Genomic DNA, 57,671 nt, shown 5'->3' with positions numbered 1-57,671 from the left:
CCAGTGCCTTCTCCAAAAAACGGCAATTTGAAATCTGCGATATCGACGATTTCATAAGTTGCATCTTCTCGTTTATCAGCTATTTCTTTAATCCAATTTCCCACTTGTGGACTTACGCGTCCTATTCGTGTGCTTCCTAAGATAATTCCAATCTTTAATTTTTCCAATGTTTTCTCCTCCTCGTAAAAACTGACTGGCCAATTAATTGTTTAAGAATATAACCTCATAAGTTGATGGATTTACATATTTTCAATCTCTTCCACTAACGTGTAGTACCCACCTTCTGTATCTTCAATGAGATGGTTTATTTTGTTAAGGTGTTCTCTGAATTCACTTTTTTCTAACCAATTTTTATGAAAATCAATACTCTCAAAGGTCGTTACCATAATTGCCTTATCATTATCTACAGAACGATGCCAACGGCTGCTGATCCAACCGGGAACACCTTGTGATCCCTTCTTGAAATTGAGCAGTTCTTCAGCTTGGATAGCAACCAATTCATCTAGTTTGCCTGTTTTAGCTGTAAATACATTAATCCATACTATTGTATTACTTGATTTCATATTCATAATCTCCTGTCATTTAATCTATTTTTTTAGTTCATTAAAAATTGGAATTTATTTTACAATCACCATGGTATGTCAGTGCTGACTGACATTATACTTATTCAAAAACTAGGGAGTCAAAGCCCTAGTAAATGTTTGCACACTCTCCATGATAAATGCCTCCAGGGACACGGTTGGATAGTTCTCATCGGCATCCAGATTGTTCATAAAGGCACCAAAATTCATCATCATGAACGACAATGCCTGAAGCTCTGGGTCTGTGTGAATAAGCTTTCCTTTTTCATGCATCGTGTTAAAATAGTTTGTCAAAATTCCCAGTAACTGTCGGGGATGCTTTTGTGTTTTTTCTCGAAAACCAGGTAAATTGCCTTCCTCCTTGATACTTATCATAATCATTTTCCGGTTACGATTCATGATTTCATGATATGTTCGACTGATCAGTTGTAAATCTGAATGCAAATCCCACACGATTTGCTCTTCATTAAAAAGTTTGGTCATCTCTTCAGCATAATGATATCGGTCAAATGCCGTTTCTAAAAGATTTTGCTTGCTTCCAAACCGACGGAATAGTGTTTTTTCACTAAAACCTGCGGAACCAGCAATTTCCTGAGTAGAAACACCATTGTACCCTTTCTCTGCAATTAGATCGATTGCCGCTAACAGCAGCTTATCATCGGTACTAAGCTTATTACTGCTACTCATGCTCTCACTTCCTCCGAATGGACTGTCAGTACTTACTGACTTTCCATTTTATTCTATTCATCTGTTTTTAAATTGTCAAGAAAATATTTCCAACAGTATTATATTTTTTACGATGGCAGGCCACTCCAGAAGAGTGAACCTTATTGGGGAATTAACACCAAGGCCATTCAGGAAAAACAAATAAAAAACGGAGCTTTTTTGCTCCGCCTGAATTCTAGAATATTTTTTTCTCATTCAACTCGAGTGCCAATTCTTTAAAAAACTGTAGCGATTCTGGATTTCCCATGGAGTCTGCATTCACTACTTTATCAAACTCGAAACCTAATAATACTTTACGTATCGGGACTTCCATCTTCTTTCCGTTCAACGTTTTAGGAATTTGTCCAACGACATGGATTTGGTCAGGGATAAAGCGAGGGGATACATGCCCTCTGATTTGTTCCTTGATTTTTGCCGTCAATGCTGGATCCAGACTTTCCCCGGGCTTAAGGACTACGAACAACAGCAGTGAGGAACCGCGGCCAAGCACTTCCCTATCAATGACTAGGCTTTCCATCACCTCGTCTATCGCTTCGACGACCCGGTAAATATCGCTAGTTCCCATCCGTACACCAGAACGATTGATGGTCGAGTCGGAACGTCCATAAATGATACAGCTGCCCTTGTCGTCGATCTTTATCCAATCCCCATGTTTCCATATGCCAGGATACGTATCGAAATAACTCTCGTAGTATCTTGTCCCATCTTGATCATTCCAGAAATATAGCGGCATGGACGGCATCGGTTTGGTAATGACCAATTCCCCGACTTCATTAATCAATGTTTGACCATGCTCATCAAAGGCTTCCGCACAAACACCCAATGCCCTTCCTTGTATCTCTCCGATTCTCACGGGCAATGTTGGAACTCCGCCCACAAATCCGGCACATACATCGGTCCCGCCACTGGATGAACTGAGCCAGATATCCTTTTTGACATTTTCATACACCCATTTATAACCGTCTCCAGATAATGGGGCTCCAGTGGAAAAAAGAGCCTTCAATTTCGATAAATCATATTTTCCCAGAGGCTTGTTTCCTAACTTCATGGAATTCGTAAGGAATGGTGCACTTGTTCCAAAGAAGGTCATGCCTGTATCTTCCGCCAAATCCCAAAGAACCTCCATATTCGGAAAAGAAGGACTGCCGTCATAAAGGACGATGGTACCTTCATTTAGCAAACCACCCATAAGGAGATTCCACATCATCCAGCCTGTCGTCGTAAACCAAAATACGGTATCCTCGGAAGTCAAGCCTTGATGGATTCTTGTTGATTTAAAATGCTCCAATAATATACCGCCATGCCCTTGTACAATCGGTTTTGGCATCCCGGTTGTACCTGATGAATAGAGAATCCAAAGCGGATGATCGAAAGGAACACTTTCAAAAGATAATTCTGCCTTTTCTTTTAAAAGGTCATCCCACGGAATCGTATCTGTCAGACTCACTTCCAAAATCTTCTTTTCTATGTAAGGAACCAGCACGGTATGCTTGACAGAGACCAATTCCTGTTTAAGCTGTGAGACGACTGGTGTTTTATCATGTACATTTCCATTGTATTGATACCCGTCAACCGCCAGTAATACAACCGGTTCAATCTGTTTGAAACGATCTATGACACTTCTTGCCCCAAAGTCAGGTGAACAACTGGACCAGATGGCACCTATGCTCACAGTTGCCAAGAAAGCTATCACCGCTTCGGGTATGTTTGGCATATAGGCAACAACACGGTCACCGGATTTCACACCAAGTTTCCTTAATGAATGGGCGACAGAGGCCACTTTTTCTTTCAGCTCTTTCCAGCTAACCTCTTGCTGCCTGATATGTTCGGAACGAAAAAATATCGCCGTTTTCTCTTCTTGATCATTCAATAATGCATTTTCAGCATAATTAAGCCTTGCCCCCTCGAACCATTTCGCACCTGGCATAGATTGCTCCGCTAAAACCCTGTCATATTTCCTGCCGGCTTTTACATCACAATAATCCCAAATTGAAGCCCAAAATTGCTCCAGTTCATCTACCGACCATTTCCATAATTCATGATAATCATGAAATGTTAAACCTTTCTTTTCTTTTAACCATTTCACATATTGCGTCAATACCGTTTGCTCGATTCGTTCCTTTGTCGGTTCCCAAATGATTTGTCCATCTGTAAGCGATTTCATTCAATCATCTCCCTTAGGTATCAAATGCGTCATTGAATTATTTCATAATAATTGGTAATTTACTTAAATTGTAATCTATGAGTTTTAAAACTGTCAATTTACACTAAACTCAATTAGGCTCGTATTTATGTATGGGCAGGTTGATGGAGAAACATGTCCCTTTCCCTTGTACACTTGACACATGTACCGTACCATCCATGCTTTTGATAACGCTATACGAAACCATCATGCCCAATCCCGTCCCTTTATTTTTTGTCGTGAAGTAAGGCTCACCTAAACGATATATTTGTTCCTGTGTCATTCCAATTCCCTGATCTTGGATCTTAATTTGGATGGTGGAGGCAGCATGAATCAAATGTACGTATATTTTGCCATCATGGTCCATCGATTCTATGCCATTCTTTAAGATATTGAACAAACTCTGCTGGAATTTCTTCCTTTCCCCCATGATATAATAAGCTCCATCTTCGAATAAGGATAACTTCAATTCTGTTCCATTATTGTCAGCCAGGGGTTTTATGCTGTTCACGACATGCTGAATTTCCTCCGATACCCTTAATCGCTCCGTGTTTTCAGGGCTTATGGCTGCAAACGTCAAATAATCATTAATGACATCCGTGGCCCGATCTAATTCCTTCAATGCAATATTTGCATATCTGATCTTTGTATGGGAAGAAACGTCTTCGCTTAACATTTGTATATAGCCCCTGGTAACTGTAAGGGGATTTCTGACTTCATGAGATATGCTTGCAGCCAGATGGCTAACGATTTGCAATTTTTCCGCTTTCACTAATTTTTCGAGAACCTGAAAATTAGTGAGGATGACCTCCCATAGTAAGATTACAACAACGATTCCAATGACTTGGATCGTGAAGTATTGTTTCCATAGACTTATCCCGATAGTAAGTTCAAATACTACTGTTGAAATAAACTGAGTGAGAATATGTACAATGAAGATTAATGATATACCGATGAGAATTTTTTTACTGACAGAGAGTTTCAAATAGTATTTAGATATAAAAAACAAGGAAACACCCACAAGTGGAAAAGTGATGCATGATATGTAAAATCCATTATCACCCCCTGATAAATAACGGATAATAAGAGTGATGACTATCAATATGATTCCTAACCGATAGCCTCCATATAAACCGCCTAACAGAAAAGGGATCCATCTAAGGTCCCAAACAAAATCCTCTTCTATAACAACGGGAAATAGCATGCATAGAACAAGTGAAAGAATAGGGAAAATCGATAGGAAGGATCCTTTTAATGCATCTAAACGGTATACGTACTTCACTAGATAGCTCATTTGCAATAAAAAGATCGGAAAAAGGATAAGTAAAAAGTTAATCAGTAAATCTTTGGTCATAAGATTCATTTCTACACCGAACTTTCGATATTTTTCGAAGATTTAGACAGATATATCAATCATAACAAGATAGATAATGATAAGCTAGTGAAATTATTATGAGGAAAATAAAAGTTACCTCTTCCGCCATCCAGGAAAGAAATTGAGGTAATGTTATATAAAAAATACCCGTTCTTAAAGATCGGGTACTTTTTTCCATATTGGTAAAACTGTTGAATTTTCTAAGAGAATAATTTTCAATTACCATTATTTTCAATTAGTATTAATGGGGAGAATTATCAACTGATTTGTTAAAAATGATCAGTCCACGGAATATCGAAATTTTTTTCTTCCAAAAAGCGTCCTATACAGAAACCCTTTTTAGATATAGAAGTGAGATGTTACAGTTCATTCACTCTTCTGGTTCTTGAATGTTTTCCCATCATGGTAATAAAGTTCAGAACCTAGATGAACATTGTCATTTTCTTTCAATTGCCGAATAAGTTCTTTACTTTTTGTTTTATTCATTTCTTTATACCAGGTTCCTTGTGGATATAGAACAGCAATCGGACCATACTTGCATTGGCCGTTGCATAATGTTTTTGTTGTGAGAATCTCCTTTTGTAGTTCTAAGTTTTTCAATTCCCCTCTAATCGTCTCTGTTACTTCTTCTGCTCCATTTTTCGTACATGTTTTCCCGTTGCAAATTAATAGATGTTTGCTAACCCCATCTACGTTCATATAAATTCCCCTTTTTCCTTATTATATTATTTGCCCTCTATAACGAATGGATAGCACTTGACTTTACCATGAAATTTAAATTCTCCTCAAATTTTTATCAACCTCAAACTCTATCGGACTAACCTGATAGCAAGGTTTCCAGGTTTACTATCAACAAACACATTATAAGAGTATTCAGGCAGTCGAATTTCAGAGTATAAACGCCATTTCCTTTTTCCTCAGGATTGTATGGAAACAATTAACGACCAAGGTAATGATAAACCATACCCCGGTAAAGTATATGTTACTCTAAAAGAAATCGTGCTACAATTCGCACGTTCTTTTTTAATGTTATGGTACATGTCTGGATTAAATTCCACTTCAAAGGTTCTTTTCTCTACACTACCTTCAATCGCTTTATTGCACTGCCCCTAAAACATAAAAAAGCCAAGCACCGATTCAGAGATTTTCTAATACTAGTTTTCCCCACACTCTAGAAGTCTTACATGTGTACGAAAAAAGACTACACCTAAAAACTGTACTTAAAACGAAAACACAAAATAATGTTAGAAAAAGAATAGAAAAAAACACTGAAACGATCATTTCAGTGCCATCAAAAAAATATTTGAATAAGAATTAATAAAGAGCTGATTTTGCGAGCATGGTGATTGTCGCATCATCCATCGGAGGATTATGAATTCCTGCGCGTACATCCCTATAGTAGCGTTGCAGGGGATTGTTTCGTTGTAAACTTTTGGCTCCGACGACTCTCATCGCTTTATCGACGATGGAAATCGATTTGTTGACGACCGATAACTTAACTGCCCCCAATTGCTTCGATAATTCATCATGATTTTCAGGCTGCCGCACCCATTTTTCTGCGACAGAGTAGAGGAAATGGTGTGCTTCACCCAATTCCAGTTCCATCTCCCCAATTGTGCGTTGAACATTCGGAAGGTCCCTGATTGGTCCTGGTAAGCTATTCGGAGAATAGGTTTTCGCAAATTCGACTGCGTAATTTCTGGCAGCCACTGCGATTCCCAAGTAGCAAGCCGGTATATGTAATAGCCACGCTTCAGGTTTTCTTTTTTCACCAGGATTGCTTTTCATCACATAATACTTCTCAGGCAGGCTGACATCTTTTAACACCAGATCATGACTTCCTGTCCCCTGCATGGAAATCATATTCCAAGTTTCTTCTATACTTACACCCTTTACATCACGATGAACTAAAAATGTGCCAAGTCGCTCATCCTCGGGTACCCATGCCGTTACTAGAAAAATATCAAGGACGGGAGAGAGTGTAGTAAAAGTCTTTCTGCCATTCAAATTCCATTGATTACCCTTTTTGATCGCGATGGTTTCCGGTCGGCCTCCGCGCGTCGGACTCCCCGTTCCAGCCTCAGATGCTGCCGTATTGATTAGTGCACCTTTCGAAACTTCATCATACAATTCTTTCATGACTCCTTTTTCCCATGGTCTCTTCTCCGATAAGGAAAGTACCGTTCCGACATGCCAGCCTATTCCTAAGGCTGTTGGGCCGCAATATTGAGCTATTTTTTCTTGGCATAGGAGAAAATCATATAAGGAACCGCCATATCCGCCATGCTCTTTAGCTAAAGTTAATTGGGGGTATCCGAATTCCTTTAACTCCTGAATGTTTTCATAAGGAAATCCCTTTGAATCATCAAGTGCCTCAGATCGGCCGGTAAAGGACTGAATCGCTTCCTCTAATTTTTGTATATATTCTTTTTGCTTCGGTGATTGAAAAAACGACATGAAGATCATCCCTCCTCTAGTAAACAAAAATCTTGAACCATCCAGCAGCAGAAACAGAACTGCTAACTCCACTTTATCATATCACCTTAGTGTAGTTTATGGTTCGAATCTGCACATTAAGAGTCAATGTCTTCATTTTTATATTCTTTGTTCGCGTTCTTGTAAGCCTCCTTCGCCTGATCAATATTTTTGTTTTCGAGAAAGTAAGCTATCGCGGCTTGCCCGATTCCATAAGTGACGGCACCCGCTACCGCACCGGAAACGACTAGACCAGCTCCTGGGATGAAACGGACTGCAGCCCTGACACCTTCCCTGACAAGGAGTCCAATGCCAACATTGATTCCTAACGCTGCAATGAATTCACTTGCCGTTTTCGTATTGATTTCTTTATCCGCGATAAAACCAATCACCACAATCATCAAACCCTGAATGCCGGTCAAAATGGGAAAATCGGCAAAAGGTATTGGCTCTGCACCGATTAGACCTGCGATTGCCGTAAACGTTCCCACTATCGTCCGCGCGAATTTCTTCTTAACGAATTGGCTCTGCATCGCTTTGGCAGTCTTCAGCTTCGCCTCACTGGGTAAGGCCTCAATTAAGTAATCAGAAAGCAAATCTATGTTCCAACGCATATCATATTCAATATTTCCGCTTTCATCAAAATCAATATACGAACAAGTAGGAATAATGTTCAAAAGTGGTATTTCACTATCTTTAAATCGTTTTGACATCAAAGCGATGGCTTCATCAATATTCTTTTTTTTCTTAGGATTGGCATCAAAAGGTACTTGTTTATAATGTGGCGGATCTAATTCATCCACTTGTGTGACCACACAGATGACAGGAACATCATAATGGTGATTCTCTTTAACGATCTTGCGCAGCTTATTCAATTCTTGTAAATCTTCTTCAATACGTGAATCCGCTTCTTTTGCTTTAATCAAGAAAAGAAACACATCAGGCTGTTCTTCAGTCACCGCTTTTATCAATTCATCCAATGGTGTATCTTCTTCGAACTCTTCCGTAGGAGCTTCACTCTCACCCAGCCCGCGTGAGTCCAGTAAACGAATTTTGGGTTCGGCATCACTCGGGTACCATAACCATTTCCCCTTACCCGTTCCAGATTTAACGGAACTGACATATTGCCGTTCCTGACCAAACATCGCATTGATCAGTGAGGATTTTCCAGACCCTCTTCTTCCGACAAGAGCAATTCGCGGTTCCCTTGCATCAACAGTCATCGTTTTCAGCTTTAAGAGCTGGTCGAGCATTTTGGTTTTTTTCGATTGTGAAATTGGGAGCTTATCTACCTGGCCTTTAATGAAACTGAATATGCTTCCCATTTCATCTTGTTTTTCCGCCATCACTCATTCCCCCTTTTTAAGAAGTGTCTTAAGTAACATTTACCCTTGAGCAATTCAATTTAAGCATGTAACTTCATTCTCCTTGCAAATTAAGGGGTTGCATTTCTCTAATCAATAACTCTTTTCTTTTAAGAACATAACGACACTGGCCATGTATTTTTGAATTTCCTGGACTTGAAAGGCCGCAGAATCCGCAATCTGTTTGTAATGATGCTGTCCTTCATCGGTTATTCGTAAATACCGTTTAGTTCGTTTTTCACTTTCCCACCTGCCGACAAGTAGGCCTTTCTCTTCCATTTCATGAGATAAATCGTATAAATAGCCGTTAGAAGCGATCCAACCGAACTGATTTTTAAGCAGATCGCCAATTTCCCCCATATAAATGGGTTTCTTAGTGAAAGCGGCTTTTAAAGTTACATAACGGACAAGGTCCTTCACCGATATTATTTTCGAGAAATAAGACCTGTATTCTTCTGGAAGCTCATTTACAACCGGTGGGTTTTCACCAGACCCCCTTAAATCGAACATGAAGCGATCAATGACCTTTTTTACTTCGGAAAACCGTTCCAGGAAATTTTCTTGATACCATATGTAAAGCTCTTTGCCTTTTTCCGTTATTTGATAATAATTTCTTCCCTTATTCGTATATAATGATAAATGATTGGATTCGACTAGCGTATTCGATATTTTACATAAATAGTCATAGCTATGCACTTTTCCAGTGAACGTATTTTTCAGGTCCTGATGAATCGCCCTTGGATAATTCGCTTTTATCCTCAAAGAGTGAAGTAAGAAAATCGTTAAAAATTCGCGCTGGCTCAACCCCACGGTTTCTACCGTCGCAGACAGTTTCTCCCCTTTCTTCACAGTCATTCCCCCTTAATACTGTATATAATTAAATATTTCTTCCTTCCCCTTATTATCCTGTGCTGCCACATAATAGTAAAGTTTTTAATGCCAAACTGCCTAGTACTAATTTTTTGGATTCGATCTATTGTGGGATAGGAGAAGTCCGAATATTCTGTCGAGGTTTATTGTGAAATAGTTTAAAACTAAAAAAGAAACGGCCTATGATAAGGCCGTTTCTTTTTTTGCTTACTGTTCCGTTAAAATGATCGGATCTTCTTTTGTAATGACGAGGGTATGTTCATATTGGGCGGAAAGCTTTCCATCTGCCGTTCTTGCCGTCCAGCCGTCTTGGTCCATTTTCATATGCCATGTTCCTGCATTCAGCATAGGCTCGATCGTGATGACCATGCCCTCTTTTAAACGGGCACCTTTACCTGGCTTACCATAATGTAGGACGGTAGGGTCCTCGTGCATGGTTTTGCCGATTCCGTGTCCTGTAAAATCGCGGACAACAGAAAACTTTTCACCTTCTGCATAAGACTGGATTGCATGCCCTATGTCCCCGAGACGATTTCCTGCCCGTGCAACTTCAATGCCTCTATATAAAGCTTTCTTGGTTACATCCATTAAGCGCTGAGCTTCTTCGGAAACTTCTCCGACTGCATATGTCCAAGCTGAATCCGCCAAACCGCCGTTAAGGTTCACCACCATATCGATCGTGACGATGTCTCCCTCTTTTAGGGCTTTCTTTTGCGGAAACCCGTGACAAATCACATCATTCACTGATGCACATGTTGCATATTTATAACCGTTATAGCCCTTTTGTTCTGGGGTAGCACCATGCTCTGCCAAGTACTTATCGACAAATTCTTCGATTTCCCATGTCGTGATTCCCGGTTTTATCATTTTTGCAATTTCTCTATGCGTCGCAGCAAGAAGTTTGCCCGCTTCATGCATCAAATTTATTTCTCGTTCACTTTTAATGGTTATCATGTAAAATCCTCTTTCGTTTTATAACTTATCTGCTTGAGACTCCTTATTTATCATATGCCTTTTTTTATATAAAAAGCAACCAAAAACCCGGTAAAAATCACCGGGTTGATTAATTCATGAAATTTTCTGTACCTGTAATTCTGATAAAATAAGCTATAAATTACAAAAGCCTAAAAAGGATCAAGCGATTACTTATTTACCCGATTGAATATTCCAGGTGTGAATCTATATAGGCCCGTGTGTATTAATTGGGTACAGTTTCCCATTCAATGCAAATGAAACTCTTCCTGTTTCCTCTGATACTACCAATACAAGGGCATCACTCCGTTCAGATAAACCCAAAGCAGAGCGGTGGCGTGTTCCCAGTTTCTTTCCCCCGGTTGACCTGTCTGAAAGCGGAAGGACATTTGCTGCGGAAACAATCTGATTTTGACTAACCAAAACGGCACCATCATGCAGTGGATTTCCAGGAAAAAAAATCGATTCCAATAAAGAATGGGTTAACTCCGCTCCTATTGAAATACCGGGTTGAATTAAAGAATCAAGGGGATCTCCCCGTTGAATCACAATCAACCCGCCATGTCTCAAATTCGATAAATTTTGAACGCAAGTTGATAATTCGGGATATTTGTCGGTAAATGGTGACAAATAACAGTTTAAATAAAATGTTGCTGCTTTCATATCAATGTATATGAATTTATCCTTTATTTTCTCGAAATTTCCAAGAAGACAATAATTTTCATCACCCATTGCTTCTAAGTTATCCTGTAATGCCGATATTACTTGGCGTATCTCCTCTTTTAACGTTTGTTTCATTGGTGAAAAATCACAATGGCCATTATTCACAGGCATGCACCTCCCTTTAATTATTCAACATCTTAATTACCTCTAAAAGACCATGCTTATTTTCCCTAGCTTTATTTATCCCTTGTGTCATTAATAATTATGAATGTACTTAAAGTTTGTCTTCACGATAATTAATTATTCATCTTTACTATCAATCAGCAGTGACTTCACATTTTTTTATGTCATATGGACAAGTTAAGAGAATAGTTATATTAATGACCTGTTGATAGATATCCTATAATAAGAGGTGGTATAAGATGCCTTATGTAACAGTATTTGACCAAGGAACGTTTGAAGTTGAAATGGGAAAAAAATTAGTATTGGCATTGGAAGATAACGGAATAAATATTCTCCACCGATGCGGTGGGAAAGCTAAGTGTACAACTTGCAGAGTGGAAATATTGGCAGGTGATTTTTTGGAGGTAACACATAAAGAAAAAAAGGTCTTTGAGGAAAAAGGAATGGAAGATCATTTGCGTTTATCTTGTCAAATTTACGTGAATGGTGACATAACCATTCGGCCGATCAAAACGGTTGAGAACTCTGGACTTCATGCTGGGCCAAGGCCTGAAGACTAACTAGTTACATAAAGAGGGTAGTTTTATCAAAAAACATCAAAACGACTAAAAATATTTTTTCTAGTCGTTTTGATGTTTTTACCTATAGCTAAATGATTTACTTCTTTTCCATGACCGCAAAGTAATTATCTTCATTATCAGCAAAATTGAAGACTCTTCCAGATGGCATATTTACAAGTTCTCCCACTTTGATATTCTTCTCCGAAAAGTCTTTATATAATTCATCAAGATTATCCGAGTAAAACATTAATGAAGGTGTAGCAAGATTTAATTCAGGCTGCATTTTAGCAATGAATTCCTTATTATGCAGGATGATGCTCGTTTGTGCATCCTTTGTTGGGGCTACTTCAATCCATCTTAGCCCTTGGCCGTTATCTTCTTCAGAAATTTTGCTAAATCCGAATTTTTCCGTCCAAAATTTCAATGACTCATCTTGGTTATTAACATATAACATAATTTGACCGACTTTATTGATCATTGGCTTCTCTCCCTTTCTGCTTGTTCCGTTATTAATTGAATCGTTTATGTATAAGCATCATGCTGGTTGGAAAAATATAACTGATTAAATCGTATAATAAATGAAAGATTTAATCAATATTTATAAAAATTGAATTTTCCCTCTTTTGGGAAGATTTTTGAAAACCAACACAATTGTTTAAGGAAAGCAGATATCTCTTACGAATTTCGCTTAATTGTTTCTTCTACATATTCCAAGAAATCTGTTTGTGCCGGACTCCCTTCCAGATGTTGAGCTACCACAGTCAATGGCACTATAACTCTATCTCTCTTTTTGGAGTAAAGAACCGTCTCCGTTTTAATGCCCCTATTCACTTCATCAAGTGCAGAAGAAAAATGATATACAGAATCATATTCATACCATTTATAATCTTGATATATATTCCTTTTTATAACTTCTCCAATATACGCACCTATCCTTACCACAAAATTATCAAAATGATTCTTTAAAGTTCCCTACCCATTTGAGTAGTGCTTAATCATTTCGTATAAGCATCTATATAACGAATGCTTTCAATAGTAAAAACTAAATTTCTCTTTGTTAGGTTCTCTTGATCCCAATTGTCATCTGACACATCCTGATACATTAATTTCGCAATGCCTTTTTTAATCATTTTTTATTAATATAGTTTTATTTAAGGAACCGAACATATGACATTTCCCCTTTTTACTTTATCTATTGGTTAATGGAATTGCTCCATTGTTTAGTAAAAAAGCTATGCAATCTTTATATTCAGGAATTTGCAGGACTTTTCGATTTTTCACAGAACTTCTATACAGAGTATTGATCAAAGGAGAGTGAAATGGTGGTTCTTTCGAAAGAGGGTTTGTTAAATATATTGGAAGGCAACAGGAGATTGACGTTGCGGGTGGTTGAAGCTTTCCCTGAAAAGGAATTATTCCATTATACACCGGCCGGGAAGCTTCGCCCTTTCGCAGAGATGGTTAAAGAAGTCATGAACATTGAGACTGGATATATGCGTGGAATTGCACTGGGTATTTGGGAGTTTCCAGATTCCTTTGCCGTAATTTCCACCAAAGAAGAACTCGTATCAGCATGCGAAGCAGTAAGGGATGAGACGAGGAAATTGTGGGAGGAAATGACCGAGGAAACGCTTGGAGTGGTTGAAAAAGATCCTTTTTTCGGTCCCTCACAAAGCCACTTTGATAGACTTCAATATGCCCTGGAAAATGAGATCCACCATAGGGGACAGGGTTATATTTATCTTAGAACCCTTGGAATTGAACCACCGGAATTTTTCGTAAGGTAATCATGCATTAAGTAATAAATTGGGCGCAATGTAAAATAAGAAAATAGGAGTGAGATACATGTCAGTTGATGCATATCTTAATTTTAATGGGAATTGTCGACAAGCAGTAGAGTTCTACGCAGAGGTTTTTGGAACGGAACAACCAAATATCATGACCTTTGGGGAAACACCACCTAATCCGGAATTTCCCCTTCCAGAAGAAGCGAGAGATTTAGTCATGCATACAAGGCTTACTATTAATGGTAGTAATATCATGTTTTCAGATACTTTTCCTGGTATGCCTTTTGTAGAAGGAAATAATATCAGCCTTGCATATGTCGGTAATGATGTGGAGGAAATTAAATCGATCTTTAACAAACTAAGTGAAGGCGGCACGGTTGGTCTAGAGCTGCAGGAAACATTCTGGAGTAAAATTTACGGTCAGTTAACCGATAAATTCGGAATCCAATGGCAATTTAACTTCGAAAGCTGAGAAACCAAATTTGGATATAGGACTTTTCACGGTTGAAAAGTTTCTATATCCTTTTGTATTTCCATCACCTTGAGTCAAGGATATCGTAACAAGCAAAGGAAAAAGGGGATTAGTTAAATGATTGGTTGGAATACACAAAACACAACCTAACTATACATCATTATCTTGGTTCATCATAATTGGTGTATAGTAAAAGGGTACTTTCAAGGTATTTAATCTTATCGAATCCATTCTCATTTCCATGATCATATAGCAAGGATCAAAACAAAAGAGGAGAAAAATGATGAAAAACAAAATTCAAAAAATCACAACTAACCTTTGGTTTGATTCACAAGCCGAAGAGGCGGCAAAGTTCTACACATCCATCTTCGAAAATTCTAAGATCGGAACAATCACTAGCTATGGAAATGAAGGAAATCAAATCCATGGAAAGACAGTGGGTTCAGTGATGACCGTGGAATTTGAATTGGAAGGACAAACATTCGTAGCATTAAATGGCGGTCCGCAATTCAAATTCACAGAGGCAATATCATTTATCATCCATTGCGAGGATCAAAAAGAATTGGACTATTATTGGGGGAAACTCTCGGAAGGCGGAGATGAAAAGGCTCAAGTGTGCGGTTGGCTGAAAGATCAATTTGGCGTGTCATGGCAAATCATCCCAGAAAATCTAACCGAGATGGTAAACGACTCCAATCCTGAAAAATCGGAAAGAATGATGAAAGCGCTGCTCCAAATGAAGAAAATTGACATTAAAACTTTAGAGCATGCGTATCAAGGATAAGTTCCAATAAACAACATTCTGGTAGTGAACGATTTTGAAGTAGTTAAAGCCTATTTTCTCGGTACTTGTGAAATTAGGTTTTGATATTTACCAATGTAGAAAAGAAACAAATGGCATAATGATCTAGATGGTTTTTAAGGGAGAAATAGAATGATGGACAAAATATTCACAACTGCACTTCAACGTGGCGATGAAATAATTGAAAGAAAAATCCGCTATGACTCTTTAGTTGTAGAACATACCTGTTTGCTGTTAAACGCACAAAATCAGCATGTCGTGCTTTTTCATGAAATCATGGATGCGTTCACGATGAAAGCGGGTCCTATAGAATTAAACATTAACATTGGAAGTTATACGATTGCTTATTATTGGAAGGACCGCCCTTATAATTTATACATTTGGAGAGATAATGAAGGCAATTATTTAGGTTCCTATTTTAATATTGTAAAAAATACATATATGGCTGATAAGTTGTTATCCTTTGAAGATTTGATCATTGATATCATGGTGCTTCCGGATGGGTCACATTTTATTTTGGACGTGGAAGAGTTACCTGTGCCCTTAGAGCATTTTGAGAGTGGTTCTGTTAAACAAGCCTTAAACTCTTTACTTGATTCCATTGATATCCTTCTTTCACAAATCATTGAGGAATCCGGGAAACTCTATAAACATTACGACCTCCTTACATGGTTGAACAATAAATGACAATGGTTTTGATTCTTTGAACTCCGCAAAAGAGTGGCATTACCATGAAAAAAAGCCTACTTCATTCAGTAGGCTTTTTGTTCCCTCACTCACCATCAGCTTGAGCCGATATACTGTTGCCAAGCTCCTCAATGTTCTTAGATACCTTTGCACTGTATGAGTAGTCACCGTAACAATATGGGTACCGAAAATTATCCTTGTCCCCGCCGCAATCATAGAGCTTGGGGTTCTTTTCGACCTGAAGCATGGAGAACTTCTTCGCAAGCTCTTCATTATGCTTGCCCCCTTCATTCGCCACGAAATCAATATAACCAATTCCCATGTTATATGCTTGAATGATCGTGGCAAAATCCACGCCCTTTTCATTGCCATATTCATTGATCCTCTTAAAATGTTTCACCCCATACTTAATGCTTTCCGTTGGATCTGTGATTGTATTTGGATCAAGACCCGCTGACTCAGATGCCTGCATTGGGTCACCGCCCCGTCCTCGGCTTTCCTGCTGCATCAAAGCAATCAATGTCGAAGTATGCTCCTCAAGTCCGTATTTAGCCAACTCCCCTTGAAGAAGTGAGCTATACTTTTTTACGTTCGCGAAAGAATCAAGCGTATTTACTGATGTGGAAACATTTTCGGAATAGGGGGTTTTCATGATCTCCTTAATGAGCAAAAATGCAAAAACCAGGATAAATATGACAAAAACTTTCTTTGATTTCTTACGTTTCTTCTTCTTCACATTCTCTCTCCGATATCTCTAAGTTAATATATATATATCTTAACAAATAGTAAGACTAATAACTATTTAGAATACCCAATTAATTGTTTTGCAAATGAGATTACCATGCATATTTTATCGAACAATGAGACACCCTATTGGTTGGAGGTGATATGTATGGACAAGAAGAATGAAAAAGAAGAAATCCTTGATGATAAAAAGAAAAAATATAGAAACGAGTTTGGGGCAGATCCGGATGAACAAGAAATGAACGGTCTGTATGGTATGTTGGAAACTGAATATGAAGATAAGCTTCATGATAAAGAAAAGTAACGATTGGCTTCTTAAATGTTTGTTAAGCGCCTTAATATGGCGTTTTTTTTTATGAGTTCCATTACTATTCTAATGGTTCGCATTTCGTTTCATATGTATTGATTTTTAAAGTTTGAATTCATTTGGTCATTAACTAAAAGTATTCGATTAAAAAGGAAGTGACCTAATACTGTCACTCCCTTTATCACGTTTAGTATTGTGAAGATTGTCCGCCATCAATCGGAATGACTGCCCCGTTGATGAACTCCGCTTCCCCTGATAATAGGAAGGCGACTAAACGGCCGACCTCTTCAGGTTTACCAAAGCGTTTCTTAGGATTCACACTGATGAAATCCGCCATTGCTTCTTCCCAATTTTCCCCGCCTATTTGCCTGAATGAACCTTCTACCATTGCCGTTAAGATAACTCCTGGTGCAATGGCATTAATGCTGATTCCATATTGACCATATTCTATGGCAGCTGTTTTCGTTAAGCCTGCAACAGCATGCTTACTCGCAACGTACGCACTTTGGTTAAGCACAGCACGAATTCCACCAACGGAAGCCACGTTCACCACTGCCCCTGATCCTTGTTCTTTCATGATTGGCAGAATGTATTTCATACCATAGAATACACCATTGATATTGATGTCCGTTACTTTGTTGAAAACTTTGCTATCGTATTCAGCCATAGGGGCTTGTTTACCTTCAATACCCGCATTATTATAGAATGCATCGATTCTGCCATACTTGCTGACTGTTTTGTCTACATAGTTCTTTACTGCTTCTTCATCCGATACATCTGCAGTGACCAGAAGCACGTCCGCTTTTGGTGCAATTTCCAAGATTAATTTTTTTGTCACTTCCAAAGATGCATCGTTTAAATCAACTAATGAAAGTTTAGCCCCTTCTTTAGCCAATTCCAATGAGGCTGCTTGTCCTAAGCCTGAGCCTGCCCCAGTAATGATTACAACTTTGCCATCGAATCGTTCGCTCATTTGTCAAAACTCCCTTTTTAAGTTTTCTCGAAAATCCTTTGATTATAATTATCCTTTAAAGCTTAAGAATCCATCATCAACAGGGATGACCTGTCCATTAATGGCGTCCGCTTTTTCAGAGAACAAGAACGTTACAACTTCAGCAACTTTTTCTGGCTGAATCAATTTTTTCCTCATATGAAGCTGAGCCAAACTGTCCAGGAACTCTGGATCTTCACCAATGATCGGCGTTTCGATAAAACCTGGTGCAACGCCGACGACACGAATCCCATATTGCGCAAGTTCAATTGCACCGGATTTAGTCATGGCGATGACTGCAGCTTTTGCGGCATGGTAATTAAAGCTGCCAATTGAAACCATCGTCCCATATATAGAAGCAGTATTAACGATTGTTGCCCCAGTTACACCAAGCTCCACCATCTTCCTTGCTGCATAATACATGCCATAATATACGCCGTGTTGGTCAACATCAACAACTCTGTGGTATGATTCTGGATCCATTTCCAAAAATGGTTTTACTAGCCCAATTCCAGCGTTGTTGAATATGCCGTTGATGGTGCCATGATTGGCAATTGCTGCTTTGACCATCGCTTCCACTTCTTCCGCTTTAGCTACGTCCACTTTCACAAAAGATGCCGTGCCTCCCTTTTGTTGAATAGATTCAGCAGTTTCCTTAGCGGCAACATCATTATAATCAGCCGCTACGACAATAGCTCCCTGTTCAGCTAATTTATATGCCGTTTCCTTACCAATTCCGCTGCCCGCTCCTGTAATTATTATGACTTTTCCTTTTAAACTCATGTATGGGTCCCCCTTTAATAAAGTTTTTTGCTTATCAGATTAAAATGGCCCCTCCGTCGATTACAAGTTCTTGACCAGTAATGTGGCTGGAAAGATCGGATACTAGATACATCATTAGATTTGCGATTTCCTGAGGCTCAGCATACCGGCCATCCGGAGTCGTTGCTTCCAACTGTTTTCTAGCCGTTTCTGCTGCCGCGGAATCACCTTGGCCAAATCCGCTTTCAATCGACCGCATCATAGCCGTGTTGACGACACCTGGGCAGACCGCATTCACCCTGACACCATGTGGAGCAACTTCGACACCAGCTGTTTTCGTCATTCCAAGAACCGCATGTTTACTTGCGCCATACGCCACCATGTTTGGCGTTGCCAGTAAACCCGCTCCAGAAGCTGTATTCACGACTGCCCCGCTTTTTTGTTCAATCATATGGGGCAATACATGTTTTAAGCCCAAGAAAACGCCGCGTACATTTATTGACATCAATTGATCGAAAACCTCAGTAGGATAATCGATAAGAGGCATTATTTTGCCTTCCCACCCGGCATTATTCAAGAAAATATCGATTTTGCCATAGGAATCTATCGTTTTTTGAACATAATTTTTAATGTCGTCTTCCTTTGTAACATCGGCCTTTACGAATTTCGCTTCGCCGCCGTTTTCTTTGATTTTATTTACCGTTAGCAAGCCAGCCTCTTCGGAAAGGTCTACAACAACCACTTTGGCTCCATTTTCTGAAAGTGTAATAGACGCTGCCCGGCCGATACCCCCGCCGCCGCCGGTAACAATTGCTACTTTTTCTGTAAAATCGAATGCTTGCATAATATTCTCCCTTTCTCCCTTTAATCTTGGTGATGATATTCTTGTTTGAATACGATTACATCATAACATTAATTTTGTCGATTGTCGACAATTTAGTTTTAGAGTCAAAGACTCTACATCACTCCACGACTCAAGGCTTCATGAATTTCATTTTTTGCTTTAACGAAATCATCTTCTAGAATGGCCTCAACGGACATTTTTAATCTGTAATGGAAGTTTTCCATCGTTTCCGTATTCCATTGACTTTGGGCAAAAACCATGAGAATATGACTGGCTTCTTCAAAAAACCTTGATAATGCTTTATTATTAGCGATTGAAAAAATATAGCGAAATATCTGTGTTGCCCTTTTCTGATACTCGATTACATTCCTATTTTCACACTCATCTGTTGCACTTTCCAAATGCCTTTGTAATGATTGTTTATATTCTGCGTGCCACTTCCCTTGGGAAAAATCAATGCCCATCTGGATCAGCCCGATCGTAACATCATTATATTCAATGATTTCCTTTTGTGAAAATGGCTTGACGATCGTTCCCCGCCGCGGCATCCTCTCAACAATACCGTCAACCTGCAATAGATAAAGGGCTTCCCGTACGGGGGCACGGCTAGTGTTCAATTCTTTGGAAATGTCTTCTTCGACGATTTTCTCTCCAGCTTCTATTTCACCTTCAATGATTTTTTTTAAAATGTGTTTAGCGATTTGTTGTGGTAACGATTCTCCAAAATAAATGCCATCTGTCAAATTGGAAGAATTTCCAAACATCTTTCAGCACTCCTATACTTCTATAATTAATTTTAGTTCTTCTAGTATAACATAAGGATAGGAATTAACTTCCTTTATAAATCACATCCATTAATGGTAATCAACAAAAAAAAGCACATATAAAGAGCCCATTTAAGAAAGGGCTCCATGAGGTGCTTTTTTATTCGACTAGCCTCGGTTTCGCTGGATCGCAGTTTGGCTTTTCCATGTCTGTCGATTCAGCGAGTTTCGTTAAATAATAACATTCTTCGCGCCACATATGATCGGCCATTAATGGCGAAAGAGTTCCAAGAGCCTGCGCACTGAGGTCAAGCTCCTCCAATTCAAACAGGAAGTGCTGGAAGAATTTAATTTCCAATGTGACGTCCGCATTCATTTTTTCCAATGCTGGGAATGTTGACAGATTGGTTCGTAAAAATCCAGCCATTTCAACAGCTTTTAAATAAAAATCATTAAAATGTTTTTTATATTGCTCACTTTTCTCTTTTAATCTTTTTTCAACATCATCCATATTGGATGATATTGCACCTGCATGTCCTGCTGCATCTAGCAGCCAAAGCAAATGATGATGAAGTTCATGAAAAACCGGCGGCATTTGATTTGCATTGAAATATTTCAATAATCTTAAATATTCTTCTAATTCGTTCACCATATGATTAATGAATGAAGGTGAAAGATGTATCTTAATTTTACCTACCAGATGCTCTTTTATAAGACATAGCTTAAACTCCCGAAATCTTAATGTCTCTTGTTCTGCTGTGGCAGTAAGTTGCGAAATCTCTTCCGAATTGGCTTTACCAAGGAGAGTATCAAAAATTTGAATGAATTCTGAGGCAATTTCAATGTATTCCACTTCGACCGGAGCTAAAGACTCATGAATGAACCTGCCATGGTCTCCTAAGATTTGCAGCCAAAACTGATGCTCGAATCTTGCTGTTTTCTCCAAAAACTCGTTCATTTGCTCTCCCCCATAATTTAAGTATAAGAAACTCACTTATAATTTGTATTCTTAAACCTACAAACATATTAATATAAATTATATGGGGCGTAATCAATCTAAAATTGATTCATTAACCGCATGATTGTACTTCGACCGAGACAAAATCCTGCCACATCCCCAGTGAGTCAAACGTGTTCATCCTTCTCCCAAAACGTTCATTTGTGTTCTAAATTAAATCTCTGGCAGTATAACTAAAAAACCAGTGTTCTTCGAGTGGTGAAATTTGCAAATCAGGTCGATAGGAGGAAGGTAGATTGTTAAAGGAATTAATGAGTTACATTGATTATCCAATGGTGAAAGTTCCAGGGGGAGAAATAGACTTAAGGGACGATAGAATTAAAAGCGAATGGAAAGCTGAAATCAGACCGTTTCTTCTTGCCCGTTATCCTGTTACTGCGGATTTCTACTATACTATTACAAATAAATCACTTAATTCTTTTAATCAGGATTTAAAACCTGTTGTGAATATTTCTTGGTATGATACCATTTCTTTTTGTAATCTACTTTCACAGAAAGCTGGACTGGGAGAGTCTTATTCTATCAATGGTGAAAACATTGTTTGTGATTGGGAATCAAACGGTTTTCGACTTCCTACAGAAGCAGAGTGGCAATATGCATGTAAAGCCGGGACTGCTGGTTATAGGTACGGAGAGCTGAATAACATAGCCTGGTATAAAGGAAATTCAGGGGGCAAAATCCATGAAATAGGAACAAAAGAACCGAACCCATGGGGGCTGCATGATATGCTAGGAAATGTTTGGGAATGGTGCTGGGATATATATGATGAACAAGTGTACGGCACCTATCGTATTTTCCGGGGAGGTAGCTGGGCTGAGGATGCCAGGGGTTGCGGCGCTACATGTCGTCGGCGCAGCCATCCTACATTTTGCATAGACGACCTAGGATTCCGTCTTGCACGGTCTTTTTAACTTCGGCAAACAAGCCAAATTCATTCAAAGCTCACTGCTTTATCTTAGTTGTACTTCCATACATATTTTTTCCGGTTATTTTAGGAATCCACCCAATGGGTACAAAATAAAAAAACCTGATGATTCTTCAGGTTTTTTAATATTTTCATCATTCGCATTACCAGAGAAATGCGAGAAAGACTAAAGATGCAATTGCGCCAAAGGCAAATCCATTTGCGGCACCCCATCCATATCCTGCATTAAAGCCTCCATAACCAAAACCCCCAAGGTTTCCGCCACCGTTAAATGGACGAATATATACACGGTTCGGCGTTACCCGGTGTATGATTCCCCGATGTACGGTTCCTCTGCTTGTACGAATTTCAACCGGTCTTCCAACACCTTGCCTGCATTTATGATAATAATTATGATATCCCATATTACACTCCCCTTGTTAGTCGATTCTACATCGTATGCATTCGGGGACTAGCCTGCATGGTTTAAAAACCCACCATTCCTTTAAAAGTCTTTCCCATATTCCATGTCAATGTTAAATCACTCTTTAAAACCAAAGCATAAAATACATTTATACATTTGCAAAGGAGATAATTCCATGAACCATTCATACCAAGACGCACTAGCCATAATTGGAATCGAAGGGGCACACCCTGGTGGATTTGAACTGACTAAGCAACTCTTAAAAAATGAAAAAATCGATCATACGTCAAAAATCCTTGATGCCGGATGCGGGGCAGGGCAAACCTCAGCTTTCTTGGCAAAAACGTTCCTTTGCCAAGTATCAGCGCTTGATCATCACCCTGAAATGGTGAAACATGCAAAAAAAAGATTTCAACAAGCTAACTTAAGCATCGACCTATATGAGCATTCAATAGAAGAACTGCCTTTTGACGATAATTCTTTTGATTTGATCATAGCCGAATCAACGACTGCATTCACTGATATACAAAAATCACTCAGTGAATTTTACAGGGTCCTCAAACTAAAAGGAATTTTGTTATCCATTGATATGACAGCGGAAACCAGCCTTGATTCTGCCTCAAAAAAGGAAATCATGAACTTTTATCATTTAAGAGAATTATTGATGCAATCCGAATGGTTAAATTTCTTCCGACAAAACGGATTTTCAAATGTAAAAATCTTGAGATCGAGTACCGTCTTAGAGGAATTAATGAATTCTTCAGCTCCAAATAGCCCCCTTCAGCCTTTGAATGAATCTTTGGAACGAGTCATGGACGAACATTACCGCCTCATTTTTTCTTACGGAAACAGCCTCGGTTATAGAGTATACAGAGCTAGTAAAAAGTAATCTCCAGCTTTTGTTTTTATACACGGATTACTGAATATAGCAATTATGAACACAATGAAAAAACCTAGAACAAGTTCAAGGTTTAAAGGAATGATAATATAGTCTTAGGCTATGATCCGTACACAATTTCGGCCATTCTTCTTTGCGGCATATAAGGCTTGGTCGGCCAGTGGCATCAATGTTTGGATGGAATGGCCTCGATCTCCAGCTTCAATTAATGCATGAGTCACACCGAAACTGCAGGTAACGGAAATCTTCTCTCCATTAACCTCTGCAATACTTTCAGAAACCTTTACCCTTATAACATCGGCCAACTCATATGCAGTGGATAAAGCGGTATTCGGCAAACACACGATAAATTCTTCACCACCATAGCGCCCCAATAGATCTCCTTCCCGAATATATTCTTTTGCAGTATTTGCAACAAGCATTATGACCGCATCCCCTGCTTCATGTCCAAAAGTATCATTAACATTTTTAAAATGATCGATATCAAACATGATGATTGAAACACTGCCGCCTTCCCTGCTTAGAGCATCGAATAAAATTTCCGATTTTTTGATGAAAAATGTTCTATTTAGTATTTGGGTTAATCCGTCCAAGCTGGCAAGTTGTTTCAATTTTTCCAGCATGAGCACTCTTTCAGTTACGTCGGCGAAGGTAATGATCTGTCCGATAGGCAGGTTGCTTTTGTTGAACACGGGTGAAAAACCAATATGGTAATGTACCATATCACCATTTATGCTGCATGTAAAATCACTGTCTTGCTTAAGGTCGATTATTTCTCCGTTTAACCAAAAAATACTTTTTTCGTATATTATATAGCACTTTATGACTAGGTGACTAGCGTTTATTCGGGGAATTCTGAATTTTAAATGACTGATTTATATGCCGTATTAGGAAGCTATTGACTAACTCCCAAAACTTAAAAACCCCTGCTTCATCACTTTGAACGTGAGCGGCAGGGGTTCTTCACTTGTAAAAATACGTATTATACCTTCTCTGTTACTGCTGTGAATCGCTTTAAGAAGGAGAGTATTTTTTGATAGACGGCAATTTCATTTTCTTTTTTGGAAAATCCATGTCCTTCATTTTCTAGAAGCATATAATCGACATCTCTTCCTTTATCCTTCAACGCTTGAACGATTTGATCCGATTCCTCTTTGACGACACGGGGATCATTTGCCCCTTGAATGACAAGCATTGGCCTTATCATGGATTCTAGATAGGTAATAGGCGAAAACTCGATTAGTTTTTCTTTATCTTTTTCCGGGTTTCCTACCCATTGGTCCATGACTGGCTTCCAGTCTTCAGGTACAGAATTGATAAATGAGAATAGGTTGGATGGGCCGAAGATATCGACAACCGCCTTAAAATAATCCGCATGTCGCCCGTGCAGCAGAAGGGCCATGTAGCCTCCGAAGCTTCCGCCCATCAAAAGAATGTTGCCTTTTTGTGCATGCCCTTGGTCTATCAGCCAATCAAGGCCGGCTACATTATCAAGTCGCGGTCCATTTCCCCAATCTCCCTCTACCATTTTCATGAATTCCAAACCATAACCAGTAGAACCGCGGAAGTTTGGCGCGAAAATACTGTAACCGTTATTCAGGAAAAATTGAAATGAAGCTCTAAAAAACTTCCGTTCTGCCGCTTGAGGTCCTCCATGAGGCCAAAAAATGACTTCACCATTGTCATTTTCCTTTTTTGCCCTAAAAAATAACGATTCGATCTCCCGGCCATCAAAGGAAGGGTATGTAATGATGTCCGGTTCAACCAATTCATTAGAATCGACGCCAGGAACAGTATATTTAGTTAATGATACCCACTCATCACCTGTATTTTTATAGATATTATGAGGCTTGGTTGCACTCATGCCAAATAAGTAAAGATTGCCTGATGCAGCAACTTCAAGTTTATTAATGACACTGCATGGCACGGGGATATTTCTCCAATTTTCATTTTGCAGATTGATTTCATATAATTGATCCTCTACACCCTTTTGACTGGTTATATATAATAATTGATTCTCTTTACTATAAGTAATGGCAGTAAAACTCTCATTCTTCAATTCTTTAACTTTACAGAATTTGTTTGTTTCAAGGTTGTATGAAGCCAAATAGGTAAAGTCCGAATCATAATCAGTCAATAAATATATCATCGAATCCGAAACAAAAACCCCATCATTCACTGTGTGTTGTTTCTCTGTCGGCGGAGTGAGCAGGATATCTTCGTTCCCTTTTTTTGCATAGAGAAGAGTATATGTATTAGCAAAGTGTTTATAGTAAAGTAAGGTTTCTTCATCAGGGCTGAAGCCAAATAAATAGGTCGCTGCATCTTTCCCCTCCAGTACCAGCCTTTCCTGTCCTGATTCTAAATCCAAACAATAGGAATTTAGAAAGGAAGGATTTCCTCTGGATGTCGTGTAATAGAGCTTTTTACTGTCATTCGATAATTTTGGCATGAAATTACGTGTATTTTCATGATTAACGATTTCCTTCATTGTCCCTCCATTCAAAGGAACTCCGTAAAACTGGGTATTTTCATTACCGTCTTGATCGAAACCAGCAATGATAAACCGGCTCTTCTTATCATATATAAGCCCTTGGCAGCTTTGATCGATGGATGTTAGAGGATAAGGAAAGGAGTTTGGCAAATCCATTCCCCATAAATTATACTTGCCGCTCAAATTGGTACTGAAAACCAGATGTTTTTCATCTGGACTTACAGCAAAATCAGCAATGGAAAACGTTCGTAAAAATTGCTCAACATCAGGTTTTGGAAAAGTGATCATCATTGGCAACCCCTTACTTTTATAATATTAAGAAATGTCTGTAAATAATTATACCATATTTTTCCTCATCATGGAATTCGCAACCTAAGGAAGTAGTGAAGTCAAGTTTCACTCACCAAAAAATGGATAATAATCATCCCTGAATATTTAGTGTCATTTAATCTTAACTAAACACTCTATAGGCCACCGGAACATCTTATTCAAAACGATTCCTCTTTAAAGACATTGGAGCATATTCTGAGAGAAGATCTGTCTACAGTTTTTTTTGCTTGTACAAATTTGGACGTTGATTGGAACGTAGGGCACTCGCTTTTCGCGGGCGGTCGGGGAGCCTCCTCGGCTTTCGCCTGCGGGGTCTCCCCTAGACGCGCTTTTCCCGCAGGAGTCTCGAACACCCGCTCCAATCAACTTTGCTTTAACTTTTAGATAGGACACTTTTGCCTAGGGGCATTTTTGTTTTAAAAGTATTAAAACTTGAGGTGATGAGGATGCTTTCTAAACATGATTCTATTCAGTGAGATCAACTGTTGCCGGCGAACCATTTGGTTCGTAAATGGAGGCTTCCATTGAGTTCACTTTATGACTTGGTGAAAGATATGTATTCAGAGGTAGGACGCTCAAGTATTGATTCAGTTATTTTAGTTAAACTGACATTCGTTCAATTTTCCTTCGGTATTCGTTCCAAGCGTAAAACGATTGAAGAAGCTGAAACCAATATGGCTTACCGTTGGTTCTTAGGCTATGGTTTCCATGATAAAGTACCTCCTACTCCACGTTCGGGGAAAATTATGAGCGACGCTTTAAAGATACAGACCTGTTTGAACATATTTTCTATCGCATCTAAATGACAGTTGCTGATAGAAAGTTAATAAGTGCTGAACACGTTTTCGTCGATTCCACACATGTGAAAGCCAATGCGAATAAGCGCAAATTTGAAAAGAAAATCGTACGTAAAGAAACACGAGCATATCAAGGACTTCTTCAAGATGAAATAAATCAAGATCGTGAAAACCATGGTAAGAAGCCTTTTCCACCAGATAAATTTAATAAGTAAAAAACCGCTACTATGTGAAAGATGAACGAACAAAACAGTTTGCCTATTCATTCCACGCGGCCGCAGACCGCAACGGTTTTGGGAACGATTGTAACACCTGGTAATACACATGACAGTCATATTTTGGAGCCACTTGTTGAGTTAAGTGATTGAGAAAGGTGGAAAAATCGGAAGCAGTTGCCGCAGATGCAGCTTATCAAACACCAGCGATTACAAGCTACCTATTTAACAAAGAAATCACACCTGCTTTACCCTATACACGTCCTCGTACAAAAGAAGGATTCTTTCGCAAACATGACTATGTTTACGATGAACACTTTGATTGTTACCTTTGCCCTTCGGGCAAAACTTTAAAGTACTCAACAACAAATAAAGAGGGCTATCGCGAGTACAAATCGCCAAAACAAATTTGTGCAACATGCTCATTTTTATCACTGTGTACAGAAAGTAAAGACCATCAAAAAGTAGTGACACGGCATATCTGGCAAGCACATGTGGAAGAAGCAGATCATCTGCGTCATCATCAAGAGGTAAAATCTCTTATCCTTTGGTCAAAATTTCAAAGGGAATTTTAAAAGGGGTTCGGAATTTTTTAATTCCAACCCCTTTTGTCTACAAACTGAAGCATAAGAGCACTGGGCTCTTATGCTTTTTAAGCATCAATCGATATATCTTCTTGCTCCGGCATATTCCTCTCCGTATCCCGATGTTTTTATTTCATCTATCCTTACATGTGTTGAGCTGTTAGGTGAATGGATCATTTTGCCGTCACCAATATACATTCCGACATGATGGACCTTTCCTTTCCCTTTATCATGGGCAAAAAATAGTAAGTCACCTGGTTGTAGATTTTCTTTTTCAACCTTTTTGCCATGCTGAGCCTGAATGGAAGAGTCCCTTGGGATCGTTATTCCATTAGCATGGTACATCGTATACGTAAATCCAGAACAGTCAAATCCAAAACCGGACATTCCAGCCCATAGGTAAGGTAGCTCCAAAAAAGCTTTTCCTGATTCAACGATGTCCTTACCGGTTGGGGCTGGTATTTGATTTTCATTTTGATAGACTGACACGTCTTGCTTTTCCATCCATTTTGCCCCATTACCCGGTGTCATCACCTTCACTTTATCTTTTTTCACCTGCAATAGCGGAAGGCGGGTATTGAAGCTGACTTCCATGAATTTGGACCGAGGTTTCGAATCCGAATAAAGCCAGGTCTTTGGGGCATTTACAAGGGCAAATCCTCGTTTAAATTGCTTCTCAAAAGAATGTCCGTCTTTTAATTGTGCCTTTGGCATCCATCCTGGGTAACCAATATCATTGCGGGGTGTAGGTTGATTTGCAACGGCTACTTTCACCCATTCACCCCGTTCTTCAAGAATCGTCACTTTAGAACCATATAAAGCTTGTGTTTCCAGGTTACCTACAAGCCACAGCTTGTCTTCATATTTCATCGAGCCGATCCATTCATTCAAATCAGCGGGATTCGATGCAGAAGGGGCATCGATTTCCCTTAATAATCCCGGCTCAGTCCAAAGAGTGGCCACGTTCACATCAACATAGGCAATTCTCTGCTTCTCCCTGGAACTAGCTTCACTGGGACTGAATACTAAAATACCAAAAGCAAATAAAGATAAAACAAAAACGGTTAACCTTTTCAAATTATTCACCCTTTCGAAATTGTTTTTATTGAGTAAAAGAGGATTTCCTCTTGACTCCCAGTCCAGGTTTATCGGAAATGAGAAGTTGATCTTTCATAAATTGAATGCCTTCAAATGGCTCATTCTTAATCCATAATGGGGCATCTAAATCAATCTTCGTAATATTTGGATGGGCGGTTGCCAGATGAGCTGCGGCCGCTACACTAACGGATGATTCCATCATACTCCCGATCATGCATTCCACCCCGGCTGCTTCTGCCATATCGGCGATTTGGAGTGCACGTCGAATTCCGCCAGTTTTCATTAATTTGATATTAAGGAAATCAACAGCATGTTCATTCAGGAGTCTCATGGCATCACGTGGGGAAAACAAACTTTCATCGGCCATGATCGGCATTTGGACAGAGCGTTTTATTTCTTTCAATCCTTCGATATCATGGGCTTGCACGGGCTGTTCTACCAAATCAACGTTCAGCTTTCTTTCTTCGATTTCATGAATGATGGAAATCGCTTGTTTTGTTGTCCACCCTTGATTTGCGTCAAGCCTGATCATAACCTGTTCGCCAACAGCAGCACGAATGCAGGCAACGCGCTCCACGTCATTCTTCCAATCCTTCCCCAGTTTTATCTTCATCGTAGAGAATCCGCTTTCGATAAGGGTCAGTGCCGCCTTTGCCATTTCTTCAGGTTCATCAACGCTTATTGTCATATCATTTTTCAGGACATTAGATTTACCGCCAAGATATTGATATAATGGGAGCTGCCATCGTTTGCTGACTGCGTCGTACAAAGCGATTTCAACAGCAGCTTTTGCACTTGTGTTACCTACACAGGATCGTTGGATCAGCTGAGACAATGCATTGATATTCTCGATGTTGCGGCCAATTAGATGTGGTGTGATTACTTCTTCAATGACCGTCATGATCCCTTTTGTAGAATCACCTGTGATGGCAACCGTAGGGGCTGCAGCCCCCAAACCTTCCGTTCCATCCTCCAATTTTACGGAAACCATGATGTTTTCAATTTCCATTGCAGTGCGTAATGCAGTCTTGAATGGCTTGATAAGTGGCAAGGTTTCCACTGATACTTGTAAACTTTCAATCTTCATATTAACAACCCTTCCTTAAAAGCTTGAGAGTATATATGATGTAAGAATTCCAAAATAGGTGCCCAGAAGACTGCCAAGTACTGCCATCAATATCCCGACCGGTATTAGCGCCCTGTTGAATGCACCTGCCAATATGGGGGCTGATGCCACGCCCCCTATGTTGGCCAAAGAGGCAACTCCCATTGTAAATAGATCCAACTTAAAGATTTTGGCCAAAATGACCATGATCAATCCATGAAAGAATAGAATCATAAAGCCGGAAATAATATACACAGGTGCTTGAAACAGCTGTGAAAAATCGGCATGGGAAGCAATTAAACCAATGACGATATAAAGCATGACTTTGGAAATTTCCATGGAACCGGCAATACGTCCAACCTTCGTGACAGCCAGAATTAATCCTACGGTCGAAGCGATGATGATCGTCCAAGTGGTTCCATTCACAGCGGCACCGAGTACCGGCAGTCTCTCCCCAATTTTGGTTGCACCTGCTGAAACAATTAAAGCCAGCGCCAAGAAACCGATCAATTCCACGAATCCAAATTCCGTCTTGGCGGTTTCACCCGCTTCAAGCTCGGAAGTCATTTGATCAATGAAAGATGTATCCGCTTTTGTCCAAATATTGAATTTACCAGCAAGAGGCACCAGCCAAAATAAGAACATGACCCAAATGGAATAATTGACTGTATCCATGATCAACGCATAGCCAAAAATATTTTCAGGCACATCGAGTATTCCTTGCAAGATCACCATATTGGCAGAGCCCCCTGTCCAGCTTGCGCTCAAAGCCGAGAATGCCTTCCAAGTTCCTTCCGCATAAAAGCCGTTCATTAAAACGTAATTAAGAGTGAACCCTCCAATAATGCTGAATGAAGCCGCAAAAAAAGTTAAAAGCATCTTTGGTCCAAGCCTGATGATTTTCCGCATATCGCATTGCAAAAGCATAAGCATCAACATGGCAGGCAGCAGGAGCCCCCGTAAGGTGCTATATGCACTTTCGACTGACTCACTATCTGAAAAGACCCCGAATGTTTTCATCAGAGCCGCTCCAATATAAATAAGGACAATACCAGGAACATACTTGAAGAACTTTCCTCCTATCTTTTTTTCCACAACCGCAATCACGGCAGTAAATGCCAATAAAAAGCTGACAAACATCACACCATCTTGAATCATATTCCATACCACCTTAAATTTTATAACATAAGGTAATTTCCATTTTTTTCACACTCATCTATTAATTATTGCATGGCACTAAATAGAAAAATCCAGCTGCCAAAGAGCGCGTACGCACTCTTTAACAGCTGGATTTCAATTGCGACTGACAAAAGAAGCAGCTATAACTTATAAAGTTGCTGATATTTGATGCTGGCATTTCTTAGGGCGACGGTCAGTGCTTTCTGAGATGAACCAAAATACCGTTGCTCAATTTCCGTCTCCAATTCATCGGGCCGAAGAATGGATTTACCAACTAACATGGATTGAATGAAGCGTGATGTAATCGATATCGTGGTCGAGCATTCCGCATCCACTATTTCATGCGTATCACGATCAATGACGAACCCGATGAAAAAGCAGTTGAATTGCTGTGTAATTGGATTATTGGACGGTGCCTTTGATTCGCCAACTATATATACTGTATTCTGTTGAAACATGATTGTTGTGCCTCCTGCCATTACAGACATCATAACAGGTATAAATAGGGTGACTATCTATATTTACAATATGAAATGGTTATATATATTTTAATATATATAGCAAGCATTTGACAATATATTTTGTATATTAAGTCAATTTCCGATTCCTTCGGCCAGAGAATAGATAAGTTCTATAACTAATACACCAATCAAACTGAAAAATCACGAAGAATAACCAGGTATTGTAAAAGAACTCGTTTCAGGGGTCATTTTTTTTTAACCTACCCCCGCACTTTATTGGACCTACATTCGGACGACAATGGTTCGGGATCCAACACATCATTTCATCCCTTCGTATGGCTCATATTTCGCATACATACCTTTTCGGCGATTACGATCCTTGAAGGTGGTTGCTGCACCACTTTTTCGATTCTCATAAAGTTCGTCCATATCCACTGTACCGGTAATGATGGTGTGTTCATTCATTACCGCCTCGGCCACTATTCCATTAGCAGGCCAAGCGCTGTCACAGGGGCTAAGGATACTGGCACGGCCATATCCGTTCGGCAAGGGTGATCCTGGTTCACCAACAGTGGGGCAATGAACAAAATATACCTGATTTTCGATTGCACGCGCATGTGCGCAATGGCGAACTCGCCAAAAACCAGCCTCTGTAAATGTGTATGATGGGCAAAAAATGATGTCGGCCCCGTTCACTGATAATATCCTTGAAATTTCAGGTATCTCCGCTTCATAACATACCGCTATTCCTATCTTAACCGGACCCACGGAATAAACCTCCAGTTCATCACCTTCAGAAGTATGCCAATTCGCTTCAGCAGGAAAGATATGAGTCTTTTTATGCTCAACGACTGATCCGTCTTCATCAAAAATATAAGCAATATTGTAGTATTCATTTTCGCGGCGTTCCAGATGAGTGCCTGCAATGATGACCTGTTTTCTTTTTCTTGAAAGTGACCTGAAAAGATCTTTGTATTGATTGGTATATTCATCGATCCTGATAACGGACGAAGCATCCTGTTCTCCAAAGGCCGCTGATAATCCGATAGTTAACAGTTCAGGAAAAATGATATATTCCGAGTTTTCGGGAACTTGGGTGATCAAGTCTTCTACTTGTTCCTGAAATTCAAGGAAAGTTGACACTTTTTCTACACGAAATTGACAAGCCGTTATTTTAATTTTCACAAAAGCCCTCCCATATCATGTTTTATCAGTTCTTCCAGACTTTTAAATGAAATCAGGATATCTTGTCCAAATCAGTCATTTCGGTCTGTTGCATGGAGATATGTTTAGTCAGGGCACTTACAAGGAATGTTACTAATATATTAATCAACAAAGCTATGACTCCTGTACTGATATCATTAATTACATGTGGGGTATTTGGCAGGAATGTAGCAACCTTCACCTCTGCAATTGTCGCATATAAAACAATCAGGACACCTGCCAATATTCCAGCCATCGCACCATACTTATTGATTATATTGGTTTTTGGCAAACTGAAAAACAAGGACGGGGCCAGTTGCGTAATTAAACTGTAAGACATGATATTCAGGATGGCCAAAGCCTCGCCGCCTGTAACCGTTACAATTAAAGCAATGATTGAGATACCAATAATGATTATCCTTGAGACAATCAATTGATGTGTTTCAGTCGCAGCAGGGACCAGAACTTTGAAAAAACTATTTGTCAGACCTACCGATGCTGCCATTAGCATGACTGAAGCCGGTACTAGTGCCGTCAATAAACCTGCAGCTCCGATAACCCCTATCACCCATGGATCGAATGTTTGAATCGCCAGCCTTAAAAGTGAGAGATCACCATCCGCTCCTTGCAAACCCGGGATTTCCATGATGGCTGTAAATCCAATGAAAAAAACGAACAGCAGCAACAATGTGTATAAGGGTAATGCAATCGCATTTTTGCGAAGGGTCCTTTCCCCATTGGACGATAATACGACCATGAATGTTTGTGGCAGCAAATAAAATCCTAGTGCATTCAGCAAAACGGTGGACACAAACCAGGACTGACTCAATCCCTGATCCGCCAAAACCAACATTTCCGGTTTAGCAGCTTGCACGGACTCGAACATTGGCTGTATGCCTCCGAAGTAATGAACTGGAATGTACATCCCTAAAAAGATGACGACCACCAAAATCATGAAATCTTTCAGTATCGCTGTCCATGCCGAACCATGAATGCCTGAAATCATTACATAGGTAGTTACAACCACAGCACCGATCACACTTGCAGCAACTGGTGAAATTGCTCCGTATGATGCTTCTGAAACAATGATGCCCAATCCTTTGAGCTGTATGACTATGTAAGGAACGAGGGCTAAGCTTCCCAATACAGCAACGATCATCCCCATAGACCTGCTTTTATATTTAGATGCAAAATACTCTGGCTGAGAGATAATGGAATGTCGTTTTGAATATCTCCATATTTTAGGGACGAGCCAATATGATAGGACATAAGCTAAGAAAATATAGGCGGGAACATAATAAGCAGCGGCACCTTTTGAGTATGCCCACCCACTTCCGCCCAGGAATGTAAAAGTTGTATAAATTTCACCTGCTATCAAGAGAAAAATGAAGAATGTACCGAAGCCCCTGCCCCCTACGGCAAATTGCTCCATATCCATATCCTTCCCTTTTCTTGCTTTAATCCCTAAATAAAGTGCTAGAACCAAGAATATGGCAATGATGAACAATGAGATATTCATTCAGATTCACTCCCTTTATTATCAGGATCGAACTTATAGACGATCATTAAGATAATCGATGCCATCACCATCCAAAATGCAACCCAAAATAACAAAAAAGGCATTCCCAATATGTACGGTTCTATTTTATTTGCATAGGGCAATAAACCTAAAAACCCTATAAATGGAACAAAAAGCAATAGCTTAATAGCATCCAAATTATACCCTCCCCCATTTAGGTTCCTTTCAGGATGCATCACCATCAGTCAAGCTGACTTTCATACTGAACTGATGGTTTGATGGCACCCTTCGGTCACTGTTATTTGCTGTATTCAACCAACCATATTTCCGCTTAAGATGACTGGATGGCAAGGACCGTTTCCAATATTACATTGACGCCTTTTTCACAATCTTCCCAAGTAGTAAGTTCCTCTTCGCAATGGCTTTTACCGTTGATGCTTGGGACGAAAACCATGGCAGTAGGTATATAACTAGCTATAAACTGTGCATCATGTCCTGCACCGCTTACCATTCTTTTATAGGGTAGGCCTAGATAATTGGTCGATTGCTCAAGCAAATTGCAAATGGATTTGTCGAACCAAACGGTATCCCTGTCCCACAATTTTTTCGCTTGGATGTCACAGCCGTCTTCTGAACCTGTAGTTATAAGGCTTTTAATGACTTCCTCCACCTTTTCGATGACGTTGGAATCTTTATGTCTTGCCTCTAGCGAAAAAACCACTTTATTAGGGATGACCGTATGGATATTCGGAAACACATTCACTCTGCCCATCGTAAAAACCAAATCGTCATCAAGCATGCCTAGCTTCTGACGAGCCTCCATAATCAAGCTATTCGCAGTGAAGAAAGCATCTTTTCTCATATTCATTGGGGTGGTTCCTGCATGATCGGATTCGCCTGTAACTTCTATCTCATAGCACACCATACCAAGGACACATTCAACGACACCGATCGTGAGAGATTCACGTTCAAGAATGGGCCCTTGTTCAATATGCAACTCTAGAAATGCAGTCGCTTCTTTTAAACGAGACTCTTGATCCCCTGCATATCCAATGGCATTCAAAGCACTTTCGAAAGTGGTTCCTTCACTATCCGTCTTTTGCAGCATGACGGATTTTTCGAATTTACCCGAAAGAACTCCCGAAGACATCATGGAAGGTTCGAATCTGGCCCCCTCTTCGTTCGTAAAATTGACGATCATTACCGGAATTTTAGGCTGGATATTATTATCGACCAGAGTACGCACGACTTCCAAGCCTGCAGCTACACCCAAGATACCATCAAACCGCCCGCCCTTTTTTACGGTATCCATATGGGATCCCATTACAATAGGTGGTTTGTTTTCAAGTCCCGCTAAAGTGGCGTAAATATTCCCCATATCATCAACCTTAATGGTCATACCCAATTCTTTACAGCAAGCGCAAAAATAATCACGGACTAATCGATCTTCGTCGGAAAGGGATAGCCGTGTGACCCCGTTGTTTTCTGTGCGTCCAAAATCAGCAAATTTCTCTAGCGTACGACTCAGCCTCTCACCATTAATTAATAATTTTTGCTTTTTCATAGCGAATATCCCCCTTTTAGATAACCTGCTAAATCCTTTTCGTTCGCTTAAGCCAAAAAAATGCAAGTGAAGGTCTTGTTGTTTTAGAATAGTCACGCTAGATTATATTTCCACCATTGTTTCCCTATGATAAAGAATCTCCCCATTCAAAATCGTAGATTCAACTTTCAAATCCTTGATATTTTGGGAATCCACTTTCAATATACTATCATTCAATACTACTAAATCGGCGAGCTTCCCTGCCTCCAGGCTGCCTTTGACTTCTTCATCGAAACTAGCAAACGCACCATTCCATGTGTATAGTTTAATGGCTTCCAATACGCTAATCGATTGAATCTCACCTATTTCCGTACCAGACCTGCTTGTTCTATTAACAGCAACGTGTATGCCTAATATAGGGTTGTGATCAGTAACGGGAGCATCTGAACCAGCTGCGGCCAAGATGCCATTATCAATAAAATCACGGGCAGCGTACATATGGTTGACCCTATTGCCGTAATGTTCAATATATATATCACCGAATTCATAAGGAAATGGGGGGTTGGGGATTGGGATGACGCCAAGTTCTTTCATCCTCTTTTGTAAATCTGGCGAAGATATTCCAGCATGCTCAATTCTATGTCTATGATCTTTTCTGGGCGATTCATTCAAAGCCTTTTCCACGCAATTTAAATACATCTCTATTGCCCTGTCTCCTTGGGCATGGACTGTGATCTGAAAGCCTCTTTTATGTGCCTGACCTAATACTTGATGGATCTCCTCTTCTTTATAATAAAGAATCCCGGAATAACCAGGATCACTCGTATAAGGCTCACGGGTGGCAATTGTCGGACCGGTACTGCTGCCATCCGTAAACAATTTGGCTGGTCCGATTTTGAATCTTTCGTCCCCCGTTCCGGTTATCACTCCCGAATCTACCATTTTATTCACAAATTCATGAGAATTATTCAATGAACCGACCATCGCATAGATACGGACACGAATGTCCTTATTTTTTATGGCCTGCTGCATTAAACGGAAACTGTCAGGACCATGAGCACCAGCTTCATGAATGCTTGTAATGCCTGCTTCAATGAAATGTCCCGATGCTATTTTGACCGCCTTCAACAGTTCACTTTCTGAATAGCTTGCTCTGTCGGCCATTATCATATTTGCTGTTTCAATGAGTTTTCCTGTAAGCCTCCCCGCTCCATCCTTTTCAATGATCCCACCAGTTGGATTCTCTGAGTTTTCATCAATTCTAGCAATCTCAAGCGCCCTGCTATTCACCACGCTTATATGGCTGCATGTGCGATTCACGATAATGGGATGGTCTGTTGAAATAGCATCCAATTCCGCTATTGTTGGATAACGTTTTTCTTTCACTGCGGTCTCATTGAAGCCCCAAGCCCGAATCCACTCACCTTTAGGGATCGTCGAAGCTTTCTTCTTCAGATCGATTAACAAATCTTCTATAGATTTGATATGTTCAGCTTTACAGCTCACTGCCAATTGATTGACACCATACAAGATAAGATGAATATGAGAATCTATAAACCCGGGAAGTAAGGACTTTCCCTGCAAATCAATCACATTTGTTTCTTCTCCGATAAATACCTTGATTTCCTGATTCGTTCCGACTGCCGAGATACGGTCACCGTTAATTGCCAGGGCTTCCGCGACTTCATTTTTTTGATTTACGGTTATGACTTCGCCGTTTATGAACACGATATCAGCTTTCAACCAACACACCCCTTCCTTTTTGTTTCACCCTCAGTTCTGCCACCTCTTCCTTTGCTGTCCCCGCCGCCACTTATCGGAATATTCTGTTTTCAACAGATTCATTATATCCACACCAGATTGTGAAATCATTAGACAAATAGTTAAAAATATCATCGTTTTTTTATACCTTTTATATAATTATGTCTTATTTCCCATGGTTTGCTGGCACCAGCCCCCTCTATTCCTAAGGGGACTATAACCAATCAAAAAAGGATAGATTCAGCTGCTTATTTGCTTATCTATCCCGCCATTATTCAATTACAACCGATTGTTTCTCCCGATAATGCCAATGGTCAAATACTGTTTGTTAGCTTTAAAATCCCATGTCCAGTATCGAAGGCTTAATTCACTTTTTTCCACTTTTTCAATAAACGTTTTTACCCCTATCAAGGCTGCCCCATATCCCACGTTCGAGGCCAATGCAAAGATGGCATTCAGCCCTTCGTTAATGGTATCCATATACTCAGGTTCGATTTTTAAGATATCAGTCCATGTAATACAGAATCCATTTTGCTTGGAACATTTATAAATAGAGTGATTCACTGTACGAACGATTTCATCCCTTACATCCAAAATTCCATTCTTCATCTCTTCTGCATCTTCTTTCCGATAGTGGTTTACATGATCGGAAAGAAGCTCCATGGCCCAATTATAAAATAGTTGAGTATAAATGGCGGAAGTTGCCACGATATCAAAATCATTATAATAATTAGCAAAAACACGTTCAGAAAGCTGACCTAACCGATTCTCGGTATCCTTTAAATACCGAATAATTCCCTTTGCCGTTTCACCACGATTCAGCATGGAAGATAGGTGGTGATCAAAATCCACTTTATCGAGGCCTGTTACATCAATTTCAATAAGTTGAATTTTCTCCCGGGTCCGTTCAGGCAAATTTGCCGTACCCTTTTCCATACTTTCCATATCTATATCAAATAAATATATGGAGTTGCATTTAGTTGCCAGATACTCTATATCCAAATCATCGCAATTGCCTGCTCCGACGATAGCCACTTTATCTACGAACGCTTTTTTCGAAAAAACGGCATCGAATAAACCTGTAACTTGTATACGATGCTGTTTCCACTGCAACTTTCTGTATTCATCCCGATTAAGGTTCATTTTTCTTTGATAGGTTTCCAAGTCAATCTCTCCCTTTAGGGTACTAAGGATTTTATTGTAACAAAGTATCCCGATCTTTTGGAGGGCAGGTAATTAAGATTTCGCACTGGGGAAAAGATAGGCTCAATTTCCATAGTAAAATGAGTGATAAAGATGTTAGAATAATATGGGAATTATTTTAAAGTAGCAGTGATTACAGGAGGGTGTTCCTTGAGCAAAACAAAGAAGATTTTACTTACTTTATTAGGTGTTTTTTCAATCATCTTGGTCGGTGTGGTAATCCTATTGTTTTCATTCACACAGAGCATGAAAGCAGATCCTGATGAAGAAAAGAAAATCCGGGATCAAGCTGAAAGATATTTAAAGGAAAATTTTGATGAAGGAACCGAAATATATGATGTCCTATATGACAATATGGGAAACCGGGGCTATTTTGAATACGCAGCTAAAGTGAAACATAAAAAATATGGTACGCATTTTCTCGTTTTCTTTAATGATGAAACAGGGGAAATGGAGGATACATTTATTTCTGATAAATGGCAAGATGATGCAGAGAAAGAAATTAGGCCATATGTTGAAAAAGAACTGGGTGACGTGTTGATTTCCAAGGAAATGGAAGATATTGCAGAAAGCGAAGATTGGGAGGAGATTCAAGAAGAAATAGGCGATTATAATCAATTACTCTTGGTCTTTAATGAGGAGATCGGTAAAGAAATGAAGATTGATCCGAATAAACCAGCCAGCTATAAAGATTACGAAGTTTCCCCAACCATTCGGATTACCCTTTCACGTAAGAAACAGGATGCAGATGAAGACCGCTTTACCGCAGTTATCAATGCCCTAAAAAAAGATAGAGTCCTTAAACACGGAAATATGATTGTAGAATATATTAGTACCAATGGTGTGCCACTTGAAGATGACGAATGGCATAAAAAGTTTTAAACCATCATATAGTTTAACAGGAAGGTAAAGAGCAGTCGCTCTTTACCTTTTTTGTATATGGGAAACAAATCCTTCAAAAGCACTTTCCTCTAGTAAACTATCCAATTTTTTTGTCCGAAATATTCTTGATTCTTCTGATCGTCTTTTTTTTCATGCTATTTGCCGCTAGTACACAAACCATACTGAAGATGAATAAACAAAGGAAAAAAATCCATGCTGCACGGTAGCTTTCTGTCAAATCATAGATTACACCCGAAACGATCACACCCAATGAGCCTGCCGCCACAAAAAAAACTTGCACAATGCCAAAAATGGAGCCAAAGTCTTTCTTTCCAAAGATATCATTTGTCATGAAGGGAGGCCCTAGTGTCGATATTACAATGCTAAAGCCAAAGGCGATGGCGAATAGGAATGCGAATGCCTGTGTCTTCGCTAACAATAGTGCTGCCATTGCCATCGTCATGCAAACACCTACATAAATGGCACCGCCTGCCGTACCGAACTTATCCAATATAGCTCCTAAAATCAATTTCCCTACCGTATTTGCCAAAGAGAGGATACCAAAAATGGTTCCAGCAAAGATGGCTGGATGCCCTATATCGATCAGGTATGCCGGGATATGCATTTGCACCCCGCCTGCAACTAATGCAAAACAAACGATTCCCAGAACGAAAATCCAAAACATTGCTGTCTTCTTGGCTTCCCCCATCATTAAGCCATTCTGTTCAGATTCCCCAGTAGTTTCGGCCATTTCCATTTTGTCAGAACCTAGTGGAACGAGCCCCTTTTCTGCGGGACTTTTCTTTGCAAAAAGAAGAACCAAGGGTAATGTTAAAGCAATTATCAGTATCCCTGCTATTACGTAGGCTGTTCTCCAACCATAATTTGAGATTAAGTTTGTAATGATCGGACTGAGTGCTGCTGCCCCTATTCCCGATCCGGCAAATGCCAAACCCATGGCTTTTCCTTTTTTCTCATAAAACCAATTGGTTAACATGATTGATATGGGAATATTGGAAAAGCCTGCAACACAAATGCCAATTAAAAAGCCTATGATACAAAAATATACAGCTGAGTTGGCAAGCGAGTATGACATGAATCCTGCTCCGGCCATTACTACGCAAATTGACATGATCAACTTCATATTCCCTTTAGCGAGTAATTTACCCATGATAGGAGAAGCAACAGCCACGCCAAGGCCCGCAACGGAAAGTGCAATGGAAAAAGTGGTTCTGCTTATTCCTAAATCCTCTGTAACCGGAACCATGAACAAACTGTGCAAGGAATTTATTATCGAAAATCCGGCGAACATTATGAAAAAGCCACACAACACAACATACCACCCATAGAAAATCCCTTTAGAATCTTGTGCCAATTACAGAACCCCCAGTCCATATTCACAGTGAATTCCCTGCCTATTTTATGAGAACTCATCCTATTTCCATATAACAGGTCTTCTCACGGGTATATTCAAGAATGGAATCCGTTCCGAATCCACTATTTTTTTGGCCTCCGAATGGGAGTTCAGGTCCCACCCTGCGAAACAAGTTCACCCATACATTCCCCGATTCCAGTTTGCGGACCATCCGGTGTGCCCGATTCAAATTCGAGGTCCATACTCCAGCTCCTAAACCAAAATCACTGTCATTAGCTATGGTGATGGCTTCCTCTTCCGTATCAAAGGGGATAACGGTCGCTACCGGACCGAAGATTTCTTCTTGACAGATACGGAGAGAATTACTATTGACCTTGATCAATGTTGGCTCAACCCAATAGCCATCGGCTAATTTAGGTTCATCAGGTAATAGGCTGACACCTCCATGACGGCCACCGATGATGATTTCCCCTCCTTCCTTTTGACCTAAATCTATATAGGAGAGGATTTTTTCATATTGAGCAACGTTAGCGATCGGTCCCATTGAAGTGGCTGGATTCATCGGATCACCCAGTTGAATTTGATGTTCTATCACTTCTTTCATCCTATTAATCATTTCATCGAATATGGACCTTTGAATTAGAATCCTCGATCCGCCTACACATAGTTGTCCTGCGTTACCGCTAAATATCCCAAAGCTTGTCACCCCTTGCGCTGCTTTTTCAAGGTTTGCATCCGCAAAGACTATGTTTGGCGATTTCCCGCCCAGTTCCAAAATCATTGGCTTAGGATTACGTGCAGTCGATTGAGCTATGGCCCTTGCCGTTCCTCCAGAACCGGTCAGACTGATTTTGTTCACATCTGGATGGCTTACTAGAGTATCCCCCACTTCCGCTCCAGTTCCTGATACAACATTCAGGATACCTGGCGGGAGGATTTCATTAATCAGGTCTCCGTATCGCAATGAAGCGACAGAAGCCAATTCAGATGGTTTGATAATGACAGCATTTCCTGCCGCAATCGCATAAGCCGCTTTAATGGTAAAAGTGAAAAGCGGTGAGTTCCATGGAAGGATTCCTACAACTACCCCTAGAGGTTCCCTCAAAGAATAACCCACGCTTGAAGGTCCCAATTGGACCGTATCTCCCTTACTTCCAATAGCTGTAGCCCCTGCTGCATCATACCAAAGGCTTGCTAAGCTGGGAATGAGGCCGTGACTCGTTTCCCTGATCACCCAACCATTGTCTCTTGATTCCAACTCAGCTAGCTCTTCACCATGCTTTACGACCTTGTCACCTATTTTCCTCAGGTAAACTGCCCTTTCCATAGCTGGCCTCGAAGACCAATCGGCAAAAGCGCTTCGGGCTGCTTCCACCGCCGCTTCAGCATCTTGGACCATACTGCAAGGAATGGTTGCCCAAACCCTGCCTGTCGACGGATCGTAACTCTCAATCCTCTTCCCGGAAGAAGCGGGAACCAGATCGCCATTTATCATATTCTGGTACTCTTTCACTTTATATGAAATTTCCAACCTTCATCTCCACCCTTCGGCTTTGTTAAACATGATTGTAACCCTTTCTGCTTTTTTACCAACCTAATGCCGTAGCGGCCTGTTTGTAATATTGTTCCGTGCTTCCTAAATAATTCTCATAGAACCTTGCACGCTTAACAAAAAGGTGACAATCCATTTCTTCTGTAAACCCTATTCCTCCATGAATCTGAATATTGTCTGACGAAATACGTACGAATGCTTTCGTGGCAAATATTCGTGCACAAGATATGGCTTGAACTCGATCTTCTGCACCGCTTTCCAATGCCCAGTTAGCATAATAAGCTAAAGATCTGGCGGTTTCGAGATCCATTTTCATATCGACGATCCTATGTTTAATCGCTTGGAATCTTCCTATGGGCTGACCAAACTGTTCACGGATCTTCGCATACTCTGCAGACATCTCCACCACTTTCTCCATACACCCGATTATTAATGCCGAGAGAGCGGCATTGAAAGAGAGTAACCCTTCTTGGATGGCATCCCACCCTTGATGCATCGATCCAAGTATTTGATCCATTGGAATTTCGACATCATTGAAAGCCAATGCTGCCAAATGTCGGGTTTCATCAATGTTTTTCTGGCTTTCAATCGTCACATTCGTTTCATTTCGATCGACGATAAGAAGTGTGATCCCTTCATTTCGTTTACCTTTGCCTGTGCGGACTAATACGATATAATGATCAGCCAACTCCGCATCGGGAACCATTGATTTCACTCCGCTCAATATCAACCGACCGTTTAGGGATTTTGCCTCCAAGTTAATACCAGAAGGACCGTAACTTCCACCTTGTTCTAACCAAGCTAGCGAGAATGTTTTTATACCGGCCGAAATTTCGGCTAAATACCTATCTTTTTGTCCTTCCGTACCGAATTTCTCTATTAATGGCACAGCTAATGCATTCGTTTCTAAGTATAAACCCGGCAATAAAGAACGGCCGGTTTCTTCCAGTACAGGTATCAAATCAAGGGGACCTAAACCCATTCCCCCGTGACCTTCAGATATATTAATACTTGTACACCCTAAATCGGCAAGCCCGGATAATATGGCCCTTAGAGATCCAGTTTCACCCTCTATGTATGCACGGGCCGTTTTTGTTTGCCCAGCACCATCTAAATATTTCCGGACATATCCACGAAACATTTCTTGTTCTTGATTTAAAGAAAAATCCACGTTCATTCCCCCCTTTTCATCTTAACGTCCCATATCTTTCGGTAAACCTAAAATCCTTTCCCCTATCGTATTCTTTTGTATTTCGCTCGTTCCGCCTCCAATTGTTTGTCCAAAAGAATAAAGGTAATTATCCTGCCAATATGAGTTGGACGTGATTGCATCTTCTTTCCACAGAATACCCTTATGTCCCTGTAAAGAAATAGATTGGGACAACAGCACTTTAGTAAGTTCACTTACCATCAATTTATCCATCGAACCTTCTGCTCCTGGATGACCATTTTTTAATGTCTTAGTTAAATTACGATAATAGTTCAAAAGTGAACCGCGCGAGCGAGTATATAAATCTACCATTGTATGACGAACAAGCGGATTGTCCATCAATGGCTCATCATCTTCCTTCAATTCTTTAGCTAAGGCTACAAGTTCATTAAATTGTTGCTCCAATGTAAAAACTTGCGCCCCGATTCCCGTTCTTTCATGCATGAGCAATGCAATCGTAACTTTCCAGCCCTCATCCACTTCCCCAACTATTTCAGCATCGTATGCAATCGCATCATTCAGATAGACTTCATTAAAATCATGCTGACCATCCATTTGAATGATGGGCCTTGTTTCCACCCCCGGCTGATTCATATCCAATAGGAAAACCGTTATCCCTTTATGCTTTTTATCAAAACGATTCGTCCGAGCCAGTAAAAAGCATCGATCAGCTAAGTGGCCAAAGCTTGTCCAAACCTTCTGACCATTAATGATCCACCGATCTCCTTCCTTTACGGCGCTTGTTTGAATGGCGGATAAATCGGATCCAGCATTCGGTTCGGAATATCCTTGACACCATACTTCCTCTCCTGTGAGAATTTTTTGGATATATTTTGCTTTTTGTTCGTCCGTTCCAATCTGCATTAGAGTGGGTCCCACCATATGGATGCCTACATAATTCACAAGCGCCGGAGCTTTTACTCTTACCATTTCCTGTTGATAAACTATTTCCTCCATCAACGTCGCTTCTCGTCCGCCGTATTTTTTTGGCCAGGCAATCGCGGCCCAGCCACCTTCATATAATTTCCTTTGCCAATTCCTGAGGAAAACGGCATACTCCCCTCCTTCATCTTTTGAAACATTACTGGTTCCTTCAAGCCAACCTTCAGGTAAATTTCCTTCAAGCCACGCTCTCAATTCAAGACGGAATTCTTCTTCCTTGGTTGTAAATGAAAAATCCATAGATTAGTTTCCTCCTTTAATGCTTGCAAATTACACTTCTATGACTGAATCCATTGCGGCAGTGACCGTTCATCCGTAATTTCCTTCCAAACCATCTTAACTGGCATACCCATTTCAATAGCTTCTGGTGAACAATGCAGAATATTTCCGATTAACTTGACCTGGGGCAGAGTATCTAATTCGACTATGGCAATTACAAGCGGTAAATCATCCTGGAATCCAGGTAAGAAGGGCCGATAGGAAACGATATATGAATAGACTTTACCGTTAATATCGCTGCCTTGGCTTTCCCAGCTAAGTTCCGAACTGCCACATTTTGCACAGCTCGGACCGGGAGGGTGTGAATATTGATGGCAGCAATTGCATTTTTGAAGAATCAGTTCATGACGATCTGCACCATCCCAATATGGACTATTATCCTGTGTTTTTAGCGGAATAGGTTTTTGGTATTCCATTTTGTTCCCTCCTAATTTCTTAAAATCATGGCACCGGCCATATCCGGTCCAGCCCAGCCAGTACAAATTCCGATTTCACAATTTTCCACTTGCCGATCGGTTCCTTTGTATTCGTGACGAACTTGACGAACGATTTCCAATACGTTATTCATTCCATGTGTATATCCTTCCGATAGCATTCCTCCTGCTGTATTCGAAGGTAATTTCCCGCCGATCCGCAAGTTTCCTTCGGCTACAAAGTCACCGACCTCTCCGCGCGGTGCAAATCCATAAGCCTCCAACTGCCGAAGTACAACCCAGCTATAACAGTCATATATGGATGCAACGTCAATATCTTCAGGTTTTACTCCAGCCATTTTATATACTTCAGGCGCGACATAGTCAGCAGCCACTTCGGTTAAATCATTCCAATAATGTGCATGGGACACACACTGCCTAGCAGATAAACCCATGATGTATACCGGTCTGGACTTGCATCCTTTCGCACGTTCTGCTGAAGTGACAATGATTGCATTGGCTTCATCTGATTCCAGGCAGAAATCATGTTTTTTAAATGGATAGCTTAAATAGGGCGTTTTAAGATATTCCTCCATCGTTAATGGTTTACCATAAAAGTATGCTTTAGGATTCCTTTGAGCATGTTCGTAAAAAGCTAAACAGACATGCCCAAGATGTTCCTCTGTCAGCCCGGTTTCATGCATATGTCGCGTCGCAAAAAGTCCGAACCACTGAGCCGGACTGCCAGCACCGTAAGGAATGATGAAGCTTCCGCCTTCTATGGCTGTTTGAAGCATATTCACATCCCAGCCGCCTCCGCCCATCCGTACGCCTGAGCGTCCATTCATGGAACGATAAATCAACACCGTATTCAATTGACCTGATTCGATTAATCCAACAGCGTCAGCTATCAGCATTTCGGTACTGCTTCCCCCGCCCAAAATATCCTTTACATATTTGGGACGGACCCCTAAATATGTTGCTAATTGATGAGATGTACAAGAATCGTTTTCCGAATAGCTCATGAACCCATCAATATCTTTCGCTTGAAGCCCAGCATCATTCAATGCTGCCCGAGCAGCGTCCAACGCCAAATGTAACGGGGTTGTACCGGAATTCTTAGAACGCTCACTTTCCCCTACACCGACAATGGCATAGCGATTTTTAATGCTTTCCATACAAAAGCCTCCTTTTTAATAAATTGAAACCCTTATTGAACCCGTAAAACCACTTCACCTGAACCCACAACTTGCTCTGGTTCCTTCTCAGCAATTAGATCCAGTCTTACAAAGCGTTGACCTCCTTCTTCATATAAATCTTTCACGAAAGCAGAACATGTGAGTCGATCTCCTGGTACGGTTACGGCACCGACCCTCATTTTAAAGTTTGCCGGCACAGCATGATCACCAGCCAGTTTCATTACATATTCACCAAGAAACCCCATTACCAGCATTCCATGAGCAATCACACCATTCATGCCAATCTCCTGTGCGAATGCATCATCTGTATGCAATGGATTGAAATCTCCTGAAGCACCGGCATATTTAACAAGTTGCACCTTGGTTACTGGTGGCTTGATGAAAGGTTCAAGTCTTTGCCCCTCATGTAAACTTTCATAGTTCAACATCCCTGATTCCTCCTGTTTTCAGTTTGCTAGAATTTGATAATGATACTTTAATACCATTAATCATCGGGATGTTTTTTCAGACAGGAGCCTAATGGGCCGATAAATGATATTTGTTCGGCTTATGACGACCATTTCACCTGACTCATCTTTCATTTCTGTATCAAGTATCAAGAACTGCATCTTTCCATTTCTTCCTTCCCGTTCGTATACATTTGATACTTTCATCTGACAATGCAACCTATCACCGGGCCTAATGGGGCGGGAATAAATAAACTCCTGTTCACCATGCAGCATTCTCTTTTGTTCGAGGCCCAAGTCAAGGCTTTCGCCGCTATCCTGACCAATGGCAATCGGGAAGGTTGGTGGTGCAATAATGCCACCATATGAAGTTTTCGCAGCAAATTCTTCATCCACATATAAGGGATTAATATCACCAATTGCCTCAGCAAATTGCCTGATATGCCTTTTTTCGACTTCAAATATAAATTCAGCTCCCGTTAATCCTTTCAAATGATCAAGTTCCATATGCACTCTACCCCCTAATAACGGTATTATCAGTTACATTATTTTTCACAACAATCATGGCATCAGCAGCTTTTATTCCGTTTTCATATACCAGCAAAGGATTAATGTCCAATTCGTCAATGGAATGTTTATAATCTGTAACTATAGCGGAAACCTTTAATAACACATCAATGATGGCTTCGATATCAACCGGTGCTTTCCCCCGTGCTCCCAATAAAATGTCCTTGCCCTTGATTTCTTCAATCATTTCAAGTGCATCTTGCCTTGACAATGGAGCAATTCTAAACGATATATCTTTGTAGATCTCAACGAATATTCCCCCTAGACCAAACATGATAACCGGTCCAAATACAGGATCATCACTTGCACCAACAATGATTTCCACTCCATCAGGCAACATTTCCTGAACGGAAATGCCGTATATAGTAGCATCAGGTTTATAATCTAGTGCATTCCGCTTAATATCTGTGAAAGCTTTCCTGACTTCAAGATCAGTCCTTACATTCAATCGAATGGCATCCGCTTCCGTCTTATGCGGGATATCCGGTGAATCGACCTTTAACACAACCGGATAACCGATACTGTTAGCGAATTGTACTGCATCGTTTTCATTTTCAGCTATTACACGCTTCGTGGTAGCAATCCGGTATCGTTCCAAAACCATACTAGCTTCGGATTCACTTAATGCAGTACCGGGCTTCAGCATGTCTTGTAAGCTTTGTTTCTCAATTTTCTTAGTAATAATGGAAGCTTGATTTTCTAGATTCTTCCGATAAAATTCACTGTATTCAACCAGTTTCGCCAGCCCTCTTATCGGATTAAGGTTCCCGGGGATCACCGGTATGCCATTTTTCACGAGCTCAGCGGTACCAAGCGGAAGTGTCATGCCGTCTAATGGAAAAGTAGTAATGAATACAAATTTATCTGAGCATGTACAAATTTCAATGAACTCTTGAAGCAAAGGGTGTTCGGCAGTCCAATTAAAGGGAAACTCAGTAAAAATGATGTTATCGACATCCGGATCTTCTACAAGTGCTCTCAATGGTGCAAGAAATAACTCAGGATTGGAAACTGATGCGGCCGCTGTTAAATCCACAGGGTTGGAAGCGCTTGCATATTCGGGTATATTACGTTTGATTTCTGTTATTGTCTTTGAGCTCAGTGGGTTGATGGTAAGTCCGTATGATTCACAGCGATCCGCTTCATTTATTCCCCTCCCGCCTGAACTGGTGATAATAACCGTATTGCGTCCATTTGGAAGCTTCTTTGATAGGAATAGCTTTGAAAAAGATATGATATCTTCATAATCGTCGGCCCTTACGATGCCAACTTGCTTAAAAAAGGCATCATATACTTGATCCGATCCCGCAAGTGAACCTGTATGTGAAGCTGCAGCTCTGCTTCCGGCCTTGCTCCTCCCGGTTTTCATGACAATTATGGGTTTATTTCTATCCAATGCCTCTTTTGCCAGGCTTCGTAATTTTTCCGGGTTTTTTGCACCTTCCAAGTAGCCGCTTATCACACTTGTTTTTGAATCATGAATCATATATTCAATGACATCCGAGAATTCAGTTTCCATTTCATTTCCAACACTCACGAAATAATTGAAACTCAATCCATTCTGAGCTGCTGCCATATAAGTCAAAACACCAAACGCACCGCTTTGGGAAACATATCCTACCCCTCTTTGGTCATTTATTGGCACTGATTGAATGGCAGGGGAAAAAGTGCCAATCAAGCCATTCGACAAATTCACTAATCCAACACAATTGGGACCCACTATCCGTATTCCATTCTTTCTTGCAATATCTGTTAACAATTTCTGTTGCTTGATGCCTTCTTTTCCTGTTTCAGAAAAACCCGCAGCAAAAATGATGGCTGCTTTCACTTTCTTTCGTGCACAATCCTCTAATCCTTGCTGGACCTGATTCGCCCCAAGGCAAAAAATGGCTAAATCAATTTCATTCGGAACATCTGACAAAGATTCATAGCACTTAATCCCTTCAATCTCTTTTGCATTACGGTTGATTGGGTAAATCTCCCCATTAAAATGACCATCCAAAAGGGCTTTGACCTGTAAATTCCCAATTTTGTATTCACTCTTGGAGGCACCTAGGATTGCAATGGACCTTGGATTGAATAACGGCTCAAGAGTTTCATGAGAATTGTTTGAATGTTTATTTTCTATCATGAATCTTCCCCCCTACTTAAAAAAAGATATCTTTGAATCAATCTTACATGGAGGGGTTTAATAATCTTGAAATTCATAGTTTGTTAAATTCATTTAAAACATTAGGCAGTTAATTATTTTTTATAGACTAAATTTCACTTAGGCAGCAGGGTCAAAAGAATAGAATGAAAAATATGTGTTCTGGATGACCCCGACTTCATACAGCAATAGCCCCGACATTGGAACAAGATAAACGCCAATGCTTTTTATGTATATGGCAACACAAATAAACCCTATTCCTTAATTAGGAATAGGGTTTATTTGTTCAAGATCCATTAATATGTTGCTGTTTTTCTAGCCATTTCTTCATTTTCGTTTGAATTTTAGTGGATGGAATTTTCATCCCCCGCTCTATGTTACTGACGTATGGGGCTGATATCTCCAGTTCTTCTGCTAATTGATATAAGGAAAGGTTGAGTTTTTTTCTTGTGATTCTTATTTGCTCACCAATATGTTCACTGCTCTTCAGGCCACCAGGGGCTTGCTTTGCAAGCCGATTGCCAGTGTGAGACTTTTGTTTTTTTTCTATAGATCGATATTGCTCCTTTATGATATCAGGCGGTTCTATTAATATCATCGAATTCAGCCAAATACTGGCCCAGCCTTTATAATCGGCTATGGATTCATCCCACTTTTCATAATGCCAAGATGCAATTACTCCATCATTCTGTAGAACATCCAAAGCTTTCTCGAAACGTTCCCTAGTACGAGATGGTGTACGGTCATTTAATTTTTCACCGATCGATTCCAATAAGGTACTCGTTTTATTCGGCTGTAAAAAGTCTCCTTTCCTTGCTTGGGTCCTCCATCGCCAGCTTAAATATCTTGTAAGCCTTTTTTCCCAAAGTTGCTTATATGGATTATATTGAAGTGCCTTTATTGAAAGAAGGGCAACTTGCCTTGCAGAACCATTAAGATATTTAGCAAAAACATTATCAATCGTGTACGTTATTTTTTTCCTGCCTGCTTCCTCAGATATATCATATTCCACACCAGCATAATCTTTAAAGATAAACGTCCTTCCTTGTAGCTTTGTCTGAACAGGCTTACCATTTTCATAGATGGTAGCTTTGTTAATGTTAATCCAGATGCTTTGTATATTTTTAAGCGATTTCAAAATTTGTTCACGCTGTTTAGCTTCGTAACCACCCCGACGTCCGAACCCACCAAGTTTTGGCTTCAATCCTCTTATTGAAAGGAGGTCATTTAAATAAATCTCCACTGTTTCCTCATTATGAGCAGCCTTTGACAGGAAAAGGCTGCAAAGAGCATCAAAAACATCCACATCCACATCAGATAAAGAGTGGACTCGGTTCCAAGCTTCTTTTACATTCGTCTGCTCAAAGGTTTTTTGATCTTCTCCAAAAGGGAGCATTTGTATGAAACCTTCCGTATTCCCCTTTAATATTGGTGTTGCCGGCCAAGGGATGTTTCCAATGATTTCGAATTTTTTTTTATAAATAGCTTCTCTAACCGACTGATATGGGGGACTATTCATTACAAGTAAATGATCTTTGATGGCAAAGCTGAAAGCAAAGTCCCTCATCGTGGATAATAATAAATCTGATGTTTGAAAATCCCTCTTAAAACATAGCAGGTTTTCTATCTTTTCGATCGTATTGTTTTCGATATTAAATTCATTCATGATCTTTTCGATCCACTCTTTAATATATTCATTAACGATATCTGTTACTTTCGATAAAAATGGAGTGTTTTCAGTAAAATGTTTAGTTAGATGATGGTAAAATAATTTATTTAATGCTTCTTCCTCAAGTCTTTCCATTTCTTTAAAGCCTTTTGATAAGGCTATTTCTTCAAGGACCCATTCTTTGACTAGCAGTCTAAACCAGCTATAAAATTCCTCCCAAACCGATTTCTCAGCCAAAAAGGTTTCATTCTTTAATTTTTTTTCCATTTGATAAATGGAGTCTTCCAATAACTGTTTATCTTTTAAAATAGCATGACTTTTTGTAGTAACCCTTTCATATTCACTTAATAGATGAAATACGACATGTTGGGCAATATGTGATAATGTTTCATTTCTCGCCGTTAACCTCAGCTTGGCAAATAGCTCTTCGTTCTCTTTATATGCATGTTCCCAAATAACAAAACTTTTATTATTCATTCCATCTTTAAAAGTTAGAAACCCTTTCGCCCCTTTTAACTTGTGTGTTTTGAATTTATTATTGAGATCATGGTATTGATTGTTTTGCTCATATATGCAAAGAACCAAAAAATTATTTATTTTGTTTGACCAGCGGTTTGATAAATACTTAAGGCTCTCATTCCTTTGGTTCGGTTCCATTCTTACGCTATATCCATCATTGCAATTCAACATGAATACCTCCCAGTTCAAACTGCTGCAAAATACAAAGTACTCAGTGTGTTAGATGAAAAAAAGTCGCGAAAAAATTTTATGTTACTAAATATTTTAAATCTTTTTTATATATTCCATATAAAAATGAAAAATCCTTCCATGCATTTAAGGTGAAACCGCTACTTTTTATGAATAAATGTAACTAGTAAAATATATTCAATATCTTCAGAATCTTCCTTCGGCCACCGATTCCGATTGGTAACGCTATCACTTCCATTCCTGGAATAAAAATCTTAACAATCTCAGATTTCAAAGGATTTCAGCCAATTCCCTTCATACCCCGCATGGTACTATATCCTATTCATAAATAATCAATAATAGGAATTTTACCCCAGGACTTTTACCCTTTTTTCAATCGTATAAATATTCAAAAAAATGTCGAGTTGAGTCATCTATCCTTTTACCCTTATACTAGGGTAGAAAAATCGAAGGAGGAATTACATATGAAAAAGGAAATTTCAATCATTGGTGTGCCAATGGATCTTGGTCAAACTAGAAGAGGAGTAGATATGGGGCCAAGTGCCATCAGATATGCAGGATTAAGTGAAAGACTTGAAAACATTGGCTATACTGTCCGTGATGAAGGTGATATTAAAGTAGAAATACAGGAAAGAGCACAAAGTGATAGTGACACAAATTTAAAGAATCTGCAGGATGTAGCAGAAGGTAATGAAAAATTGAGTCAAAAAGTGGATGAAGTCATCCAAGCAAATCGTTTTCCTTTAGTTTTAGGGGGAGATCACAGCATTGCTATCGGGACATTAGCAGGTTTAGCGAAGCATACTGAAAACTTAGGGGTAATATGGTATGATGCACATGGAGATTTAAATACTGCCGAAACTTCCCCATCAGGAAACATACACGGTATGTCCCTAGCCGTAAGTTTGGGTCTTGGCCACCCTGCACTGACAAACATCGGCGGATATTCTCCTAAAGTCAAACCAGAGAACATTGTCATCATTGGTGCCCGTTCTTTAGACCAAGGTGAGAAAGAGTTAATCAGGGAAAAAGGAATTAAAGTCTATACGATGCATGAGATTGATAGAATGGGTATGACAAAAGTGATGGAAGAATCGATCGCCTATCTGAAAGAACGTACGGACCTTGTACATTTATCACTTGATCTTGATGGTCTTGATCCAGATGATGCACCTGGGGTCGGTACGCCTGTAATGGGAGGCATTAGCTACCGTGAAAGCCATCTTGCCATGGAAATGCTGGCTGAAGCTAATATCATTACATCGGCAGAGTTTGTTGAGATAAACCCAATATTGGACGAGCATAATAAAACGGCTGAAGTTGCTGTCGCATTAATGGGCTCATTACTTGGGGAAAAATTACTTTATGGAGCGGAAGAACATATCACTCCTGATTTATTGGCTCAAATTAAATAATCGGACACTTTGTTTTTGATAGAAAGATAGAGAGTTCTTTAAAGTGATACTCCATAGGAAAAAGCCCATACTTCATTTATGAGCTTCTTCCTCCATTGGCGGATGATCGATTTGAATCAATTTACATCCCTAGTTTCCTGACGTTTGGCTTCCTTTTCTTTAATAAGCGGCGCTTTCGAAATTAATTCTGCATAGGTACCTATGTATATTGACTCATGCTTATTTAATGCAGAAGTAATCTCCTTTCGGAGGGAATTCGACATCATCTAAGAATCAGATTCTAAGCTATTAGACTTGTGAAAACAAAAATTCCCTAATAACGTCCATAAATGAAACCGTTTGCACCCATCAGGTAAAGGAGTTTTTCAATGAAAACAGCAGAAAATCAACCAAATGAATTAAAACGGAGCATGAAAGCAAGACATTTATTTATGATTTCAATAGGGGGATGTATTGGTACGGGCTTTTTCATCGGTTCGGGCTATACCATTCATGAAGCAGGAGCTTTCGGCGCTATCCTCTCTTACATAGTCGGCGGCTTCATCATGTATTTAACGATGCTTTGTCTAGGTGAACTATCCGTTGCGATGCCTGTTTCCGGTTCGTTTCAGACATATGCGACAAAGTTCATCGGTCCTGGCACCGGGTTTGCCATTGGATGGCTCTACTGGTTAGGCTGGGCAGTTACAGTTGCCTTGGAGTTTCTGGCGGCAGGTCAGCTTATGCAAAGATGGTTCCCTGAATCACCCGTTTGGATGTGGTGTGCAATCTTTGCTTTTCTCATCTTTTCACTAAACGCCTTATCAGCAAAGGCATTTGGCGAATCGGAATTTGTTTTTTCTAGCATAAAAGTATTGGCCATCATTCTGTTCATCATCGTTGGCGGTGCTGCTATGTTTGGTTTGATTGATATGAAAGGTGGACAAGAGACTCCATTTTTCTCAAACTTTTTCGCTGAGGGTCTTTTCCCTAATGGGATATCGGCCCTGCTAATCACCATGATTACAGTGAACTTTTCCTTCCAGGGCACAGAGTTAATCGGAATTGCCGCTGGAGAAAGTGAAAACCCGGAAAAGGTCATACCAAAATCCATCAAACAAACGGTGTGGAGAACCCTTTTCTTCTTTGTTCTTTCGGTCACTGTACTTTCGGCGATGATTCCAAGGGAAAAAGCAGGTATCTCAGAAAGTCCATTCGTTGTTGTACTAGATAGCATCGGAGTTCCGTATGCAGCTGACATCATGAACTTCATCATTCTTACAGCACTATTGTCAGTGGCGAACTCCGGCCTTTATGCTGCCACACGTATGCTCTACTCCCTTTCAAGGGAAGGTATGGCAAGTCCGAAGCTCGGTTTGGTGAATAAGAGAGGAATTCCACTTAATGCCCTGCTCATCACCCTGGCGATTGCCGGTTTGTCTTTACTTTCTAGTGTAGTAGCTGCAGACACAATATTTGTCTTTCTTCTCTCCCTTGCAGGATTAGGTGCACAAATTGGCTGGATTGCCATATCTGCTAGTCTTCTTGCTTTTAGAAGATCATATACCCGCCAAGGTGGAAAGATAGAAAATCTGAAATTCAAAGTTCCGCTATACCCATTCATCCCCATTCTTGCTTTAGTAACAAACTGCATCGTCATGATCAGTTTAGCATTTGTTCCTGAGCAGCGAATGGCCCTGTATTGCGGGGGAGCATTCTTCCTTGGATGTTATGCGGTTTATCACTTTAGAGTGAAGAAAAACAAGACCATAGAAACGCCTAAGCAGGAAGTTGAATTAAATGCCGGTAAAAAAATGGTCATTTAATCCAGAACGCTGCGAAGTATAGTAAGTGGTGAAAAGCGATCTTTACAATCCATCAAGATTGCTTTTCAAAGAAGAAATACCCTGGATGTTTACACACCCAGGGTATTTCTTTTATTTAGTCACCATTCCTGCCAGCTACCCAATGGTAAACCGCTTTCCAGCTTTTTTAGTTCCCCTAACTACCCCTGTATATAAATAGGAAGTTAAATTTCCAATTCCATCTGGGCAATAAAAACAAATATCAAAACAAAAAAATCATCTTAATCGATGATTTTATATTGTGCAAATTCCTTTAATTTAGGCAGGATTGGCTCTAAAATTTCCTTGGCTATGTAATCGGTGTCCAATCCAATGAAGCGTTCACTTTCCATGTCGACCGATCTCGCATTTTCCGGGTCATCACAAAAAATAAACGATATGATTCCGTTCTCTTCCGTCATATCTACATATTTAAATGTAATGTCATGTTTCGTAAGACAACTTTCAAACGCAATGCACAATTCATCTATATTTGATTGACTAATAGATGTGAATTTCATATTGATCATCCCCTCTGCTAAAGGATAGCAAAATATAGCATGAATTTCAAAGCGAAATTCGTGTCCCATTCTTATGTTCTTCTGACACTTTCGACCAAAGGAACCATGGCAACAAAAAAGCCTCGTTTGGAATATCACCATATGAAGCCTTTTGATGAATGTCATGACTAATGATTTGCCCATTAGAAATGAATGTAACCAAATCGATTTCATTCCATTTCCCGAGCTTACCCTGATTTAATTTTTTATCTTTCAACAGCGATTAATAAGGATTGCCATTGGCATAATCGCATTTTGTATCGCCGTGATCTGCAGTTCCTCATGAATATTCCATGGCATGTCTCATATCTTTATACAAACACCTTGTTAGGAGTGGACCAACATGAAATCTTTTTATAAAGGAACGCTCATCTTGATTGTCGCAGCGTTTTTTGGTGAATGTATCGAATTTTTAGTGAACATGCTCCTAGCCAGGGAATTACACGAAGAGGGCATGGGGCTTTATATGTCCATATTGCCAATTTTCTTTTTGATATATGTGATCGCCAGCCTTGAATTACATATTTCCATCTCGAAATTCGTTGCGGAAAATAAACAGGCCATGCATTATAATCTTATCATTCATGCACTTAAGATGGCTGCAGTCGTCGTATTGGTAATGTGTGTAGTCATGCCTTTCATACTTTCCTTCTCATCCATAATGGACAAATTCCATCCCTATATTAAATGGCTGCTCATCACATTGATCCCAATAGTTGCCTTTTCGTCGATTGCAAGAGGCTATTTCATGGGTGTCCAGCAAATGGGGAAGATCGCCTTTTCCAACTTTTTAAAAGATATCATTCAATTCGGTTTGCTTTTCCTCATCTTTAACTTATTTCATTTTAACCAGGAAAAGTCATTATTGATGGCCTTTTTTGTTTTGATTGGCAGTGAGTTCCTCGTTTTTCTTTACTTGATCAACCTTTTGATTCTTCAAATGCGGATCATGAGGCGCGGTACGAACTCACGGACAACCGGTAAACATGCACGGCAAAAGTTATTGGCGGTTTCTCTGCCCACCATGGGGTTAAGGATCTTTCATGCGATAACAAATGCCATCCAACCTTTTTTGATCCACACTGCCCTTCTCTCGGCAGGATTCGGTGCGGTAGTGGCTACAGAGCATTTTGGGATGCTTACTGGAGTTGCAATGACGATCGGCTTCTTTCCAGCCTTTATCGCGCATTCTTTAATGATCATGCTCATTCCGAATGTTTCGAATGCTTACAAAAGGCAGGATAAAGAAAAATTGAGGGTTTTATTGCAAAAATCGATGTCTTTCACCGTATTGTATGGAGTTCCGGCCGTGATTTTCATTTATTTCTTTGCGGAACCTTTGACCTCCCTCTTTTTTTCTTCGACATCTGCCGCATACTATTTAAAATTATTATGTCCTTACTTCCTTTTTCATTTTTTTGTCATTCCCATGCAAGCCTATCTCATCGGCCTGGGTTTAGTGAAAGATGCTTTCATCCATACGGTATGGTCCCATATTGTTGCCTTTTTAATGATGTATATCCTAGGGTCTCAGGCTTCTCTTAATATGGGAGGAATCATTTTAGGAATGAACACTGGTGCGGTATTATTAACCTTCCTGCACTACTTGACCATTTGCAAAAAAATCGGCATAAG

General features: G+C 40.0%; 54 protein-coding genes and 1 pseudogene (2 of these 55 only partly in view). 13 read left to right on the top strand and 42 right to left on the bottom strand.

The features are described from left to right. The 11 genes from MKX49_RS10865 to cdaS all read right to left on the bottom strand — a co-directional run. Positions 1–167, bottom strand: partial view of an NADPH-dependent FMN reductase gene (locus tag MKX49_RS10865; RefSeq protein ID WP_340876444.1) — the start only. The gene continues 376 nt to the left of window position 1, outside the view; 167 of the gene's 543 nt are visible here — the first part of the coding sequence; the start codon lies at positions 165–167; its stop codon lies beyond the left edge, outside the window. A 72-nt stretch (positions 168–239) separates the two neighbouring features. Beyond that, positions 240–563 (bottom strand): antibiotic biosynthesis monooxygenase family protein, encoded by a 324-nt coding sequence (locus MKX49_RS10860; protein WP_328118430.1) that lies wholly within the window; start codon positions 561–563, stop codon positions 240–242. Between the two features lie 111 nt (positions 564–674). Continuing rightward, positions 675–1,268: a TetR/AcrR family transcriptional regulator gene (locus MKX49_RS10855; RefSeq protein ID WP_340876443.1), complete on the bottom strand. Its 594-nt coding sequence runs from the start codon at positions 1,266–1,268 to the stop codon at positions 675–677. A gap of 214 nt (positions 1,269–1,482) precedes the next feature. Beyond that, positions 1,483–3,471 (bottom strand): acetoacetate--CoA ligase, encoded by a 1,989-nt coding sequence (locus MKX49_RS10850; protein WP_340876441.1) that lies wholly within the window; start codon positions 3,469–3,471, stop codon positions 1,483–1,485. 109 nt (positions 3,472–3,580) lie between these two features. Continuing rightward, a complete protein-coding gene (locus MKX49_RS10845; protein WP_318292718.1) occupies positions 3,581–4,843 on the bottom strand; it encodes a sensor histidine kinase in 1,263 nt (420 codons plus the stop codon). Positions 4,844–5,230: 387 nt separating this feature from the next. Continuing rightward, positions 5,231–5,563 (bottom strand): (2Fe-2S) ferredoxin domain-containing protein, encoded by a 333-nt coding sequence (locus MKX49_RS10840; protein WP_340876438.1) that lies wholly within the window; start codon positions 5,561–5,563, stop codon positions 5,231–5,233. 615 nt (positions 5,564–6,178) lie between these two features. Next, a complete protein-coding gene (locus MKX49_RS10835) occupies positions 6,179–7,321 on the bottom strand; it encodes an acyl-CoA dehydrogenase family protein (protein WP_340876436.1) in 1,143 nt (380 codons plus the stop codon). Positions 7,322–7,437: 116 nt separating this feature from the next. Beyond that, positions 7,438–8,685 carry a GTPase family protein gene (locus MKX49_RS10830; RefSeq protein ID WP_034311978.1) on the bottom strand — a complete coding sequence of 416 codons (1,248 nt, stop codon included), beginning with the start codon at positions 8,683–8,685 and terminating at the stop codon, positions 7,438–7,440. Between the two features lie 111 nt (positions 8,686–8,796). Next, entirely contained in the window at positions 8,797–9,552 is a 756-nt protein-coding gene (locus MKX49_RS10825) for a helix-turn-helix transcriptional regulator (protein ID WP_323596825.1), read from the bottom strand. A 228-nt stretch (positions 9,553–9,780) separates the two neighbouring features. Continuing rightward, positions 9,781–10,527: a type I methionyl aminopeptidase gene (map, locus tag MKX49_RS10820; protein ID WP_340876433.1), complete on the bottom strand. Its 747-nt coding sequence runs from the start codon at positions 10,525–10,527 to the stop codon at positions 9,781–9,783. Between the two features lie 225 nt (positions 10,528–10,752). Beyond that, positions 10,753–11,373, bottom strand: a complete 621-nt coding sequence (gene cdaS, locus MKX49_RS10815) for a sporulation-specific diadenylate cyclase CdaS (RefSeq protein ID WP_221408391.1) — start codon at positions 11,371–11,373, stop codon at positions 10,753–10,755. Positions 11,374–11,630: 257 nt separating this feature from the next. On the opposite strand from cdaS, the gene MKX49_RS10810 reads away from it, so the two are divergent. Next, positions 11,631–11,951 carry a 2Fe-2S iron-sulfur cluster-binding protein gene (locus MKX49_RS10810; protein ID WP_251539496.1) on the top strand — a complete coding sequence of 107 codons (321 nt, stop codon included), beginning with the start codon at positions 11,631–11,633 and terminating at the stop codon, positions 11,949–11,951. A gap of 97 nt (positions 11,952–12,048) precedes the next feature. On the opposite strand, the gene MKX49_RS10805 is transcribed toward MKX49_RS10810, so the two are convergent. After that, entirely contained in the window at positions 12,049–12,429 is a 381-nt protein-coding gene (locus MKX49_RS10805) for a VOC family protein (protein WP_323596819.1), read from the bottom strand. An 841-nt stretch (positions 12,430–13,270) separates the two neighbouring features. Here MKX49_RS10805 and MKX49_RS10800 point away from each other — a divergent pair. From MKX49_RS10800 to MKX49_RS10785, 4 genes are all read left to right on the top strand, one after another. Then, positions 13,271–13,738 carry a DinB family protein gene (locus MKX49_RS10800; protein ID WP_065421185.1) on the top strand — a complete coding sequence of 156 codons (468 nt, stop codon included), beginning with the start codon at positions 13,271–13,273 and terminating at the stop codon, positions 13,736–13,738. Between the two features lie 58 nt (positions 13,739–13,796). Beyond that, positions 13,797–14,210, top strand: a complete 414-nt coding sequence (locus MKX49_RS10795; RefSeq protein WP_264897196.1) for a VOC family protein — start codon at positions 13,797–13,799, stop codon at positions 14,208–14,210. Positions 14,211–14,493: 283 nt separating this feature from the next. Further along, a complete protein-coding gene (locus MKX49_RS10790; RefSeq protein ID WP_340876430.1) occupies positions 14,494–14,994 on the top strand; it encodes a VOC family protein in 501 nt (166 codons plus the stop codon). Positions 14,995–15,147: 153 nt separating this feature from the next. Then, on the top strand, positions 15,148–15,699 hold the full coding sequence (locus MKX49_RS10785) for a DUF402 domain-containing protein (RefSeq protein WP_340878522.1): 552 nt from the start codon (positions 15,148–15,150) through the stop codon (positions 15,697–15,699). Between the two features lie 85 nt (positions 15,700–15,784). Here the strand turns inward: MKX49_RS10785 and MKX49_RS10780 are convergent, their stop codons facing one another. Further along, a complete protein-coding gene (locus MKX49_RS10780; RefSeq protein ID WP_063593530.1) occupies positions 15,785–16,435 on the bottom strand; it encodes a lysozyme family protein in 651 nt (216 codons plus the stop codon). A gap of 156 nt (positions 16,436–16,591) precedes the next feature. On the opposite strand from MKX49_RS10780, the gene MKX49_RS10775 reads away from it, so the two are divergent. Further along, positions 16,592–16,747: a DUF4021 domain-containing protein gene (locus MKX49_RS10775; protein ID WP_082609346.1), complete on the top strand. Its 156-nt coding sequence runs from the start codon at positions 16,592–16,594 to the stop codon at positions 16,745–16,747. A 190-nt stretch (positions 16,748–16,937) separates the two neighbouring features. On the opposite strand, the gene MKX49_RS10770 is transcribed toward MKX49_RS10775, so the two are convergent. The 5 genes from MKX49_RS10770 to MKX49_RS10750 all read right to left on the bottom strand — a co-directional run bounded on the left by MKX49_RS10770 (position 16,938) and on the right by MKX49_RS10750 (position 21,069). Next, entirely contained in the window at positions 16,938–17,723 is a 786-nt protein-coding gene (locus tag MKX49_RS10770) for a glucose 1-dehydrogenase (RefSeq protein WP_340876427.1), read from the bottom strand. Positions 17,724–17,771: 48 nt separating this feature from the next. Continuing rightward, entirely contained in the window at positions 17,772–18,524 is a 753-nt protein-coding gene (locus tag MKX49_RS10765; RefSeq protein ID WP_340876425.1) for an SDR family NAD(P)-dependent oxidoreductase, read from the bottom strand. A 34-nt stretch (positions 18,525–18,558) separates the two neighbouring features. After that, positions 18,559–19,347 (bottom strand): SDR family NAD(P)-dependent oxidoreductase, encoded by a 789-nt coding sequence (locus tag MKX49_RS10760; protein WP_048686399.1) that lies wholly within the window; start codon positions 19,345–19,347, stop codon positions 18,559–18,561. Positions 19,348–19,460: 113 nt separating this feature from the next. Then, positions 19,461–20,111, bottom strand: a complete 651-nt coding sequence (locus MKX49_RS10755) for a GntR family transcriptional regulator (RefSeq protein WP_252270022.1) — start codon at positions 20,109–20,111, stop codon at positions 19,461–19,463. A 160-nt stretch (positions 20,112–20,271) separates the two neighbouring features. Further along, the gene (locus tag MKX49_RS10750; protein WP_340876424.1) at positions 20,272–21,069 is read right to left on the bottom strand and encodes a DUF2935 domain-containing protein; all 798 of its coding nucleotides are present in this window, start codon (positions 21,067–21,069) and stop codon (positions 20,272–20,274) included. Between the two features lie 332 nt (positions 21,070–21,401). On the opposite strand from MKX49_RS10750, the gene MKX49_RS10745 reads away from it, so the two are divergent. Further along, the gene (locus MKX49_RS10745) at positions 21,402–22,040 is read left to right on the top strand and encodes a formylglycine-generating enzyme family protein (RefSeq protein ID WP_340878521.1); all 639 of its coding nucleotides are present in this window, start codon (positions 21,402–21,404) and stop codon (positions 22,038–22,040) included. A gap of 157 nt (positions 22,041–22,197) precedes the next feature. On the opposite strand, the gene MKX49_RS10740 is transcribed toward MKX49_RS10745, so the two are convergent. Then, positions 22,198–22,458, bottom strand: a complete 261-nt coding sequence (locus MKX49_RS10740) for a hypothetical protein (protein WP_251539486.1) — start codon at positions 22,456–22,458, stop codon at positions 22,198–22,200. Between the two features lie 174 nt (positions 22,459–22,632). Between MKX49_RS10740 and MKX49_RS10735 the strand changes: the two genes are divergently transcribed. Beyond that, on the top strand, positions 22,633–23,346 hold the full coding sequence (locus tag MKX49_RS10735) for a class I SAM-dependent methyltransferase (RefSeq protein ID WP_340876422.1): 714 nt from the start codon (positions 22,633–22,635) through the stop codon (positions 23,344–23,346). 104 nt (positions 23,347–23,450) lie between these two features. Here the strand turns inward: MKX49_RS10735 and MKX49_RS10730 are convergent, their stop codons facing one another. Continuing rightward, entirely contained in the window at positions 23,451–24,077 is a 627-nt protein-coding gene (locus MKX49_RS10730; protein ID WP_340876421.1) for a GGDEF domain-containing protein, read from the bottom strand. Positions 24,078–24,337: 260 nt separating this feature from the next. Continuing rightward, positions 24,338–26,137: a S9 family peptidase gene (locus tag MKX49_RS10725; protein WP_340878520.1), complete on the bottom strand. Its 1,800-nt coding sequence runs from the start codon at positions 26,135–26,137 to the stop codon at positions 24,338–24,340. 524 nt (positions 26,138–26,661) lie between these two features. Here MKX49_RS10725 and MKX49_RS10720 point away from each other — a divergent pair. Beyond that, positions 26,662–27,733: pseudogene (locus MKX49_RS10720) on the top strand (IS1182 family transposase); the annotation flags it as partial. Positions 27,734–27,850: 117 nt separating this feature from the next. Here the strand turns inward: MKX49_RS10720 and MKX49_RS10715 are convergent. The 10 genes from MKX49_RS10715 to MKX49_RS10670 all read right to left on the bottom strand — a co-directional run bounded on the left by MKX49_RS10715 (position 27,851) and on the right by MKX49_RS10670 (position 38,808). Beyond that, the gene (locus tag MKX49_RS10715) at positions 27,851–28,861 is read right to left on the bottom strand and encodes a C40 family peptidase (RefSeq protein ID WP_445670122.1); all 1,011 of its coding nucleotides are present in this window, start codon (positions 28,859–28,861) and stop codon (positions 27,851–27,853) included. Between the two features lie 16 nt (positions 28,862–28,877). Next, positions 28,878–29,960 carry a dipeptide epimerase gene (locus tag MKX49_RS10710; protein WP_340876418.1) on the bottom strand — a complete coding sequence of 361 codons (1,083 nt, stop codon included), beginning with the start codon at positions 29,958–29,960 and terminating at the stop codon, positions 28,878–28,880. Positions 29,961–29,975: 15 nt separating this feature from the next. Beyond that, on the bottom strand, positions 29,976–31,136 hold the full coding sequence (locus MKX49_RS10705; protein WP_340876417.1) for a DUF819 family protein: 1,161 nt from the start codon (positions 31,134–31,136) through the stop codon (positions 29,976–29,978). Between the two features lie 161 nt (positions 31,137–31,297). Then, positions 31,298–31,615 (bottom strand): DUF3870 domain-containing protein, encoded by a 318-nt coding sequence (locus MKX49_RS10700; protein WP_034312026.1) that lies wholly within the window; start codon positions 31,613–31,615, stop codon positions 31,298–31,300. 321 nt (positions 31,616–31,936) lie between these two features. Then, on the bottom strand, positions 31,937–32,803 hold the full coding sequence (locus MKX49_RS10695; RefSeq protein WP_340876415.1) for a carbon-nitrogen hydrolase family protein: 867 nt from the start codon (positions 32,801–32,803) through the stop codon (positions 31,937–31,939). A gap of 52 nt (positions 32,804–32,855) precedes the next feature. Next, positions 32,856–34,340, bottom strand: coding sequence for a sodium:solute symporter family protein (locus tag MKX49_RS10690; protein ID WP_340876414.1), 1,485 nt, complete (start codon positions 34,338–34,340; stop codon positions 32,856–32,858). Beyond that, complete coding sequence (locus tag MKX49_RS10685; RefSeq protein WP_053534973.1) at positions 34,337–34,537, bottom strand: DUF3311 domain-containing protein; 201 nt, start codon at positions 34,535–34,537, stop codon at positions 34,337–34,339. Before MKX49_RS10685 ends, MKX49_RS10690 begins: the two co-directional genes overlap by 4 nt. A gap of 134 nt (positions 34,538–34,671) precedes the next feature. Beyond that, positions 34,672–35,904 (bottom strand): Zn-dependent hydrolase, encoded by a 1,233-nt coding sequence (locus tag MKX49_RS10680; protein ID WP_340876413.1) that lies wholly within the window; start codon positions 35,902–35,904, stop codon positions 34,672–34,674. A gap of 102 nt (positions 35,905–36,006) precedes the next feature. Beyond that, positions 36,007–37,626: an amidohydrolase gene (locus MKX49_RS10675; RefSeq protein WP_340876412.1), complete on the bottom strand. Its 1,620-nt coding sequence runs from the start codon at positions 37,624–37,626 to the stop codon at positions 36,007–36,009. 297 nt (positions 37,627–37,923) lie between these two features. Further along, complete coding sequence (locus MKX49_RS10670; protein WP_340876411.1) at positions 37,924–38,808, bottom strand: hypothetical protein; 885 nt, start codon at positions 38,806–38,808, stop codon at positions 37,924–37,926. Between the two features lie 189 nt (positions 38,809–38,997). Between MKX49_RS10670 and MKX49_RS10665 the strand changes: the two genes are divergently transcribed. Continuing rightward, on the top strand, positions 38,998–39,729 hold the full coding sequence (locus tag MKX49_RS10665; RefSeq protein WP_340876409.1) for a hypothetical protein: 732 nt from the start codon (positions 38,998–39,000) through the stop codon (positions 39,727–39,729). Between the two features lie 97 nt (positions 39,730–39,826). On the opposite strand, the gene MKX49_RS10660 is transcribed toward MKX49_RS10665, so the two are convergent. From MKX49_RS10660 to MKX49_RS10615, 10 genes are all read right to left on the bottom strand, one after another. After that, complete coding sequence (locus MKX49_RS10660; RefSeq protein WP_340876408.1) at positions 39,827–41,104, bottom strand: MFS transporter; 1,278 nt, start codon at positions 41,102–41,104, stop codon at positions 39,827–39,829. A gap of 55 nt (positions 41,105–41,159) precedes the next feature. Further along, positions 41,160–42,635, bottom strand: coding sequence for an aldehyde dehydrogenase family protein (locus MKX49_RS10655; RefSeq protein ID WP_340876407.1), 1,476 nt, complete (start codon positions 42,633–42,635; stop codon positions 41,160–41,162). A 55-nt stretch (positions 42,636–42,690) separates the two neighbouring features. Further along, positions 42,691–43,833 (bottom strand): acyl-CoA dehydrogenase family protein, encoded by a 1,143-nt coding sequence (locus MKX49_RS10650; protein WP_340876405.1) that lies wholly within the window; start codon positions 43,831–43,833, stop codon positions 42,691–42,693. A gap of 15 nt (positions 43,834–43,848) precedes the next feature. Then, positions 43,849–45,048: an acyl-CoA dehydrogenase family protein gene (locus MKX49_RS10645; protein ID WP_340876404.1), complete on the bottom strand. Its 1,200-nt coding sequence runs from the start codon at positions 45,046–45,048 to the stop codon at positions 43,849–43,851. Positions 45,049–45,086: 38 nt separating this feature from the next. Continuing rightward, positions 45,087–45,503 carry a Zn-ribbon domain-containing OB-fold protein gene (locus MKX49_RS10640; RefSeq protein WP_323596782.1) on the bottom strand — a complete coding sequence of 139 codons (417 nt, stop codon included), beginning with the start codon at positions 45,501–45,503 and terminating at the stop codon, positions 45,087–45,089. Positions 45,504–45,514: 11 nt separating this feature from the next. Next, complete coding sequence (locus tag MKX49_RS10635) at positions 45,515–46,678, bottom strand: thiolase C-terminal domain-containing protein (RefSeq protein ID WP_340876403.1); 1,164 nt, start codon at positions 46,676–46,678, stop codon at positions 45,515–45,517. A gap of 32 nt (positions 46,679–46,710) precedes the next feature. Next, positions 46,711–47,127, bottom strand: coding sequence for a MaoC/PaaZ C-terminal domain-containing protein (locus MKX49_RS10630; protein WP_340876402.1), 417 nt, complete (start codon positions 47,125–47,127; stop codon positions 46,711–46,713). A gap of 60 nt (positions 47,128–47,187) precedes the next feature. After that, positions 47,188–47,652 (bottom strand): MaoC family dehydratase N-terminal domain-containing protein, encoded by a 465-nt coding sequence (locus tag MKX49_RS10625; protein ID WP_323596779.1) that lies wholly within the window; start codon positions 47,650–47,652, stop codon positions 47,188–47,190. A gap of 7 nt (positions 47,653–47,659) precedes the next feature. After that, the gene (locus tag MKX49_RS10620) at positions 47,660–49,843 is read right to left on the bottom strand and encodes an acetate--CoA ligase family protein (RefSeq protein WP_340876401.1); all 2,184 of its coding nucleotides are present in this window, start codon (positions 49,841–49,843) and stop codon (positions 47,660–47,662) included. A 304-nt stretch (positions 49,844–50,147) separates the two neighbouring features. Continuing rightward, complete coding sequence (locus MKX49_RS10615) at positions 50,148–52,220, bottom strand: helix-turn-helix domain-containing protein (RefSeq protein ID WP_340876399.1); 2,073 nt, start codon at positions 52,218–52,220, stop codon at positions 50,148–50,150. Between the two features lie 482 nt (positions 52,221–52,702). Here MKX49_RS10615 and rocF point away from each other — a divergent pair, with 482 nt between their 5' ends. Continuing rightward, the gene (rocF, locus tag MKX49_RS10610; RefSeq protein WP_340876397.1) at positions 52,703–53,653 is read left to right on the top strand and encodes an arginase; all 951 of its coding nucleotides are present in this window, start codon (positions 52,703–52,705) and stop codon (positions 53,651–53,653) included. Between the two features lie 368 nt (positions 53,654–54,021). Continuing rightward, positions 54,022–55,458: an amino acid permease gene (locus MKX49_RS10605; RefSeq protein WP_053534968.1), complete on the top strand. Its 1,437-nt coding sequence runs from the start codon at positions 54,022–54,024 to the stop codon at positions 55,456–55,458. A gap of 260 nt (positions 55,459–55,718) precedes the next feature. Here MKX49_RS10605 and MKX49_RS10600 read toward each other — a convergent pair whose 3' ends face one another. Continuing rightward, entirely contained in the window at positions 55,719–55,997 is a 279-nt protein-coding gene (locus MKX49_RS10600) for a hypothetical protein (RefSeq protein ID WP_157830982.1), read from the bottom strand. 382 nt (positions 55,998–56,379) lie between these two features. Between MKX49_RS10600 and MKX49_RS10595 the strand changes: the two genes are divergently transcribed. After that, a protein-coding gene (locus tag MKX49_RS10595) for an oligosaccharide flippase family protein (protein ID WP_340876396.1) crosses the window boundary here: on the top strand, positions 56,380–57,671 show its 5' portion. It continues 40 nt past the right edge of the window; the window shows 1,292 of its 1,332 coding nt (coding positions 1–1,292); the start codon lies at positions 56,380–56,382; the stop codon falls past the right edge of the window.

Source organism: Peribacillus sp. FSL M8-0224, assembly GCF_038003055.1.
GTDB lineage: Bacteria > Bacillota > Bacilli > Bacillales > DSM-1321 > Peribacillus > Peribacillus frigoritolerans.
This window is presented reverse-complemented; position numbering and strand designations above follow the sequence as displayed.

Excerpts from the sequence above, each read along its gene's own strand:
- MKX49_RS10650 (WP_340876405.1), bottom strand. The coding sequence starts at position 43,833 with ATGAACGTGGATTTTTCTTTAAATCAAGAACAAGAAATGTTTCGTGGA.
- rocF (WP_340876397.1), top strand. The coding sequence starts at position 52,703 with ATGAAAAAGGAAATTTCAATCATTGGTGTGCCAATGGATCTTGGTCAA.
- MKX49_RS10745 (WP_340878521.1), top strand. The coding sequence starts at position 21,402 with ATGGTGAAAGTTCCAGGGGGAGAAATAGACTTAAGGGACGATAGAATT.
- MKX49_RS10740 (WP_251539486.1), bottom strand. The coding sequence starts at position 22,458 with ATGGGATATCATAATTATTATCATAAATGCAGGCAAGGTGTTGGAAGA.
- MKX49_RS10755 (WP_252270022.1), bottom strand. The coding sequence starts at position 20,111 with ATGTTTGGAAATTCTTCCAATTTGACAGATGGCATTTATTTTGGAGAA.
- MKX49_RS10640 (WP_323596782.1), bottom strand. The coding sequence starts at position 45,503 with ATGGAATACCAAAAACCTATTCCGCTAAAAACACAGGATAATAGTCCA.
- MKX49_RS10855 (WP_340876443.1), bottom strand. The coding sequence starts at position 1,268 with ATGAGTAGCAGTAATAAGCTTAGTACCGATGATAAGCTGCTGTTAGCG.
- MKX49_RS10710 (WP_340876418.1), bottom strand. The coding sequence starts at position 29,960 with ATGAAGATTGAAAGTTTACAAGTATCAGTGGAAACCTTGCCACTTATC.
- MKX49_RS10625 (WP_323596779.1), bottom strand. The coding sequence starts at position 47,652 with ATGGAACTTGATCATTTGAAAGGATTAACGGGAGCTGAATTTATATTT.
- MKX49_RS10805 (WP_323596819.1), bottom strand. The coding sequence starts at position 12,429 with ATGATCAATAAAGTCGGTCAAATTATGTTATATGTTAATAACCAAGAT.
- MKX49_RS10835 (WP_340876436.1), bottom strand. The coding sequence starts at position 7,321 with ATGTCGTTTTTTCAATCACCGAAGCAAAAAGAATATATACAAAAATTA.
- MKX49_RS10750 (WP_340876424.1), bottom strand. The coding sequence starts at position 21,069 with ATGAACGAGTTTTTGGAGAAAACAGCAAGATTCGAGCATCAGTTTTGG.
- MKX49_RS10725 (WP_340878520.1), bottom strand. The coding sequence starts at position 26,137 with ATGATCACTTTTCCAAAACCTGATGTTGAGCAATTTTTACGAACGTTT.
- MKX49_RS10800 (WP_065421185.1), top strand. The coding sequence starts at position 13,271 with ATGGTGGTTCTTTCGAAAGAGGGTTTGTTAAATATATTGGAAGGCAAC.
- MKX49_RS10600 (WP_157830982.1), bottom strand. The coding sequence starts at position 55,997 with ATGAAATTCACATCTATTAGTCAATCAAATATAGATGAATTGTGCATT.
- MKX49_RS10705 (WP_340876417.1), bottom strand. The coding sequence starts at position 31,136 with ATGATTCAAGATGGTGTGATGTTTGTCAGCTTTTTATTGGCATTTACT.
- MKX49_RS10615 (WP_340876399.1), bottom strand. The coding sequence starts at position 52,220 with ATGTTGAATTGCAATGATGGATATAGCGTAAGAATGGAACCGAACCAA.
- MKX49_RS10850 (WP_340876441.1), bottom strand. The coding sequence starts at position 3,471 with ATGAAATCGCTTACAGATGGACAAATCATTTGGGAACCGACAAAGGAA.
- map (WP_340876433.1), bottom strand. The coding sequence starts at position 10,527 with ATGATAACCATTAAAAGTGAACGAGAAATAAATTTGATGCATGAAGCG.
- MKX49_RS10860 (WP_328118430.1), bottom strand. The coding sequence starts at position 563 with ATGAAATCAAGTAATACAATAGTATGGATTAATGTATTTACAGCTAAA.
- MKX49_RS10630 (WP_340876402.1), bottom strand. The coding sequence starts at position 47,127 with ATGTTGAACTATGAAAGTTTACATGAGGGGCAAAGACTTGAACCTTTC.
- MKX49_RS10785 (WP_340878522.1), top strand. The coding sequence starts at position 15,148 with ATGGACAAAATATTCACAACTGCACTTCAACGTGGCGATGAAATAATT.
- MKX49_RS10795 (WP_264897196.1), top strand. The coding sequence starts at position 13,797 with ATGTCAGTTGATGCATATCTTAATTTTAATGGGAATTGTCGACAAGCA.
- MKX49_RS10760 (WP_048686399.1), bottom strand. The coding sequence starts at position 19,347 with ATGCAAGCATTCGATTTTACAGAAAAAGTAGCAATTGTTACCGGCGGC.
- MKX49_RS10620 (WP_340876401.1), bottom strand. The coding sequence starts at position 49,843 with ATGATAGAAAATAAACATTCAAACAATTCTCATGAAACTCTTGAGCCG.
- MKX49_RS10635 (WP_340876403.1), bottom strand. The coding sequence starts at position 46,678 with ATGGAAAGCATTAAAAATCGCTATGCCATTGTCGGTGTAGGGGAAAGT.
- MKX49_RS10845 (WP_318292718.1), bottom strand. The coding sequence starts at position 4,843 with ATGACCAAAGATTTACTGATTAACTTTTTACTTATCCTTTTTCCGATC.
- MKX49_RS10840 (WP_340876438.1), bottom strand. The coding sequence starts at position 5,563 with ATGAACGTAGATGGGGTTAGCAAACATCTATTAATTTGCAACGGGAAA.
- MKX49_RS10770 (WP_340876427.1), bottom strand. The coding sequence starts at position 17,723 with ATGAGCGAACGATTCGATGGCAAAGTTGTAATCATTACTGGGGCAGGC.
- MKX49_RS10765 (WP_340876425.1), bottom strand. The coding sequence starts at position 18,524 with ATGAGTTTAAAAGGAAAAGTCATAATAATTACAGGAGCGGGCAGCGGA.
- MKX49_RS10735 (WP_340876422.1), top strand. The coding sequence starts at position 22,633 with ATGAACCATTCATACCAAGACGCACTAGCCATAATTGGAATCGAAGGG.
- MKX49_RS10645 (WP_340876404.1), bottom strand. The coding sequence starts at position 45,048 with ATGGATTTTTCATTTACAACCAAGGAAGAAGAATTCCGTCTTGAATTG.
- MKX49_RS10690 (WP_340876414.1), bottom strand. The coding sequence starts at position 34,340 with ATGAATATCTCATTGTTCATCATTGCCATATTCTTGGTTCTAGCACTT.
- MKX49_RS10700 (WP_034312026.1), bottom strand. The coding sequence starts at position 31,615 with ATGTTTCAACAGAATACAGTATATATAGTTGGCGAATCAAAGGCACCG.
- MKX49_RS10680 (WP_340876413.1), bottom strand. The coding sequence starts at position 35,904 with ATGAAAAAGCAAAAATTATTAATTAATGGTGAGAGGCTGAGTCGTACG.
- MKX49_RS10605 (WP_053534968.1), top strand. The coding sequence starts at position 54,022 with ATGAAAACAGCAGAAAATCAACCAAATGAATTAAAACGGAGCATGAAA.
- MKX49_RS10730 (WP_340876421.1), bottom strand. The coding sequence starts at position 24,077 with ATGGTACATTACCATATTGGTTTTTCACCCGTGTTCAACAAAAGCAAC.
- MKX49_RS10775 (WP_082609346.1), top strand. The coding sequence starts at position 16,592 with ATGGACAAGAAGAATGAAAAAGAAGAAATCCTTGATGATAAAAAGAAA.
- MKX49_RS10810 (WP_251539496.1), top strand. The coding sequence starts at position 11,631 with ATGCCTTATGTAACAGTATTTGACCAAGGAACGTTTGAAGTTGAAATG.
- MKX49_RS10830 (WP_034311978.1), bottom strand. The coding sequence starts at position 8,685 with ATGGCGGAAAAACAAGATGAAATGGGAAGCATATTCAGTTTCATTAAA.
- MKX49_RS10790 (WP_340876430.1), top strand. The coding sequence starts at position 14,494 with ATGAAAAACAAAATTCAAAAAATCACAACTAACCTTTGGTTTGATTCA.